At 66.4% G+C, this 55926-nt stretch carries 54 protein-coding genes and 2 pseudogenes (1 of these 56 only partly in view); 28 read left to right on the forward strand and 28 right to left on the reverse strand.

The features are described from left to right. The 5 genes and pseudogenes from CP958_RS11195 to CP958_RS26950 all read right to left on the reverse strand — a co-directional run. Positions 1 to 718, reverse strand: a 718-nt coding sequence (locus tag CP958_RS11195) for a CaiB/BaiF CoA-transferase family protein (RefSeq protein WP_141400489.1), incomplete at its 3' end; no start/stop codon positions are given. Positions 719 to 1012: 294 nt separating this feature from the next. After that, positions 1013 to 2239, reverse strand: a complete 1227-nt coding sequence (locus CP958_RS11200; RefSeq protein ID WP_096702052.1) for an MFS transporter — start codon at positions 2237 to 2239, stop codon at positions 1013 to 1015. 76 nt (positions 2240 to 2315) lie between these two features. Beyond that, positions 2316 to 3536 (reverse strand): ABC transporter substrate-binding protein, encoded by a 1221-nt coding sequence (locus CP958_RS11205; RefSeq protein ID WP_242442850.1) that lies wholly within the window; start codon positions 3534 to 3536, stop codon positions 2316 to 2318. 24 nt (positions 3537 to 3560) lie between these two features. Beyond that, positions 3561 to 5144 (reverse strand): molybdopterin-dependent oxidoreductase, encoded by a 1584-nt coding sequence (locus CP958_RS26715; RefSeq protein WP_198771976.1) that lies wholly within the window; start codon positions 5142 to 5144, stop codon positions 3561 to 3563. 247 nt (positions 5145 to 5391) lie between these two features. Next, positions 5392 to 5703: pseudogene (locus CP958_RS26950) on the reverse strand (molybdopterin-dependent oxidoreductase); the annotation flags it as partial. A 426-nt stretch (positions 5704 to 6129) separates the two neighbouring features. Here CP958_RS26950 and CP958_RS26350 point away from each other — a divergent pair. Together CP958_RS26350 and CP958_RS11215 are read left to right on the forward strand one after the other, a co-directional pair. Continuing rightward, positions 6130 to 6303 carry a hypothetical protein gene (locus CP958_RS26350; RefSeq protein ID WP_170958945.1) on the forward strand — a complete coding sequence of 58 codons (174 nt, stop codon included), beginning with the start codon at positions 6130 to 6132 and terminating at the stop codon, positions 6301 to 6303. A gap of 24 nt (positions 6304 to 6327) precedes the next feature. Next, positions 6328 to 6741: a thioesterase family protein gene (locus CP958_RS11215; protein ID WP_096702054.1), complete on the forward strand. Its 414-nt coding sequence runs from the start codon at positions 6328 to 6330 to the stop codon at positions 6739 to 6741. Between the two features lie 123 nt (positions 6742 to 6864). On the opposite strand, the gene CP958_RS11220 is transcribed toward CP958_RS11215, so the two are convergent. The 4 genes and pseudogenes from CP958_RS11220 to pdhA all read right to left on the reverse strand — a co-directional run bounded on the left by CP958_RS11220 (position 6865) and on the right by pdhA (position 11051). Further along, entirely contained in the window at positions 6865 to 7419 is a 555-nt protein-coding gene (locus tag CP958_RS11220; protein ID WP_096702055.1) for a nitroreductase family protein, read from the reverse strand. 13 nt (positions 7420 to 7432) lie between these two features. Next, positions 7433 to 8665: pseudogene (locus tag CP958_RS11225) on the reverse strand (pyruvate dehydrogenase complex dihydrolipoamide acetyltransferase). Between the two features lie 17 nt (positions 8666 to 8682). Beyond that, positions 8683 to 10035 (reverse strand): pyruvate dehydrogenase complex E1 component subunit beta, encoded by a 1353-nt coding sequence (locus CP958_RS11230; protein WP_096702056.1) that lies wholly within the window; start codon positions 10033 to 10035, stop codon positions 8683 to 8685. 17 nt (positions 10036 to 10052) lie between these two features. Then, complete coding sequence (gene pdhA, locus CP958_RS11235) at positions 10053 to 11051, reverse strand: pyruvate dehydrogenase (acetyl-transferring) E1 component subunit alpha (protein WP_096702057.1); 999 nt, start codon at positions 11049 to 11051, stop codon at positions 10053 to 10055. A gap of 385 nt (positions 11052 to 11436) precedes the next feature. Here pdhA and CP958_RS11240 point away from each other — a divergent pair, with 385 nt between their 5' ends. Then, complete coding sequence (locus tag CP958_RS11240; protein WP_170958946.1) at positions 11437 to 13119, forward strand: efflux transporter outer membrane subunit; 1683 nt, start codon at positions 11437 to 11439, stop codon at positions 13117 to 13119. Between the two features lie 3 nt (positions 13120 to 13122). Continuing rightward, positions 13123 to 13848: an MgtC/SapB family protein gene (locus CP958_RS11245; RefSeq protein ID WP_096702059.1), complete on the forward strand. Its 726-nt coding sequence runs from the start codon at positions 13123 to 13125 to the stop codon at positions 13846 to 13848. Between the two features lie 12 nt (positions 13849 to 13860). On the opposite strand, the gene CP958_RS11250 is transcribed toward CP958_RS11245, so the two are convergent. The 5 genes from CP958_RS11250 to CP958_RS11270 form a co-directional block, all read right to left on the reverse strand. Next, entirely contained in the window at positions 13861 to 15861 is a 2001-nt protein-coding gene (locus CP958_RS11250; RefSeq protein WP_242442851.1) for an ATP-binding protein, read from the reverse strand. Positions 15862 to 15945: 84 nt separating this feature from the next. Then, a complete protein-coding gene (locus tag CP958_RS11255; protein ID WP_096702061.1) occupies positions 15946 to 17118 on the reverse strand; it encodes a hypothetical protein in 1173 nt (390 codons plus the stop codon). Positions 17119 to 17224: 106 nt separating this feature from the next. After that, positions 17225 to 18007 carry an iron chelate uptake ABC transporter family permease subunit gene (locus CP958_RS11260; protein WP_096702062.1) on the reverse strand — a complete coding sequence of 261 codons (783 nt, stop codon included), beginning with the start codon at positions 18005 to 18007 and terminating at the stop codon, positions 17225 to 17227. Continuing rightward, on the reverse strand, positions 18000 to 18791 hold the full coding sequence (locus tag CP958_RS11265) for a metal ABC transporter ATP-binding protein (RefSeq protein ID WP_096702063.1): 792 nt from the start codon (positions 18789 to 18791) through the stop codon (positions 18000 to 18002). Before CP958_RS11265 ends, CP958_RS11260 begins: the two co-directional genes overlap by 8 nt. After that, entirely contained in the window at positions 18788 to 19270 is a 483-nt protein-coding gene (locus CP958_RS11270) for a Fur family transcriptional regulator (protein ID WP_096702064.1), read from the reverse strand. Before CP958_RS11270 ends, CP958_RS11265 begins: the two co-directional genes overlap by 4 nt. A 66-nt stretch (positions 19271 to 19336) precedes the next feature. Here CP958_RS11270 and CP958_RS11275 point away from each other — a divergent pair, with 66 nt between their 5' ends. The 4 genes from CP958_RS11275 (at position 19337) to CP958_RS11290 (ending at position 22274) form a co-directional block, all read left to right on the forward strand. Then, a complete protein-coding gene (locus CP958_RS11275; RefSeq protein ID WP_096702065.1) occupies positions 19337 to 20254 on the forward strand; it encodes a zinc ABC transporter substrate-binding protein in 918 nt (305 codons plus the stop codon). A 30-nt stretch (positions 20255 to 20284) separates the two neighbouring features. Then, the gene (gene hisI / locus CP958_RS11280; protein ID WP_096702066.1) at positions 20285 to 20683 is read left to right on the forward strand and encodes a phosphoribosyl-AMP cyclohydrolase; all 399 of its coding nucleotides are present in this window, start codon (positions 20285 to 20287) and stop codon (positions 20681 to 20683) included. Beyond that, positions 20680 to 21723, forward strand: coding sequence for a GTP-binding protein (locus CP958_RS11285; RefSeq protein WP_096702067.1), 1044 nt, complete (start codon positions 20680 to 20682; stop codon positions 21721 to 21723). Before hisI ends, CP958_RS11285 begins: the two co-directional genes overlap by 4 nt. A gap of 326 nt (positions 21724 to 22049) precedes the next feature. Next, on the forward strand, positions 22050 to 22274 hold the full coding sequence (locus tag CP958_RS11290; RefSeq protein ID WP_096702068.1) for a hypothetical protein: 225 nt from the start codon (positions 22050 to 22052) through the stop codon (positions 22272 to 22274). A gap of 80 nt (positions 22275 to 22354) precedes the next feature. Here the strand turns inward: CP958_RS11290 and CP958_RS11295 are convergent, their stop codons facing one another. Continuing rightward, positions 22355 to 24271: a propionyl-CoA synthetase gene (locus tag CP958_RS11295; RefSeq protein ID WP_096702069.1), complete on the reverse strand. Its 1917-nt coding sequence runs from the start codon at positions 24269 to 24271 to the stop codon at positions 22355 to 22357. A 392-nt stretch (positions 24272 to 24663) separates the two neighbouring features. Beyond that, positions 24664 to 24837, reverse strand: coding sequence for a YdcH family protein (locus CP958_RS11300; protein ID WP_096702070.1), 174 nt, complete (start codon positions 24835 to 24837; stop codon positions 24664 to 24666). 134 nt (positions 24838 to 24971) lie between these two features. Here CP958_RS11300 and CP958_RS11305 point away from each other — a divergent pair, with 134 nt between their 5' ends. Then, positions 24972 to 25547, forward strand: coding sequence for a UbiX family flavin prenyltransferase (locus tag CP958_RS11305; protein ID WP_096702071.1), 576 nt, complete (start codon positions 24972 to 24974; stop codon positions 25545 to 25547). A 28-nt stretch (positions 25548 to 25575) separates the two neighbouring features. Here CP958_RS11305 and CP958_RS11310 read toward each other — a convergent pair whose 3' ends face one another. Next, positions 25576 to 26661, reverse strand: a complete 1086-nt coding sequence (locus tag CP958_RS11310) for an ATP-dependent 6-phosphofructokinase (protein WP_096702072.1) — start codon at positions 26659 to 26661, stop codon at positions 25576 to 25578. A 92-nt stretch (positions 26662 to 26753) separates the two neighbouring features. On the opposite strand from CP958_RS11310, the gene CP958_RS11315 reads away from it, so the two are divergent. From CP958_RS11315 to CP958_RS11325, 3 genes are all read left to right on the forward strand, one after another. Beyond that, complete coding sequence (locus tag CP958_RS11315) at positions 26754 to 26960, forward strand: DUF465 domain-containing protein (RefSeq protein ID WP_096702073.1); 207 nt, start codon at positions 26754 to 26756, stop codon at positions 26958 to 26960. Positions 26961 to 26969: 9 nt separating this feature from the next. After that, positions 26970 to 27458, forward strand: a complete 489-nt coding sequence (gene folK, locus CP958_RS11320; protein WP_096702074.1) for a 2-amino-4-hydroxy-6-hydroxymethyldihydropteridine diphosphokinase — start codon at positions 26970 to 26972, stop codon at positions 27456 to 27458. Between the two features lie 71 nt (positions 27459 to 27529). After that, on the forward strand, positions 27530 to 27937 hold the full coding sequence (locus CP958_RS11325; RefSeq protein ID WP_242442852.1) for a dihydroneopterin aldolase: 408 nt from the start codon (positions 27530 to 27532) through the stop codon (positions 27935 to 27937). Between the two features lie 74 nt (positions 27938 to 28011). Here CP958_RS11325 and CP958_RS11330 read toward each other — a convergent pair whose 3' ends face one another. Continuing rightward, on the reverse strand, positions 28012 to 28275 hold the full coding sequence (locus CP958_RS11330) for a DUF2312 domain-containing protein (RefSeq protein ID WP_096702076.1): 264 nt from the start codon (positions 28273 to 28275) through the stop codon (positions 28012 to 28014). Positions 28276 to 28366: 91 nt separating this feature from the next. On the opposite strand from CP958_RS11330, the gene CP958_RS27330 reads away from it, so the two are divergent. Continuing rightward, the gene (locus CP958_RS27330) at positions 28367 to 28489 is read left to right on the forward strand and encodes a hypothetical protein (RefSeq protein WP_277948872.1); all 123 of its coding nucleotides are present in this window, start codon (positions 28367 to 28369) and stop codon (positions 28487 to 28489) included. On the opposite strand, the gene CP958_RS11335 is transcribed toward CP958_RS27330, so the two are convergent. Next, a complete protein-coding gene (locus CP958_RS11335) occupies positions 28486 to 29277 on the reverse strand; it encodes an N-formylglutamate amidohydrolase (RefSeq protein WP_242442853.1) in 792 nt (263 codons plus the stop codon). The two genes, CP958_RS27330 and CP958_RS11335, sit on opposite strands and share 4 nt — an antisense overlap. Positions 29278 to 29423: 146 nt before the next feature. On the opposite strand from CP958_RS11335, the gene ykgO reads away from it, so the two are divergent. Continuing rightward, positions 29424 to 29549, forward strand: a complete 126-nt coding sequence (gene ykgO, locus CP958_RS11340; RefSeq protein ID WP_008614494.1) for a type B 50S ribosomal protein L36 — start codon at positions 29424 to 29426, stop codon at positions 29547 to 29549. A gap of 101 nt (positions 29550 to 29650) precedes the next feature. Here the strand turns inward: ykgO and CP958_RS11345 are convergent, their stop codons facing one another. After that, positions 29651 to 33220 carry an ATP-binding protein gene (locus CP958_RS11345; RefSeq protein ID WP_096702077.1) on the reverse strand — a complete coding sequence of 1190 codons (3570 nt, stop codon included), beginning with the start codon at positions 33218 to 33220 and terminating at the stop codon, positions 29651 to 29653. A gap of 68 nt (positions 33221 to 33288) precedes the next feature. Here CP958_RS11345 and CP958_RS11350 point away from each other — a divergent pair, with 68 nt between their 5' ends. Then, a complete protein-coding gene (locus CP958_RS11350) occupies positions 33289 to 34623 on the forward strand; it encodes a radical SAM protein (protein WP_242442854.1) in 1335 nt (444 codons plus the stop codon). A 4-nt stretch (positions 34624 to 34627) separates the two neighbouring features. Here the strand turns inward: CP958_RS11350 and CP958_RS11355 are convergent, their stop codons facing one another. Continuing rightward, a complete protein-coding gene (locus CP958_RS11355; protein WP_096702078.1) occupies positions 34628 to 36757 on the reverse strand; it encodes an ATP-binding protein in 2130 nt (709 codons plus the stop codon). 45 nt (positions 36758 to 36802) lie between these two features. Between CP958_RS11355 and CP958_RS11360 the strand changes: the two genes are divergently transcribed. Beyond that, positions 36803 to 37603 (forward strand): ABC transporter substrate-binding protein, encoded by an 801-nt coding sequence (locus tag CP958_RS11360; protein WP_096702079.1) that lies wholly within the window; start codon positions 36803 to 36805, stop codon positions 37601 to 37603. Positions 37604 to 37605: 2 nt separating this feature from the next. On the opposite strand, the gene CP958_RS11365 is transcribed toward CP958_RS11360, so the two are convergent. Continuing rightward, positions 37606 to 38508: a dihydrodipicolinate synthase family protein gene (locus tag CP958_RS11365; RefSeq protein WP_096702080.1), complete on the reverse strand. Its 903-nt coding sequence runs from the start codon at positions 38506 to 38508 to the stop codon at positions 37606 to 37608. 202 nt (positions 38509 to 38710) lie between these two features. Between CP958_RS11365 and CP958_RS11370 the strand changes: the two genes are divergently transcribed. Then, complete coding sequence (locus tag CP958_RS11370) at positions 38711 to 39928, forward strand: glycerate kinase (protein ID WP_096702081.1); 1218 nt, start codon at positions 38711 to 38713, stop codon at positions 39926 to 39928. After that, positions 39925 to 40848, forward strand: a complete 924-nt coding sequence (locus CP958_RS11375) for an AEC family transporter (RefSeq protein WP_096702082.1) — start codon at positions 39925 to 39927, stop codon at positions 40846 to 40848. The genes CP958_RS11370 and CP958_RS11375 overlap by 4 nt, the downstream gene beginning before the upstream one ends. Here CP958_RS11375 and CP958_RS11380 read toward each other — a convergent pair. Continuing rightward, on the reverse strand, positions 40845 to 41633 hold the full coding sequence (locus tag CP958_RS11380) for an MBL fold metallo-hydrolase (RefSeq protein WP_096702083.1): 789 nt from the start codon (positions 41631 to 41633) through the stop codon (positions 40845 to 40847). The genes CP958_RS11375 and CP958_RS11380 overlap by 4 nt on opposite strands. 93 nt (positions 41634 to 41726) lie before the next feature. Between CP958_RS11380 and CP958_RS11385 the strand changes: the two genes are divergently transcribed. The 5 genes from CP958_RS11385 to CP958_RS11405 all read left to right on the forward strand — a co-directional run bounded on the left by CP958_RS11385 (position 41727) and on the right by CP958_RS11405 (position 46925). Further along, the gene (locus tag CP958_RS11385; protein ID WP_096702084.1) at positions 41727 to 43166 is read left to right on the forward strand and encodes a sigma-54 dependent transcriptional regulator; all 1440 of its coding nucleotides are present in this window, start codon (positions 41727 to 41729) and stop codon (positions 43164 to 43166) included. After that, a complete protein-coding gene (locus CP958_RS11390; protein WP_096702085.1) occupies positions 43166 to 44494 on the forward strand; it encodes an ATP-binding protein in 1329 nt (442 codons plus the stop codon). The genes CP958_RS11385 and CP958_RS11390 overlap by 1 nt, the downstream gene beginning before the upstream one ends. 32 nt (positions 44495 to 44526) lie before the next feature. Continuing rightward, positions 44527 to 45378 carry a ChbG/HpnK family deacetylase gene (locus CP958_RS11395; RefSeq protein ID WP_096702086.1) on the forward strand — a complete coding sequence of 284 codons (852 nt, stop codon included), beginning with the start codon at positions 44527 to 44529 and terminating at the stop codon, positions 45376 to 45378. Further along, positions 45375 to 46535: an MFS transporter gene (locus tag CP958_RS11400; protein ID WP_096702087.1), complete on the forward strand. Its 1161-nt coding sequence runs from the start codon at positions 45375 to 45377 to the stop codon at positions 46533 to 46535. Before CP958_RS11395 ends, CP958_RS11400 begins: the two co-directional genes overlap by 4 nt. A 69-nt stretch (positions 46536 to 46604) precedes the next feature. Next, on the forward strand, positions 46605 to 46925 hold the full coding sequence (locus CP958_RS11405; protein WP_242442855.1) for an acyltransferase: 321 nt from the start codon (positions 46605 to 46607) through the stop codon (positions 46923 to 46925). Here the strand turns inward: CP958_RS11405 and chrA are convergent. After that, positions 46908 to 48269 (reverse strand): chromate efflux transporter, encoded by a 1362-nt coding sequence (chrA, locus tag CP958_RS11410; protein WP_096702088.1) that lies wholly within the window; start codon positions 48267 to 48269, stop codon positions 46908 to 46910. The two genes, CP958_RS11405 and chrA, sit on opposite strands and share 18 nt — an antisense overlap. Continuing rightward, entirely contained in the window at positions 48250 to 50745 is a 2496-nt protein-coding gene (locus tag CP958_RS11415) for an EAL domain-containing protein (RefSeq protein ID WP_096702089.1), read from the reverse strand. The genes chrA and CP958_RS11415 overlap by 20 nt, the downstream gene beginning before the upstream one ends. A gap of 231 nt (positions 50746 to 50976) precedes the next feature. On the opposite strand from CP958_RS11415, the gene CP958_RS11420 reads away from it, so the two are divergent. Continuing rightward, entirely contained in the window at positions 50977 to 51606 is a 630-nt protein-coding gene (locus CP958_RS11420) for a DUF2478 domain-containing protein (protein WP_096702090.1), read from the forward strand. On the opposite strand, the gene CP958_RS11425 is transcribed toward CP958_RS11420, so the two are convergent. The 3 genes from CP958_RS11425 to CP958_RS11435 all read right to left on the reverse strand — a co-directional run bounded on the left by CP958_RS11425 (position 51564) and on the right by CP958_RS11435 (position 54156). Next, a complete protein-coding gene (locus tag CP958_RS11425) occupies positions 51564 to 52466 on the reverse strand; it encodes a helix-turn-helix transcriptional regulator (RefSeq protein WP_096702091.1) in 903 nt (300 codons plus the stop codon). The two genes, CP958_RS11420 and CP958_RS11425, sit on opposite strands and share 43 nt — an antisense overlap. Positions 52467 to 52630: 164 nt before the next feature. Continuing rightward, the gene (locus CP958_RS11430) at positions 52631 to 53098 is read right to left on the reverse strand and encodes a helix-turn-helix transcriptional regulator (protein ID WP_096702092.1); all 468 of its coding nucleotides are present in this window, start codon (positions 53096 to 53098) and stop codon (positions 52631 to 52633) included. 125 nt (positions 53099 to 53223) lie between these two features. Then, positions 53224 to 54156, reverse strand: coding sequence for a LysR family transcriptional regulator (locus CP958_RS11435; protein WP_096702362.1), 933 nt, complete (start codon positions 54154 to 54156; stop codon positions 53224 to 53226). A 106-nt stretch (positions 54157 to 54262) separates the two neighbouring features. Between CP958_RS11435 and CP958_RS11440 the strand changes: the two genes are divergently transcribed. The 4 genes from CP958_RS11440 to CP958_RS11455 form a co-directional block, all read left to right on the forward strand. Further along, complete coding sequence (locus CP958_RS11440) at positions 54263 to 54874, forward strand: GNAT family N-acetyltransferase (RefSeq protein ID WP_096702093.1); 612 nt, start codon at positions 54263 to 54265, stop codon at positions 54872 to 54874. A gap of 7 nt (positions 54875 to 54881) precedes the next feature. Next, positions 54882 to 55310 carry a ribbon-helix-helix domain-containing protein gene (locus tag CP958_RS11445; RefSeq protein WP_096702094.1) on the forward strand — a complete coding sequence of 143 codons (429 nt, stop codon included), beginning with the start codon at positions 54882 to 54884 and terminating at the stop codon, positions 55308 to 55310. A 28-nt stretch (positions 55311 to 55338) separates the two neighbouring features. Then, positions 55339 to 55527, forward strand: coding sequence for a hypothetical protein (locus CP958_RS11450; RefSeq protein ID WP_096702095.1), 189 nt, complete (start codon positions 55339 to 55341; stop codon positions 55525 to 55527). Positions 55528 to 55620: 93 nt separating this feature from the next. Then, positions 55621 to 55926: the 5' portion of a hypothetical protein gene (locus tag CP958_RS11455; protein WP_096702096.1), read on the forward strand. It continues 6 nt past the right edge of the window; only the first 306 of its 312 coding nucleotides appear in the window; the start codon lies at positions 55621 to 55623; the stop codon falls past the right edge of the window.

Raw genomic sequence — 55926 nt, forward strand, 5'->3', positions numbered from 1 at the left:
CGGCGCCGACCGCCAGCATCCGGTTGTCGGCGGTTTCGTACAGGCGGTAGCGCGGCAAGCCGCCGGTAAAGAATCCCTGCCCGGCCGACGGCCAACTCCCCGCCACCAGCCCCTGGGCCAGGTCCCAGAACATGAGCGGGTACAGGTTGTCCGTCATGGCCACGTCGATGTGGCGGCCTTCTCCGTCGCGGTCGCGCGCCGCCAGGGCCAGGAGGATATTGATCACCGCCGGGTAAGCCCCGCCGACGATATCGGCGATCAGGACCGGCGGCATGGACCGGGACTGCGACAACACGCCCGCCTCGGCCAGATAATTCAGGTCGTGCCCGGCCCGCGCGGCCTTGGGACCGGACTGACCATATCCGGTAATGGAGCAATAGATCAGTCGCGGATTGATCTCGCGGACGGCATCCCACCCCAGGCCGGAACGGGCCATCACTCCGGGGCGGAACTGTTCGATAAGAATATCGGCGCGGGCAATGACGTCGAGCAGTTCCGCCCGCCGCCGCTCGTCCTTCAGATCGATGCAAAGGCTGCGTTTGCCCCGGTTCAGCATGGCGAAAACAGCGGAGGACATGAGGCGGCTTTCGTCCCCGAAGCCGGGGCGCTCGACCTTGACAACCTCCGCCCCCGCCTCCGCCAGCATCAGGGATGCCAGCGGGCCAGGCAGCAAAGTGCTGAAATCCACCACCTTAAGACCCGTTAGCGGCTGCATCATCCCCTCGCACAAGCCATTTCCGATTATTAGTCCGTCCGTTCGGTCTTTGTCAAGCCCCACATACCCAGTATTGATCAGCCATATCACCGATAATAAAATAATTAATTGACCGTTCAGTCGGCTTTATTTATCACTGTGGTGGTGAGCGGCCCACCGCCTTGGCGGCGGCTATTCCCGTCGGGGGAGTCGAAAAGCCAGACGTCCCTCCCCCGAAAACTAAAANGGGGGTGCCAGAATTCTAGCACCCCCGGCTTTTTCCATTGGGCGGCAAGGTCGGAACGGGGTCCCTGCGGATCAGTCGGCCTCTGAATAAGACAACCTCCGTTCGCTTTGCTCGACCAGAAGCCCGGCGATCACTCCAAGCATGGCGGCTCCGACCAGGAAGCTGCGGACGCTGTCCCAATTGCCGAACAGGCTGACCAGGCCTGCCGCCGTCAGCGGGCCGATCAGCTGGCCGAGATTGGAGCCTTGTATGACCATTCCGTTGGCCGCCCCGATCTGGCGCGGCCCGGAGGCATGCACGGCCGTGCCGCCAAGCACGGCGGACGGCAAAATTCCACCCAGACCGGAAAAGAGCAGGCACAGGGCAAAGCGGGTCTGGTCGCTGAGCGTGGGAGAGAAAATCCCGATGCAGCACAATCCCATGGCCGCATTGGCACCGACGACCAGTTGGCCGCGAGGGATACGGCAATGCAGCAGCCATGCGCCGAGAACGCCGCCGGGGGCATTGGCGGCGGCGATCAGGGCGGTCAGCCCGGCGGCGCCGACCGCATCGGTCCGCCGGGTCTCCATGAGCACACTGGGCAGCCATACGAGCAGGGACGACCACTGCACGGTATAGGCGGTGAAGGCGGCGGCCAGCCACCACAGCCCCGGCTGCCGGAGCGTCATCAGCAAGTCGTCGGCGACGCCCCGGACGGTACCGGCGCCGGGGACGGCATCGTTCCCGGGCAATTCCCGCGTGATCCAGGCCAGGAGGGCGGCCATGCCGAGGGAAACCCCGGCCAGCACCATCCAGAGCCCCCGCCACCCCAAGGCGGCTTCGATGAAGGGCGCCGTGGCCAGGGCGATCGCCACGCCGGTCGGCATGTAGACCCCAAGAAGCCCGAATGTCAGCCGCCGGTCGCGGGGCGCCGTCGCGGCCAGGATCAGGCCCGGACAGGACACCACCACCGAGATGAACCCGACGCCTTCGATACAGCGTCCGATCAGCAGCAGCACCTCATCGGAGGACAGGGCCCCCACCCCTCCGCCGATCGCCAGCAGGAGAAGACCGACAAGGGCGGACCGGCGATGGCCGAGCGTGTCTCCGATCATGCCCTGGACGATGCCGCAGGCCGAGCCCAGGGTATTGAACATGGAGACCACCCAGCCGGCGGCGACCAGCCCCAGGCCGAGTTCGCCGCGCAAGGCCGGAATCACCGTCGGAACCTTGCCGATATGAGCCGCGGCCACCACGCCGGCCAGGATCGATACGCCGACCACGGACCACCGTGTCGTTGCCTGTATCCCCATGTCCATGATCTCCGACGGAATCCGCTGCGGGCAGGTTGGGTAAGGCGGGGCCGGCGCGTCGAAGCCGGCCCCGGCCGATGGCCTACTTCTTCATGGCCTTCCACGGATCGGCGACCTGGGGAATGGTCTCGACCTCGACATTGGCCAGCTTGCCGCCCACCTCCTCGACCCGGCGGATATACTGGTTCTGGACGATGTCGCGGGTGGCCGGATCGATCTTGATGGGGCCGCGCGGACTCTTGGGGTTGGACCAGTTGGCCAGGAAGGCGATGGTCTTGTCCGCCTCGATCTTGCCCTTCTGGGCGATGATGGCGTCGAAGACGGCCTTCATGCCGTCCCAGCCGGCCACGGCGAAGAAGGTGGGAACCGACGCCTCGCCGTATTCCTTCTTCCAGGCCGCCACGAATTCCTTGTTCTCGGGCCGGTCGGCCGACGGCGAATACTGCAGCAAGGTGGTGACGCCCAGCGCCGCCTTGCCCATGTTGGGCAGTTCGTCGTCGCTGGTGATATCGCCGGGGCCGAGAATCCTCACCTTGGACCGGGTCAGTCCGATGTCGTCGAAGGCCTTCATGAAGGCGGTGGCCTGGGGACCGCCCGGATTGAACAGGTAGATGGTCTCGGGATTGGCTTCCTTGACCTTTTGCAGATAGGGCAGGTAATCACTGGTCTTGAGCGGGATGCGGACCGATCCGACGATGTCGCCGCCATTCTCGGTGAAGCCCTTGATGAAGGCGGTCTCGCCGTCATGGCCGGGAGCGAAGTCGCTGACCACGGTATAGGCCTTCTTCAGCCCCTGCTTGGCCGCCCATTGCCCCAGGGGATAGCTGGTCTGCCACAGGGTCCAGCCGGTGCGGATGACGTAAGGCGATTGTTCGGTCACCGCCGAACCGCCCGCCGTCATCACCACGAAGGGGACCTTGGCTTCCTTGGACAGCGCCGCCACCGCCGTGGCGTTGGGCGTCCATTGGCCGCCGGTCAGCATCTGAACCTTCTCGCGCAGGATCAGTTCCTGGGCCAGACGCTTGGCCACATCCGGGTTGGGACCGGTATCGTCGCGCCGGACCAGTTCCACATTGAGTCCGGCCGGCAGTTCGGCGCCATGCAGCTTGATGTAGAGATTGATGGCGCGGTCGATCTGCTCGCCCAGCGCCGCATCGCGCCCCGAATAGGTCAGAATCACTCCGACCTTGACCGTTTCCGCACCGGCGGGAAACGCCGCCAGCGCCGCTACTCCGACCACGGCGGCTTGCGCCGCCAGCCCGACCATTGCGGCCCGCGCCGCCTTCCAGAATGTTCGATGCATGCCTCTAACCTCCCGTTTTGGTGATTATTCCGCCTTGCCGATCCGGCACAGCAGTGCACGGAGCTGATAGGTTCCCATGGCCGGGTCGTAGGGCGGTTCATTGTTGGTCAACAGATTGACATTGGACTTCCAGACTCCGTATTCCGGCCCCTCCTCGTCGGGGAACCACCAGGCGTGCTCGGCGTTGATCACGCGCGCATCGATGCCGGTGGTGACCTTGGCCTTCTGCTTCATGCGGCCGCGCCTGGTCTCGATCCACATCCAGTCACCGTTATTGATGCCGAAGCGGGCTGCGGTCTCGGGGTGGATTTCCGCCTGCGGATCGCGCCGCGCCTTGCGCAGCTTGGGCAACTGGCGATGTTCCGAGTTGAAGTAGAAGGGAATGCGCCCGCCGGTGGTCAGCACCAGGGGGAAGTCCTTGGCGATTTCGGGCGAGGCGATCGGGCTTTCCGGCGGCTCCTCGTAATAGGGCAGCGGGGCGTAGCCCATGTCCTCCAGCCGGGTGGAATAGAGCTCGATCTTGCCGGTCGGCGTCTTGAAGCCCTTCTCCTCGTGCTTGCCGTACTTGAACGGCACCTTGACGAAGCCCTTCTGGGTCAGTTCCTCGAAGGTGATCCCCAGTCCCTTCAACTGGGAGTTCAGCACGTCGCGCACCGGCTCGGTGCAGCCGGGCAGGTTCATGCGCCGCGCCAGTTCGGTGAAGATCTCCTCGTCGGCCTTGCACTCGTGCACCCGGACCGCCTTCTGCTGGCCCAGCACCACGTTGGCGGCGATGGTCGGCAGGCCGGCGATCTGGTCCAGTTCCGGCCACGACGCGGCGGGCAGGACGATATCGGCCAGCTCGGCGGTGGGCGTCATGAACAGGTCGGCATTGACCATGAAGTCCAGCTTCATCAGCGATTCGTAGACCAGCGAACTGTTGGCGTAGGTGGTGAGCGTGTTGTTGCCGAACACCAGGAAGGCCTTGACCGGATAGGGCTTGCCCTCCCGCATGGCCTGAAGCAGGGTCGGGATGTGGGCGGCCGGCAGATCGGCGCCCTCGCCGCCCAGCAGCTTGAACTGCTGCCCGCCCAGGCGCTTGGCGTTGGCCTCCGGGCTCAGCAGTTCGATCAGGCTGGGGAAACGGCCGATGCCCTTCATGCCGAACACCCAGCCGCCGGGAATCTCGATATTGCCGGTCAGCACCGGAAGCATCGACAGCGCCCGGATGGTCTGGATGCATTTGGGCGTGTGCTCGATGGCGCAGCCCCATTCCAGCAGGGCCGGCTTGGCCTGGGCGAACAGCCGGGCCGCCGCCCGGATCTTTTCGGCCGAAACCCAGGTGATGGGCTCGGCCCATTCCGGCGTGTACTGCCGCACATGGGCGGCCAGTTCGGCAAAGCCGTGGGTCCAGCGGCTGACGAACACCTCATCATAGAGCTTTTCGCCGATGATGACGTTGAGCATGGCCAGCCCCAGCGCATCGTCGGCGCCGGGCCGCACCTGCAGCCAGATCTCCGCCCGCTTGGCCAGTTCGGTCTCGCGCGGGTCGACGACGATGATGTGCTTGGCGGCGGCCGCCGAATCGCGGGCGTTGAAGCGGGTCTCGCCATCCGGCCCGGAATTCACCGGGTTGTGCCCCCAGTACATGACGGTCTCGGCCTGCGACGTCGCCGGTGAAGTCGCAGACCGGGTAGTCGCCCATGGTCAGGATGCAGGTGTTGACCCGGGGATGAAAGCACTGGGCGAAGCCCGGCTCGGCCCAGTTGGGCGTGCCCAGCGCATGGCCGAAGCGGGAAACCCAGCGGATGTGGTGACGCCCGGTACCGGTGCCGAGCGCGATGGATTCGGCGCCATACTTGGCCTTGATGTCGCCCAGCCGGGCAGCGATCTCGTCCAGCGCCTCGTCCCAGGTGATGCGGTCCCACTGACCCGAGCCGCGCTTGCCCACCCGGCGCATGGGATACTTCAGCCGGTCGGGATGGTAGACCAGATCACGGGTCACGGTGCCGATGGGGCAGAGGCGGCCGCGATTGAGGGGGGAATCCGGGTCGCCCTCCACCTTGATCAGCTCTCCGCCCCGGACGTGAAGCAGGGTGCCGCAGCCACCGTGACAGGACCGGCAGACGCTCTTCAGGACGGTCGTCTCGCCATCGGTCGCTTCAACGGACACTTCGGCTGGCGTCATCACGCTTCCTCCTCAAATCAAGAACCGCAAAGGCAATGTGCCGTGGCCGTACGGCACGACAGCGATGATCACATCACTGTATGCCGGGGGCGTTTCGGTCTTTGATTGAATATCGTCGGAGAGCGTTCGCAGAAATCGAACGGCAAAATCCCACGATATTGCGGAGGCGCAAGCGCCACATACAATAGAGATATTACAAAATATCCGCGCGCGACGTTCTGAAAATCCAAACGCAAAAATATCAATTGGCAACCGTGGCCGCCGTCACCTGCGGTTATCCTTGTCATGGTTCCTTTGAACCGCGCCGGTATGTCTGGATAGTGTTCTCCCCACTCCTGACCGGACACCGGGCCGCGATACCCTCTCCTGGCCGGGCGAGCAGTCGCCCGGCCCCTTTTTCCCGAACCTTCGTCCAGGGAGATTGCCGTGGATCACAGTTGGGAGGAGATCGATGAACTGGCCGAGATTCTCGAATCGGAAGCGGCGGGAAACGCCGTCAATACCGGAAAGGCCCGCGAGCTGGCCGGCCGCCTGATCGAGCTTTGCCCAGAGATCGCTTGCAGCATGCGCCTGATCCTCTCACGATTTCAGGCACCATAACCTCTAACCGGCGGAAGATATCCGATGCTGTCCAACTCCCGATCCGTCCAGGTGGAATTCGGCCATTGCGATCCGTCCGGGATCGTCTTCAACCCCAATTACTTCATCTGGTTCGACTTCTCGGTGCATGCCCTGCTGGCCCGAGCCGGAATGTCGCTCAAATCCCTGATCGAGGAATTCGGCATCGACGGCATCCCCCTGGTCGACAACAAGGCGCGGTTCAAGGCGCCAAGTCGCTGGGGCGACGATCTGGTCATCGAGACCACCATCACGGCGCTTCACCGTAGCGCCTTCGAGCTTCAGCACGTCGTCCGCAACGGCGACGTGGTTGCCGTCGAATGCTCGGAAACCCGGGTATGGACCGCCTTCGACGCCGAGCAGGGGCGGATCAGGGCGGCGACGATCCCGCCTCGGGTGATTGCCGCTTTCTCCGGATAGAGTTTGTCCGGTTTTAGCCGAAGCGGTTTCATTTCTCGTCACCCTCGGGCTTGACCCGAGGGTCCATGGATTGCCGGGTCAAGCCCGGCAATGACGGCAAAAATGATGTGTCCGCCTAAACCTCTAGCCGAACCGGACGAACTCGCCGATCTCGCGACGGACACGCGGCGCCGTCTCCTTGATCCGCAGGGGTTCGGGCAGCACCTCGGGCGGGCCGGGATAGGCAACGGCCATCAGCGCCACCACCTCGAAGCCGGCCGCCAGCCCCAGGGCCTCGCCCGCCGCCTGATGGTTGAAGCCGCCGATCATGTGAACGGTAAGACCGAGTTCGGCCGCCCGGAGCGCCAGATGGGCGTTGGCCTGGCCGACATCGTGGTGGGCATGGCGGTTGACGCCGTCGCGGCCGCGAAATCCCAATTGCGCCACCGAGGCCAGGATGACCGGGGCCTTTTCCGCCCAGGCCCGGTTGTGGGGCTCCATGCTGTCGAGCACGCGGGCCCGGGTCTCCGAGCTGGGGTCGTCCAGCACCACATAGCCCCAGGGCTGTTCGTTGTAGGCGGACGAGGCCCAGCGCGCCGCCTCGAACATCCGGTCGAGGACCTGGCGTTCGATGGGACGGTCACTGAACGATCGCAGACTGCGGCGCTGGAGAAGCAGTTGGTCGAAACTGGGCGTCATGACACGGCCCTCCTCACAGCAACATGGCGAGCGGGTCTTCGATCAGCTTTTTGAAGGCGGCCAGGAATTCGGCCCCCACCGCGCCGTCGACCACCCGGTGATCCACCGAAAGCGTACAGGTCATCACCGTGGCCACGGCCAGCGCACCGTTCTTGACCACCGGACGCTGCTCGCCGGCCCCCACCGCCAGGATGCAGCCCTGGGGCGGGTTGATGATGGCGGCGAACTCCTTGATCCCGAACATGCCGAGATTGGAGATGGTGAAGCCGCCGCCCTGGAATTCCTCAGGCTTAAGCTTGTTGTCGCGCGCCTTGGCGGCCAGGGATTTCATCTCGCCCGAGATGTCGGCCAGACCCTTGCGGTCGGCATGATGCACGATGGGGGTGATCAGGCCGTTGGGCGTCGCCACCGCCACCGAGATGTCGATATCGGTGTAGCGCTTGATGGCGTCTTCGCCCCACGAGGCGTTGGCGGCCGGCACCTTCTTCAGGGCCAGCGCCACGGCGCGCACCACGAAGTCGTTGACCGACAGCTTGTAGGCATCGGACCGCCCGTTCAGCTCGGTCCGCACCTTCAACAGGGCGTCCAGCTCGCAGTCGATGGACAGGTAGAAGTGGGGAATGGTCGACTTGGCCTCGGTCAGGCGCCGGGCGATGACCTTGCGCATGGTGGAGTTGGCGATCTCCTCGAAGGCCGGCTCGAACGGGCTGGCGGCGGCCGGAGCCGGAGCGACCTTGGGCGCAGGAGCCGCAGCCGGTGCGGCGGCCGGCTTGGCGGGACCGGCTTTGAGGGCCGCTTCCACGTCGGCCTTGACAATACGGCCGTGGGGACCGGAGCCCCGGACCGCAGCAAGGTCCACCTTGCCGTCCCTGGCGATGCGCCTGGCCAGCGGCGAGGCGAAGACGCGGTCGCCGGCAGTACTGNCTCNCNCNCNNCCGNCTTGCNNGGGGAGGGTCGGGGTGGGGGTGGGAGCCGGAGCGGCGGAAATGGCCGAAGCGTCCTCGCCCTCTTCCAGCAGCACGGCGATGGGCGTGTTGACCGCGACGCCCGCGGTGCCACCGGCCACCAGGATTTTCCCCAGCACGCCTTCGTCGACGGCCTCGAATTCCATGGTCGCCTTGTCGGTCTCGATCTCACAGATCACGTCGCCCGACTTGACGGCATCACCCTCGTTCTTCAGCCACTTGGCGACGGTGCCCTCGGTCATGGTCGGCGACAGGGCGGGCATCAGGATTTGCACAGGCATGGTTCGTCCCCCCTTCCTCAGGCGCGATAGCAGACGGAGCGGGCGGCGGCCACCACGTGCTCGATCTGCGGCAGGGCCAGCTTTTCCAGATTGGCGGCATAGGGCATGGGCACGTCGGCGCCACAGACCCGAACCACCGGCGCATCCAGCCAGTCGAAAGCGTGCTCCATCATCAGCGCGGCGATTTCCGCGCCGATACCGGCCACCGGCCAGCCTTCCTCCAGGCTGACGATGCGGTTGGTCTTCCTGACCGAGGCGACGATGGTCGCCACGTCCAGCGGACGGATGGAGCGCAGGTTGATGACCTCGGCCTCGATACCCTCGGCCTTCAAGGCCTCGGCGGCGTCGAGCGCCACCTGCACCATGCGGGAATAGGCGGTGATGGTGACGTGGGTACCGGCCCGCTCGATCTTGGCCTTGCCGATGGGCAGGACAAAATCAGGATCATCGGGAACGTCGAAGCTCTGGCCGTAAAGCAGCTCGTTTTCCAGGAATACCACCGGATTGGGATCGCGGATGGCGGCCTTCAAGAGGCCCTTGGCGTCGGCGGCGCTCCACGGCGCCAACACCTTGAGGCCGGGGCAATGGGCGTACCACGAGGCGTAATCCTGGCTGTGCTGGGCGCCGACCCGCGACGCGGCGCCGTTGGGACCGCGGAACACGATAGAGCACGGCTGCTGGCCGCCCGACATATAAAGGGTCTTAGCCGCCGAATTGATGACGTGGTCGATGGCCTGCATGGAGAAGTTCATGGTCATGAACTCGACGATGGGCTTCAAGCCCGCATAGCCGGCACCACAGGCCAGACCAGCGAATCCCATCTCGGTGATGGGCGTGTCGATGACGCGCTCGGCGCCGAATTCATCCAGCAGCCCCTGGCTGACCTTATAGGCGCCCTGGTACTGGGCCACTTCCTCGCCCATCAGGAAGACGGAGGCGTCGGCGCGCATCTCCTCGGCCATGGCGTCGCGCAGGGCCTCTCGCACCGTCTGGCGCTTGGTGGAGGCGTAGACCTTCTCCTCGGGCGCCGGGGCGCCGGCCATGGGCTGGGCGACCGGAGCGGGCGCGGCAGCCACCGGGGCCGGAGCGGCGGCGGCCGGGGCGGCGGACAGAGCAGAGGCATCCTCGCCCTCTTCCAGGATCAGGGCGATGGGCGTATTGACCGCCACCCCCTCGGTCCCGCCGGCCACCAGGATCTTGCCCAGCACGCCATCCTCGACGGCTTCCATTTCCATGGTGGCCTTGTCGGTCTCGATCTCGGCCAATACGTCGCCGGACTTCACGGCATCGCCCTCGGCCTTCAGCCATTTGGCCAGCTTGCCCTCGGTCATGGTCGGGCTCAGCGCGGGCATCAGAACTTGAATCGGCATTTTATACCCCCCTCGCCTTACGCTTCGATCAGTACGTCGGTCCACAGCTCGGACGGATCCGGCTCGGGACTGGACTGCGAGAACTCGGCGGCTTCGGTGACGATCACCTTGACCTCGCGGTCGATCTCCTTGAGGCCGGCCTCGTCGATCAGGCCGTCGGCCAGCAGCTTTTCCTTCAACTGGTCGATGGGATCGTGCTGCTCGCGCATCTTGGTCACTTCCTCCTTACTCCGGTACTTGGCCGGGTCGGACATGGAGTGGCCGCGATAGCGGTAGGTGTTCATTTCCAGGATGTAGGGCCCCTGGCCGGAACGGGCATGCTCCAGGGCGCGGGCAGCGGCGTCGCGCACCGCCATGACGCTCATGCCGTTGACCGGCTCGCCGGGAATGCCATAGGCGGCGCCGCGCATGTACAGCTCCTGGCCGGCGGCATGACGCACCGTCGAGGTGCCCATGGCGTACTTGTTGTTCTCGATGATGAACACGACCGGCAGCTTCCACAGCGCCGCCATGTTGAAGGCCTCATAGACCTGGCCCTGGTTGACCGCGCCGTCGCCGCAATAGACGTGGGCGACGCCGTTGTCCTTGGAATACTTGTGGGCGAAGCCCAGGCCGGTGCCCAGCGGCACCTGGGCGCCGACGATGCCGTGGCCGCCATAGAACCGCTTCTCGCGACTGAACATATGCATGGAGCCGCCCTTGCCGCGGGAATAGCCGCCGGCGCGCCCCGTCAGTTCGGCCATCACCCCCTTGGGGTCCATGCCGCAGACCAGCATATGGCCGTGATCGCGATAGGACGTGATGCAGGAATCCGTCGCCCCCGCCACGGCCTGCATGCCGACCACCACGGCCTCCTGGCCGATATAGAGGTGACAGAAGCCGTTGATCAGTCCCATGCCGTAAAGCTGGCCCGCCTTCTCCTCGAACCGGCGGATGAGCAGCATCTCGCGATAATAGCGGATGAGTTCCTGAGGGGTGGGCTCGGCCGCCCCCCGTTCCTTCTTCTTGGTGGCCATGGTTCCTCCCGGAGCCTGAAACGTTCAACGGGGACGATAGGTAAACCAACCTTCCCTATTTTGCAAGGGTCATATTCATGAAAAACCGTTGTTTCGTAACGCTCTATTTATCGTTAACCGAAATTTGGTTATTTGCGAACCGATTGCTGCGCCGCAACATTAGAGGGTGATGGGCACAGCCGGATGACGCGCTTCCGGCGCCCCCTTTCCCCCCTCATGTGGGGAGGCCGGCCCACGACTGAAAGGCTACCCGCCGCAACCTTGGTCGGACGGGACTTTCGGGCCGGTGGCAATCGTGGTACTTACTGAGGCCGTATCAGGACCAGGGGAACCAATGGGCACGAGGGAAAGACGGGGATTGTCCGCCCAAGCGGCGCGATGGGTGATGATGGCCGCGTTGGTGATGAGCAGCAGCGCCTGCAACGTGACCCCGAACTACGAGCGGCCGAAGCAGGACATCCCCACCAGCTACCGCAATCCCCTGCCCGAGCCCTCGCCGGAAATGCCCAAGCCGCTGTCCCAGTGGTGGAAGATTTTCGGCTCCGAGGAGCTGGATACCCTGATTGCCGAGGCGCTGGCCAACAACCACGACCTCAAGGCCGCCGCCGCCCGTATCGTCCAGGCGGAAGCCCAGGCCGGTTCGGCCGGCTCGGCCCTCCTGCCGACCATCACCGCGTCGGGCAAGCGCAGCATCGATTCGCCGCAGGGCGGCCAGGGCACCGACCCCGCCCCCCCCACCAACCGCAGCCACCGCCTCAGTTCGGCCTATGTCTCGGCCAGTTGGGAGGTGGATCTGTGGGGCAAGATTCGCGCGTCGGAAGCCTCGTCCCTGGCGACCACCTTCGCCAACATCCATGATCGCGAGGCGGTCGGCCTCACCCTGATCTCCGACGTGGTGCTCACCTATATCCAATATCTGGAGGGCCTGGACCGCGAGACGGTGGCGCGCAGCAACATCGCCAACATGAAGGCCATGTACGTCGCGGTGACCGAGCGCGTCCGCCTGGGCGAAAGCTCGAACCTGGAGCTGGCGCAGCAGCGCAACGTGCTGGCCCAGGCCGAGGCGACCATTCCACCGATCATTCTGCAGCGCGAGCGCGCCTTCAACAAACTGGCCGTGCTGCTGGGCCGCCCGCCGCAGACCCTGGCGCTCAACGGCAAGACCCTGCGCGACCTGCTGGTGCCCGAGATGTCGGCCGGACTGCCGTCGGACCTGCTGCTGCGCCGCCCGGATATCCGCAAGGCCGAGGCCAACCTGGTGGCCGCCAACGCCAATATCGGCGTGGCGCGGGCCAAGCTGTTGCCGACGTTCTCCATCAGCGGCGATCGCGGCTGGGCCGCCCAGTATTTCGACAACATCACCAAGCCGACCAGCATCTTCTTCACCCTGGCCGGCACCCTGGCCGCCACCATCTTCGACAACGGCAAGACGCGGTCCGACATCGAATACAGCGAGGCCAAGTACACCGAACTGGTCGAGACCTATCAGCAGACCATCCTGACCAGCCTGCGCGACGTCGAGGATGCGCTGATGAGCGTCCGTCTGCAGGGCGATCTGGAAGTGGCCCAGCAGGAAGTGCTGCAGGCCTCGCTCGACGCCTATGGCCTCAGTTCCGAGGCCTTCCGCCTGGGCATGGTCGATTACCTCAACGTGCTGGAAACCCAGCGGACCCGCTTCCAGGCCGAGGACGCCAAGGTCCAGGCCCGCTTCGGCCGGCTGGAGGCCGCCATCGGCCTGTACAAGGCCCTGGGCGGCGGCATGGAACTGGACGAGGCCGAGGGCGAAACCCAGACGGCACCCGCACCGGCACAGCCCCCGGCGCCCGCTCCCACCGGAAAAACCGAGGCTCCAGCCCCCACGGCGGCCCCGCGGCCGCCGGTGGCTGTGGAGCAGGCTCCGGCCCGGAACGCCTCTCCGCCTCCCGCTCCCACCGCCCGGACGACCCAGCCGGCCGAGGCGACGGTCGCCGTGCGGACCGCCCCGGCCGCCCTGGAGAGCGAAGCGCCGCCGTCGCTGGCGCCCGCCGAGATTTATGAGACCGCCGCCTTCAACGACAACGCCAGCTAGTCCATGGAAACGCTGCAAGCCTACTGGTCCAGCAAGGAACTGATCACCAACGGACTGGTGCTGCTGCACATGCTGGGTGCCATGGCCACCGGCCTGATGATCGGCTACGAGCGCTCGTATCACGGCCGGGCGGCGGGATTGCGCACCTACTCCCTGGTATGCATGGCCTCGACCGCGCTGACCGTGGTCAACGGCTATCCCCATATGTGGTACGCCGGGCTCTCCGACACGCCGGGCATCGCCGACCCCACCCGCACCATCCAGGGCATCATGACCGGCATCGGCTTCCTGGGAGCCGGCGTGATCATGAAGGAGGGGTTCAGCATCCGCGGCCTGTCCACCGCCGCGTCCATCTGGGTGACGGCGGCCATCGGCGTGCTGATCGGCGTCGGCTTCTATGTGGCGGCGGTTTTCGGCGCGCTGTGCACCGTGGCGGTCATGACCGCCGCGCGGCGTATCGAGCACGCCCTGCCCCACCAGACGGCCCTGCATCTCACGCTGACCTATCTGCACAACCAGACTCCGCCGGCCGAGGAGATTCACGCCATGCTGGCCCGCCACGGCTTCGTGGCCCGCGACTGGAGCTTCCAGTTGGAAGATGGCGGCGGGATGTTCGAGTACCAGATGTCGCTGCTGGCCGAGCGCGAGCCGGCCCCCTTGGAACTGCTCGACACCCTGTCCAAGACCGCCTCCCTGGCCGGCTTCCGCCTCGCCCCGGCACGGTCCTGAACGGCTCCTTTCCTAATCCGCCGCCGGCAGGCTGAAATGGAAGCTGGAGCCCCGCCCCGGCTCCGACTCGGCCCAGATACGGCCGCCGTTGTGCTGCACCAGCTTACGGCAGATGGCCAGACCGATGCCGGTACCGTCATAGGTCTCGCGCGAGTGCAGGCGCTGGAACAGCGTGAAGATGCGGTCCAGATAGGCGGACTCCATGCCGATACCGTTGTCGGTGACGGTAAAAACCCAGTTCAGTCCGTCACGGCGGGCGAAGACGCGGATACGTGAAATGGTGTCGGCGCGGCGGTATTTGATGGCGTTGCCGACCAGATTGAGGAAAATCCGGGCCAATTCCACCCGCCGGACCGACACCACCGGCATGGTGCCGATCACCTCGACCACCGCCCCCGATTCGTCCATGGCGGCGCCCAGATCGGCCAGGGCCTCGTCGAGGGCGACCCGGCTGTCGATACGTTCGGGCTCACCATCGGCCTGATTCAGGCGCGAGTAATCCAGAAGATTGGTGATCATCTCCTGCATGCGCTTGGTGCCGCCGACCGCGAAGGCGATGAAGTCGTCGGCATCCTTATCCAGGCGGCCGCGATAACGCCGCCCCAGCAACTGCACATAACCGGCCACGTTGCGCAGCGGTTCCTGCAGGTCGTGGCTGGCGATATAGGCGAATTGCTGCAGGTCCTCGTTGGACCGCTGCAGACTTTCCAGCAGGCGCTCGCGCTCGGCCTCGGCCCGGTAACGCCGGGTAACGTCGTGCACCACCGACAGCACCGCCGGCTGCCCCTCCAAGCCGACCCGGGTGGACACCACCTCGCTTTCGATCACATCTCCCACGCCGGTGATATAGCGGGCGGCACCGCTGGAGATCGCATCCGGGGAGGCCAGTACGAAGTCCACCCGTTCCGCCAGGGCGTCGCGGCTGTCCGGATGGACGAAGTCAAGCAGCGCCCGGCCGGCCAGGGGCTGTCCTTCGGGCACCTTCAGCATGCGGGACGCCTGGGTATTGGCGAACAGGATGACACCGTCGCGATGGACGACCACCGCCATGGGCGCGGTTTCCACCAGGGCGCGGTAGCGCTCCTCGCTCTCCGCCACGTGACGCAGGGCCCGCCGCTGACCCCGGGCATGGAAGGCCCAGCCGAAGGACGCCAGGGCGGTCAGAAAAAACAGGACCACCCCCATGCCGCCGGTCACCCGCAGCTGTCCGTCATCGGTTCCCCAGCCCCCCTTGGGAATGGCCGCCATGGCCCAGGTCCCGTCGGGCAGCGTTACCTCCATCTCCACCGGCGAGCGGCCGAAGACGGCTTCATCCCCCCAGATCATGGCGCCGGCCTTGCCCTCTCCGTCGCGGCCGCGCAGGGCGACTTCCATGGGCAGCGTCCCGGTATCGAGCCCCGCCGCGGCGAAGACCGTGGGGATGTCGATCACCACGCTGATCAGGCCGAACAGTTTGGTCTGGCCCCGGCCGGAATCGGGCAGAAAGACCGGCACCCGCCCGATCAGCGCCGTTCCGCCCTGGATCAGGTTCACCGGCCCGGCCACCACCGGCTTGCGGCTGTTGATGGCCCGCTCCACCGTCGGCCACTGGTCGGGGCGGTCGCGGTAATCCACCCCGACCGCCGCCCGGTTGGGGGCAAAGGGATAGACGGCGGAAATCACCGTGCCGCGCGACATGGTCAGATTGCGGACCGACTCATAGCCTTGGATCACCAGGGACGCCGCCCGAGCGAAGTCGGCATCGCTCATGCCGCCCTGAAAGATGATCTGGGCGACCAGCCCCCGGGTGATCAGCAGGGGCGCGGTCAGGTTGTATTCCAGGCGGGCGCGCAACACACTGAGCCGGGAAACCAGTTCCACCCTCGCGGCCTCGTGGCGGCGCTCGGATTGCAGGGCATAAAGCTTGAGCAGCACCAGACCGGAACAGGCGGTGATCAGGGCGGCCACCACGAAGGGGAGCCACGTGGATGGCTTCCTGGCTCCGCCGCCCCCAACCCTCAACGCCCCGGACATGCCGGCCTCTCCCATATGGACATCATGCTTAGGTTATAGCACAAACCGCATGGTTGGCCTAAAACTCCGCCGGTACGGCAAGCGTCACAGGGGAAGGTTGTTGTAGAAGTGAACCAGCCCCGGAGCGACCCGGCGCCGCTCGGTTTCGGTACCGCCCACCGTCTGCATCAGCTTGCGCAGGAACATGCGGTCGCATTTGGGCATCTCGAAGAACGCCTTCATGGCGATCAGGTCGCCGCCATACTTGGGCAATTCCCGGATAGAGCGGACGATGGCGTCGCGAAAGGCTCCCTCGCGGGCCTGATCGTGACGGTCCTTGGGATGGAACTCCTGCTGATAGAGCAGCGCCACCTCGCGCCAGGCCTCGAGCAGGGCTTCCGGCTCCCAGCGGATCACGGAATGCAGCAGCGGGATATCGGCCTCGCCCGGCGCGGGAAACCCGCCGGCCTTGGCCCATTCGCGGAACACCGCCCAGGGGTCGTTGGCCTTGGCGTGCTTGGCGCCGACCCCTTCCGACTTGTAGGCGGACCAGCGGGAATCCCAGGTGTCGAGAATGGGATTGCCCTGGCCGCCCTGCTGGAGAATGGCGATCAGCCGGTTGGGGCCGGCGGAATCCCAGATCCGGCTTTCCGACAACTCCTTGATGCGCTTGGTGGCGCGGATGTCGGGCAGCACGAACTTGCGCAACAGGGTCTCGTAACAGGTGGCGAAGCCGGGCGAGATGATGAAAGGCAGCGGAATATGCGGCCGCAGGTTGGCAGCGCTGGTGGGATTGACCACCAGGGCCTGGAGGGCGCGGCGGGCGTAACGGGCCAGGGTCTCGTCGAACATCTGCCGGAAGTTGTCGAAGGCGATGGGCGCCTCCTCCTCCTCCTCGATCACGGCGGGGGGCGGCTCGGGCGCCACGGGAACCTGGGCGGCCGCCTTGGCGCGATTGACCAGATACTTCTTGGTGACGTCGAACAGCAGCCAGCGATCCTTGTCGCGGGCCTCCTCGGGGCCGGGCGGCAGCAGGCCGTCGAAGTGCTGATCGGCGGCGGCGCCCAGTACCTCCACGTCCATGGCGGCCACGGCACGGTCCAGGATGGTGTCGAACACCACGCCGAGTTCGCGGTCGTTGGCCCAGGATTGGGTGTCCGGATCGGACGAGGTCATCCGGCGCAGCATCAAAATCTGCGGAACCTTCAATCCCGCAGTGACGGCAAGCAGTTCAGCGACCTTGGACTCGAATTTGGCTCGACGCTTGGAATCGTTCATCGCTCACGGCCTTCTGCCCCGTTCCGGAGCGTGGCCTCCCCCAAATACTGGAATAAGGCCAGATGATGGCACCGCCTTGGGTAATCGGCAAGGCCGTCCGCTCGGTTTATCGCCGGGAAAGAGTGCGGGACAGCAGGAAAAGCACCGTGGCCACGGTCACGATGCTGGGGCCGGACGGCGTATCCCAGACCCAACTCCCCCCCAAACCAAGGACCACTGCCGTCAGTCCAGCCGCCGCCGCCAGCACCGCCATCTGTTCCGGCGTGCGGGACAGCCGCCGCGCCGCCGCCGCCGGGATGATCAGCATGGCGGTGACCAGCATGACGCCCACCACCTTCATGGCGGCGGCGACGCCCAGCGCCACCAGCAGCATCAGCAGCACCCGGGCACGGCCCACCGGATGACCTTCGACCAGGGCCAGGTCCTCGTCCACGGCGGCCGCCACCAGGCTCCGCCATTGGGAGAACAGCACCGCCAGGATGAGGAACGCCCCGCCCCACAGCCAGATCATGTCGTCGGCGCCCACCGCCAGGATGTCGCCGAACAGCCACCCCATCAGGTCGACCCTCACCCGGTCCATCAGGGACAGCAGCACCAGCCCCAGGGCCAGGGAGCCGTGGGCCAGGATGCCCAGCAGACTGTCGGCCCCCGAGGTCCGGTCGGCCTCGGCACGGGCCAGGATCAGGGCGGCGATGACGCACAGCGCCACCACCCCGGCCAGGGGTGCCACCCCCAGCAGCAATCCCGCCACGATGCCCAGCAGGGCGGAATGGGCCAGGGCGTCGCCGAAATAGGCCATGCGGCGCCAGACGATGAAGCAGCCCAGCGGCCCGGCCACCAGGGCCACCGCCGCCCCCGCCATCAGGGCGCGCAACAGGAAATCATCCATGGCGGCATCCCGGTCCGTGAACGTGTCCGTGCTCGTGTTCCGCCCCCTCCAACGGCAGCACCGAGCCGTCGGCGCCGTGCCCGTGGTCGTGGGCGTGGGTATAGATGGCCAGACTGGCGGCCACCCTCGGGCCGAACAGCGCCAGGTATTCGGGATGGCGGCTCACCGCCTCGGGATGGCCGGCGCAGCACACATGGCGGTTGAGGCAGACCACGTGGTCGGTGGCGGCCATCACCACATGCAGGTCGTGCGAGACCATCAGCACTCCCACCCCGTTGTCGCGAGCCTGACGGGTGATCAGGTCATAGAGTTCCGCCTGCCCGGCCACGTCGACGCCGCCCACCGGCTCGTCGAGCACCAGCAGGTCCGGCCGCCGCAACAGGGCACGGGCCAGCAGTACCCGCTGCAGTTCACCGCCCGACAGATCGGCCACCTGCCGCGTCAGCACGTGACCGGCCCCGACCGTATCCAGCATGCCCGCCAGCCGCCCGTTATCCAGGCGCTCGGGCACCGCCATGGCCAGGAAGCGCCGCACCGACAGCGGCAACAGCCGTCCGATATCCAAGCGCTGCGGCACATAGCCGATCACCGAAGCCGAGCGTTCCACCGTGCCGGCATCGGGACGCAGCAGGCCCAGCGCCACCTTCAGCAGCGACGACTTGCCGGCGCCGTTGGGACCAACCACGGTGATGATCCGCCCCGCCTTCACCGCCAGATCGACCCGGTCGAGCACCAGATGGCCGCCATGGCTCAGCCGCACGCCGGACAGAGCGAGCAAGCTCATGATTGCCCGCTCCCCTGGCGGCACTGGGCGCACAATCCCTCGATCTCGATGGTCTGGCGCGCCACGGAAAAACCCAGGCGCCCGGCGGCACGGCCGATGGCGGCATCCACCTCCTTGTCCTCCAGTTCTACGGCGATGCCGCATTGGGCGCACAGCAGGAACTGGCCGGCATGGACATGGCCGGGATGGGCGCAGCCGACGAAGGCGTTGAGCAGGGCGATGCGATGGACCAAACCATGGGCCTGCAGGAAATCGAGGGCACGGTAGACGGTGGGGGGCGCCGCCGACCACCCCTCCTTGCCCAACGCCTCCAGCAGGGCGTAGGCCCCCACCGGCCGGTGGCTGCTCCACACCAGTTCCAGCACCCGGCGGCGGATGTCGGTCAGCCGGGCGCCACGCCGGCGGCACTCGTCCTCCGCCGCCGCCATGGCCGAGCGGATACAGGCGCCGTGATCGTGATGGGGAACCGGAAAGCTCATCCTTGCCGCCACACAGATGTTATATTATAACATTTCATCCTTTCCATCATGACACGGAGCGCCCCCATGCGGAAGACCCTGGCAGCCGCCCTCCTCCTGCTCGGTTTCGCGGCCCCGGCGGCGGCCGAGGCTCCGGCGGTGCTGGTCAGCATCAAGCCGCTGCACTCCCTGGTGGCGGCGGTGATGGAGGGCGTGGGCGAGCCCGGCCTGATCGTTTCGGGCAGCGCCTCGCCCCACGGCTATGCCATGAAGCCCTCCGACGCCCGCGCCGCCGAGAAGGCGCGGCTGGTGGTGTGGGTCGGCCCCGCCCTGGAATCCTGGCTGGAGCGCCCCCTGGCGCAGCGCAAGGACAGCCTCGCCATGCTGTCGCTGCCCGGTCTGATCCGCCTGGACACCCGCGAGGGCGGCGCCTGGGAGGCGGACGCGCACGGGCACGGCGGCCACCACGAGCACGGCAAGCAGGACGAGACCGATCCCCATGTCTGGCTCGACCCGCGCAATGCCGCCCTGCTGGCCGGCGCGGTGGCCGAGCGGTTGAGCGGGCTGGACCCGGCCAACGCCGCCCGTTACGCCGCCAATGCCGAGGCCCTGAAGCGCCGCCTGACCCATATGGACGCGGACATCGCCGCCAGACTGGCCCCGATCGCCAAACGCCCCTATGTGGTGTTCCACGACGCCCACCAGTATTTCGAGGCCCGCTACGGCCTCTCTCCCGCCGGAGCCATCACCGTCGATCCCGAGCGTCCGCCGGGCGCCCGGCGCATGGCCCAGTTGCGCGACCGCCTGAAGAACGCCGGCGCCGCCTGCGTGTTCGGCGAGCCGGGGGCGCCCTCGGCCACCGCCGCCACCCTGGCCGACGCCGCCGGGGCGCGGCTGGGGCAATTGGACCCGGAAGGTCTGCTTGTGCCCGCCGGCAAGGACTCCTATGTGCAGCAGATGACGGGACTCGCCGCCGCCCTTGCCGAGTGCCTGTCGGCCCGTTAAACCCTTAGCCTCCCTTCGAGAGGTTCCATTATGCCCGCTATCGACGCCACCGCCGTTCTGCCCAAGCTCAAGTTCAACGCCGACGGACTGGTGCCGGCCATCGCCCAGCAATTCGATACCGGGGAAGTGCTGATGATGGCCTGGATGAACGCCGAATCCGTGGCCGAGACCCTGGAGACCGGCCGGGTCTGCTATTTCTCGCGCTCGCGCGGCGGGCTGTGGCGCAAGGGCGAGACCTCGGGCCAGCAGCAGCGGCTCAAGGACTTCCTGATCGATTGCGACGGCGACACCATCTTGTTGAAGGTCGACCAGGACGGCGTCGCCTGTCACACCGGCCGGCGCACCTGCTTTTACACCGCCGCCCGGCCCGAAGGGCTGACCGAGGTGGCGAGAGTGCAGGTGTCGCCCGAGGAGCTTTACAAGAAATGAGCCTCATCCCCGTCACCGTGCTGACCGGCTTCCTGGGCAGCGGCAAGACGACCCTCTTGAACCACCTGCTGGCCCAGCCGGGTCTGGCCGATACCGCCGTACTGATCAACGAGTTCGGGGCCGTCGGGCTGGACCACCTGCTGGTGCGTCAGGTGGCCGAGGACGTGGTGCTGCTGCAATCGGGCTGCCTGTGCTGCACGGTGCGCGGCGATCTGGTCGAGGGCATGCGCGACCTGTTCATCAAGCGGGTACGGGGCGAGATTCCCGAGTTCAACCGCATGATCATCGAAACCACCGGTCTGGCCGACCCCGCCCCCATCATTCACACCCTGATGAGCGACCCGCTGATTTCCAGCCGCTACAAGCTGGACGGCGTCGTCGTCACGGTGGACGCCGCCTGCGGCGACCGCACCCTCGACGCCCAGGCCGAGGCGGTGAAGCAGGTGGCGGTGGCCGACCGGCTGGTGCTGACCAAGGCCGACATCGCCGATCCGGTGGCCGTCGAGGTGCTGCGCGCCCGCCTGCGCCGCCTCAACCCGGCCGCCCCCATCATCGTCGCGGCCCAGGGCAAACTGGACCCCAGGCTTATCCTCGATGCCGGCCTGTTCAATCCGGGCAGCAAGATTCCCGACGTGGCCGGTTGGCTAAACGAGGAGGCGTACCGCGCCCATCAGCACGCCCACCACGACCATCACCACCACCACGACGCCAACCGCCACGACGCCCATATCCAGGCCTTCGTGTTCACCGCCAGCGAGCCGGTATCGTGGACGGCCCTGGGCTTCGCCCTGGAACTGATGATCTCGTCCAAGGGCGAGAACCTGCTGCGCATCAAGGGAATCGTCAACGCTAGGGAATCCGCCGATCCCCTGGCCATTCACGGAGTGCAGCACGTCTTCCACCCCCCGGCCCCCCTGCCCGGCTGGCCCGATGACGACCACCGGACCCGCATCGTCTTCATCACCCGCGACCTGTCGCGTCAGGCGGTGGAAGACCTGCTCAGGGGCGTGCTGGCGCTCGAGGACGCCACCGCCCCCTGATTCGGGCTGTCGCCGGAACTCCTCCGGAGCGCAAGCCCCGCCTTCCCCACCAATTCACTCGGAATTGCCGCGTCGCACATTAAAATCGTTTGACTGAGGAATTGCTGCTTGTTAGTCTTATTCCAGATGTTGGCCTCCCCGAGGTCAGCCTCCCTCTCTAAGCAACTTCCACCGCCCCGGCCCCATGGTTCGGGGCGGATTTTTTTGTCTCATCCTATTGGATGCAGCCAATTTGGCGAACCTATCCTTTTTTGCAGCACGCGAAGCGAGACTTTTCCAAAAGGACAGGTTAGGATAGGCACTAATCCTGATGGAGAGGATGACAGATGGCCAGATCCCTCGATTGCACCTGCCTGCAAGGCCTCGAACTGGCTCTCAAATGGGCCAGCCGCCGTTGCGATCCCGATCTGGTCCGCTGCACCGCCTCGGTTGCCCAGGATTGCCTGCACCGCCACGACTGCCTCCAGCGCACCGAATGCGATGCCCGCCTGCACCAGATCGCCGACTGGCTGGCCGAAAACGACCATGGAGGTCTTGCACGGGTGGGGTAATCCCCCCGCCCCGCCCCCAAACGACAACGGCCCCCGGATCGCTCCGGGGGCCGTTCGCATTTTCCGTCTGACGGAAAGGCTTACTCCACGGCTTCCTTGCGGGCCTTGGCATAGCCGACGCTTTCCAGCGATTCCTCGATCTCGTCCAGGATGGCGGGATCGTCGATGGTCGCCGGCATCTTGAAGTCCTGGTTGTCGGCGATCTTCTGCATGGTGCCGCGCAGGATCTTGCCCGAACGGGTCTTGGGCAGGCGGTTGACCACGGTGCAGGTCTTGAAGGCGGCCACGGGGCCGATCTTCTCGCGCACCAGCTTGACCACCTCGGCGATGACCTGATCATGGGGCTTGGTGACGCCGGCCTTCAGGCAGATGAAGCCCAGCGGCAACTGACCCTTCAACTGGTCGGCCACGCCGATGACGGCGCATTCGGCCACGTCGGGATGGCTGGCCAGCACCTCTTCCATGCCGCCGGTGGACAGACGGTGACCGGCGACGTTGATGATGTCGTCGGTGCGCGACATGATATAGGCGTAGCCGTCCTCATCGATCATGCCGGCATCGGCGGTCTTGTAGCAGCCGGGGAATTCCGAATAGTAGCTGTCGATACAGCGCTGATCGGCGTTCCACAGGGTCAGCAAGGCACCGGGGGGCAGCGGCAGACGCACCACCAGCGAGCCGACCTTGCCGGCCTCGCAGGGCTGATGCCCCTCGTCGAGGACTTCCAGGCCCCAGCCGGGAACCGGCTTGGTGGGCGAGCCGGGCTTGATGGGGAATTCATGCAGGCCCAGGCAGTTGGCGGCGATGGCCCAACCGGTCTCGGTCTGCCACCAGTGATCCACCACCGGCACGTTCAGCTTTTCCCGCGCCCAGTTGATGGTGTCGGGGTCCGATCGCTCGCCGGCCAGGAACAGGGCGCGGAAGCCGGTCATATCGTACTTCTTGAGCAGCTCGCCGTTGGGGTCCTCGCGCTTGATGGCGCGGAAGGCGGTGGGCGCGGTGAACAGCGAGGCCATCTTGTACTCGCTGATCATGCGCCAGAAGGCGCCGGCATCGGGGGTGCCGACCGGCTTGCCCTCGTAGACCACGGTGGTCGAGCCGTTGAGCAGCGGGGCGTAGCAGATGTAGGAATGGCCGACCACCCAACCCACGTCGGAAGCCGCCCAGAACACCTCGCCCGGCTTGATGTCGTAGACGTACTTCATGGACCACATCAGGGCGACCATGTGGCCGCCATTGTCGCGGACCACGCCCTTGGGCTGGCCGGTGGTGCCCGAGGTGTAAAGGATGTACAGCGGATCGGTGGCCTTCACCGCCACGCAATCGGCGGGCTGGGCCTTGGCGCAGGCCTCGACCCAGTCCAGGTCGCCGGGACGATCCATGGCGGCGACCGCCTGGGGACGCTGCAGCATGATGGTGTGGCCGGGCTTGTGCTCAGAGAGATCGATGGCCTCGTCCAGCATGGGCTTGTAGGCGATGACGCGCGAGCCCTCGATGCCGCAGGACGCCGACAGGATCACCTTCGGCTTGGCGTCGTTGATGCGGGTGGCCAGCTCGGTGGGGGCGAAGCCGCCGAACACCACCGAGTGGATGGCGCCCAGGCGGGCCACGGCCAGCATGCCGACCACGGCCTCGGGGACCATGGGCATGTACAGCAGCACGCGGTCGCCCTTGGCGACGCCGAGCGCGGCCAGGGCGCCGGCCAGGCGCGACACCTGATCCTTCAGCTCGTCGTAGCTGATCTTGCGCTTGGTGTTGGTGACCGGGCTGTCATAGATGATGGCGTCCTGCGCGCCGCGGCCCTGCTCCACATGGCGGTCGATGGCGTTGTAGCAGGTGTTGGTCTCGGCACCGACGAACCAGCGATAGAACGGCTTGTTGGAATCGTCCAGGACCTTGTCCCAGGTCTTGTACCAATGAATGTCCCTGGCCGCCTCTCCCCAGAACCCCTCGGGGTCCTTCAGCGACTTTTCGTAGGCTTGCTGGTATGCGTTGGTCATGTCGGACAGGTCCTCTGCTTTGCAACTCTCCCAGGTACCCCGACCAGGGGCACCGATTCATTTTTTGTGGGCCGATTCACCCCGTGTCGAAGACAAGTCCTCCACACGGATCGGACCACGGGGGGCTTTTCGCCCCTCCGTCTGAGTGGGGAGAATGCCGTATGCCGGCTAATTTTGCAAAGGTGCATTGCAGGGACGCGGGGCCATTTTCACCGAGCATGGCGAATGGCTGTTTTCACGTTGTTTCACAACAGCTTATCGAACGATCCTCACGCCTTTGCAAGGTTCGCCGATTTGCGCCGTTGGGGGATAAAAGCTGCATTTTGTGAATTCGGCAATGGCCTGCCGAATAAAATAAGGGGCCGGATGAACCGGCCCCCGGATCGCCTTCCTCAGTGAGGTCCGGAGCCGATACGGCTCAGCTCGTCCTTGATCAGCAGTTTCTTGCGTTTGAGGTCGTGGATCTGGGTGTTATCCGGCAGCGGGCGTCTGGTTTCTGTCTCGATGGCATTTTCCAGAGCGGCATGCTTGGCTTTCAAGGACTCGACACGGTCATGAAGGCTCATTACGGTCCTCCCTATAGGGTGGGTAACCTGGGAATCTTATTCCTCCTGTCACGGGATTGTCAGCAGGGAAATTGCCCTGTCACCCCCACCTGGACTAAGGTTCTTACCCTTCCCCAAAGCTCCAGCGAGGACTAATCGCCTTGAATCCTCCTCCGCCCCGCCTGATCGTAGGAATTAGTGGAGCCTCGGGCGTGGTCTACGGCATCCGGGTCCTGGAGATGCTGGCGCGGCTGGGCGTTGAATCCCATCTGGTCATGAGCCGCGCCGCCGAGGTGACGCTGTCCCACGAAAGCGACCTGAAGGTCGCCCAGGTCCGCGCCCTGGCCAGCCACTGGTACAAGGCCGAGGATATCGGCGGAGCACCGGCCTCGGGTTCGTTCCGCTCGCTGGGGATGATCGTGGCGCCGTGCTCCATCCGCACCATGAGCGAGATCGCCACCGGGGTGACCACCTCGCTGCTGACGCGGGCCGCCGACGTGGCGCTGAAGGAGCGCCGCCGGCTGGTCCTCATGGTGCGCGAGACGCCGCTGCACACCGGCCATCTGCGCTCCATGCTGCAATTGTCGGAAATGGGCGCGGTGATCGCGCCGCCCGTCCCCGGCTTCTACGCCAAGCCGCAAAGCCTGGACGACATGGTGGAGCACAGCGCGGGGCGCATGCTCGACCTGTTCGGCCTGGATTGCGGCACCATAAGGCGCTGGGGGGAATAGGCCCCGGGCCTTTTCCCCGCCTTCCCGGCTACATCTCGCCGATATAGATGCCCAGGCCGCGGGCCGTCTGGGCCAGGGTGCCGTAGGGGTCGATGGCCCGGGTGATGCCGGCCACGTCGGTGATCGGCACGTCCACCACCTGACCGTGCTGCCATGCCACCATACGGCCCAGCTTGCCCTGGGCGATCAGGTCGACGGCATAGACGCCGAAGGCCGAGGCGATGATGCGGTCGCGCATGGCCGGCATGCCGCCGCGCTGCACGTGGCCCAGGACGGTGACGCGGGTCTCCGCCTCCACCGTTTCCGCCAGCCGCGCCGCCAGATACTGGCCGATACCGCCGTAGCGGGCCTGACCGCCGCTCTGGATCTGTGTCACCGACTGGCCGGTCTCGGTCTTGCAGCCCTCGGCCACCACCATCAGGGCATGGTTGCGCCCCTCGGCCTTCACCTCGGCGATCTTCCTGGCGATACCTTCCAGGGTGTAGGGAATCTCGGGGATCAGCACCACGTCGGCCCCGCCGGCGATGCCGGCGTTGATGGCGATATGGCCGACATCGCGGCCCATGACCTCGAGGATCATGACACGGTGATGGCTGGCCGCCGTGGGGGCCAGCCGGTCCATGGCCTCGCCCGCCACGTTGAGCGCCGTGGCGAAGCCGATGGCGTAGTCGGTATGGGCTACGTCGTTGTCGATGGTCTTGGGGATGCCGACCATGGGGATGCCGCCCTTGCGGCATAATTCGTTGAGGATGCGCATGGAGCCGTCGCCGCCGATCACCACCAGCGCTTCGATTCCCAGTTCCCGGTAGCCGTCCACGAAGTCCTGCGAGCGGTCCTTCTTGGTCCCGTCGGGCATGGGATAGGCAAAGGGATCGCCCTTGTTGATGGTCCCGAGGATGGTGCCGCCCAGGCGCAGCATGTCGTCGCCCACCGACTTAAGGTCGAATTCCACATAATTGAGCGGCCGCTCCATCAGTCCCAGACTACCGTCGCGGATACCAAACACCTGCCAGCCGTAATTGCGGATGGCCCGGTGAACCACCGCGCGCAAGGCCGCGTTCAATCCGGCGCAATCGCCGCCACTGGTCAGAATTCCGATACGCTTGGCCGCCATTCCCCAAACCTCCTCTTTATCCTACCTTACCCATACCGTTTCTGACTAAGTTCTGCTACCGTCTAGCCACCTAATCCTAGCCTCGTCCAGCCATGATCGATGACAACCTTGAAGATGTCCGCCGTCAACTGGCGGAATTGAAGACCGAGCACCGCGATCTGGACGACGTGATTTCCCGCGTTTCCGACGAGGCGCCGTTCGATCAGCTGCGCCTGCAGCGGCTGAAGAAGCGCAAACTCGCCCTGAAGGACGAGATTTCCCGGCTGGAAAACCAGTTGATCCCCGACATCATCGCCTGACATCTCATCATGACACTGGTTCACCTCGGCCTCGGCACCAACCTGGGCGACCGGCCCGCCAATCTGCGCGCCGCCCTGGCCGCCCTGGCCGCCATCGGCACCGTCACCGCCCGCTCCGATGTCTGGGAGACGGCACCGCTCTACGTCACCGACCAGCCGGCCTTCCTCAACATGGCCGTCGCGCTGGAGACCGGCCTCGCCCCGCTGGAATTGCTGGCCAGCCTCAAGGCCATGGAGGATGAGCTGGGCCGCGTCGCCTCGGTGCGCTACGGGCCGCGCCTGATCGATCTCGATATCCTTCTTTATGGGGATGTGGTGATGGAGGGGGAAATTCTCACCCTGCCCCACGCCCGCCTGCACGAACGCCACTTCGCCCTCGCCCCCCTGGCCGAGGTCGCCGGAGCGGTGCGCCATCCGGTCCTGGCCGTCACCATCGCCGGCTTGCTGGAGCGCCTGCCCGAGGCCGACGATGTCCGGCGCCTCGGCCCGCTCGCCTAATTGCTTGCGCCCCGCTTGCCGGAAGCGCTATGACCCTGCTTTCCCAAGCTTGAGGAAAGATCGAAGTGTTCGTGAGCCGCAGTCAAGCCGAGACCCAACCGGACGAAGAAGTGCCGGTCCGCCGCCTCTACCGCATCCTGGTGCGCGATCTGGTGCTGAAATGCTTGATCGGCATCCACGCCCACGAATTGCTGGCGCCCCAGCGGGTGCGCATCAACGTGGACATGAGCGTGCTGGAGCAGGCCGGGCCGCTGTGCGACGACATCGCCAACGTGGTGTCCTACGAGGACGTGATCGACGGCATCAAGGCCATGCTGGCCGAGGGCCACATCAATCTGGTGGAAACCCTGGCCGAAAAGATCGCCGAGCTGTGCCTGGTCGATGAACGGGTGGAAACCGCCCGCATCCGGGTGGAAAAGCTCGACGTCTATGCCGAGGCCGCCTCGGTGGGCATCGAGATCGAGCGCGGGCGGAAATAGGGCCGTCGACTTCTCCCATTCATAGGGTCGAATGGGGTCCGGGGCATTCGCCCCGGATCATGGCCCACCTGTCCTCAGGCCTCGCCGATGGCGGCGAGATAGAGGTCGAGGATCTGCTGTTCCTCTTCCCGCTCCTGACGGTCGCGCTTACGGAGCGCCACGATCTTGCGAATGATCTTGGTGTCGAAGCCCTGGGACTTGCACTGGGAGTAGACGTCCTTGATATCGGCCGCCAGCGCCTTCTTTTCCTCTTCCAGCCGCTCGATGCGGTCGATGAACTGGCGCAGCGCCTCGGCCGCGATGCCGCCGATCTGGCTGGTGTTCTGTTCGTCGCTCATTGACACGCTCCCTGGTCGAAATGGGTCCAGACCATAGCCAAGCACAGGAGCAGGTTCAAGCGGGGCGTTGCGCCATGCTATGATGGCTCCCATGCGACGCTTGGCTCCCCTGGTGCTTTTCTGCCTGCTCCTCGCCGCCTGCGGCAATTGCGAGGTGAAGGGCAACAACGACCGCACCAAGGGGGCCTGCTCGGTCTTCTCGACCGGTTTCTAATAGATCTCGGCGCGGTACAGCCCGTCATCGGCCAGGACATCACCCAGCACCTCGGCCAGGATGCCGGCCCAGCGCAGGCACCCGGCCTCGTCGGCCACCAGATCCTGACGAATCTCGAACGAGACGTTCGGCAGGCCGGCGGCACCCGCGTGGGTGTCCAGCGTGTAATTGATCTCGCGCCCCGAATAGGGCTGGTTGTCGCCCACCACCAGATCGCCGCGCGCCCGCAATCCTGTCAGCACCGGTGCCGCCATGCGCGGATCGCGGTTCCACAGCACCCCCACGTGCCAGGGGCGCGGCATCTGTCCGGTGATACAGGGGGTGAAGCTGTGCACCGCCACCACCGCCGGGGCGGCACCCTGCCGCCACAGATGGCCGATGCGGTCGCCGATCTCGGTATGGTAGGGCCAGAACCACGAGCGGGCGCGGCTGTCGGCCTCGGCCTCGTCCACCGCCTCGTTGCCCGGCACCCTGATGCCGCAGCTCAGCGCGGGAATGGAGGACGGATCGCCGGGCTGGCGGTTGCAGTCGATGACCAGACGGCTGACGCCGGCCAGCACCGCCGGGCAGCCCAGCGCCCCGGCCAGCAGCACGGCCACCCGGGCGGCACCGATATCCCAGGCCACATGGCTGGTCCGCGCCGCCTCGTCCACCCCCAGCCCCCCCAGGTTTGCCGGAATGGCCGCCGAGGCGTGGTCGCAGACCACCAGCACCCGCGACTCCGCCCGGCCTTCGACGACCTGGAAGGCGACGGGAGTTCCATGGGGATCGGGAATGAACTTCAGCATGGAAAGGAGTATAACTTCCAAAATTCGAAAAAAAACGTTTCACGAGCTGTTGACAGCCCGTCTTGGTTTCCGTATTTTCCCGGCCTCGCGCTTGCGAACCCAAGTGACGTCGTTTCGGCGACAATTACGCTTTAGGAAGTCGGACCATGAAGATTCGTAACTCGCTGAAGTCGGCCAAGCTGCGCGACAAGAATTGCCGCATCGTTCGCCGCAAGGGCCGGGTCTACGTCATCAACAAGACGAACCCCCGCTTCAAGGCTCGCCAGGGCTAAGGCCCGGTAGCCGATCAACGCCCTTTCAGGCTCAGATCGAAGCAAAACCGCGCTCCTCATCAGGAGCGCGGTTTTCTTTTTTGCCCGCCTCCATGCATCCCTTATACCGCCGCCACCGCCTCGGCGGTCAGGTCGAAGGCGATCTCCAGGGCGGGATAGAGCGCGGCGGCCCGCGCCAGATCGGCGGCCGCGCAGGCTGCTTCCGCCTCGGCGCACAGCTTGGCGAAACGGAAGGCGCCGGCACTGTTGCCCGCCCCCTTGGCCGAATGGGCTGCCTCGCGCGCCGCCACGGAATCGCCGGCCTCGAGGGCATTGCCCAGATCGGCCACCAGCGGCCGGGTGGTGTCGACGAACAGGGCCAGCAACTCGCGCACCTCGTCGCCGATATCGCCGAAAATCTGCCGCATGGGGGTGAGGTCGAGAACCGCCGGCAAGGCCGGGTCGTCGGGCGGAACCACCGGCACCGGCGGCCCGCCGGCGGCAATCGCCGGCCGGGCCTCCGAACGGCGGCGGCGCAGGCCGATGGCCGCCGGCAGCAAACGGCGGATGGTGGCGTCCAATTGGGCCAGATCGATGGGCTTGGCCAGGAAGGCGTTCATGCCGCAATCCAGACAGCGCCGCGCCGTACCGGCCAGGGCGTCGGCGGTCAGCGCCACGATGGGCAGCAGGTGGCCGGTCTCCACCTCCCATTCGCGGATACGCTGGGTCAGTTCGTAGCCGTCCATCTCCGGCATATGGCAATCGGTCAGCAGCAGACCGTAATCACGAATCTGCATGCGCTCCCACGCCTCGGCGCCGTTGCCCACCACTTCGATGGCATAGCCCAGGCGTTCCATCAGATGGCGGATCACCACCTTGTTGGTGGGGTTGTCCTCGGCAACCAGAATCAGGGCGCCGGCGGCGGCGGCCTCCTCCATGGTGGGGGGCAGCCAGCCCTCCTCGATCCCCTCGCCGTCCACCAGATCGGCCTCGGCCGAGGCGCGCCCCACCGCCGCCGCCACGGTGCGCCACAACTGGCGGCGGCGCACCGGCTTGGGCAGCGCGGCGTACAGCCCGGCGGCCTTGACCTCGGCGGAAACGACGGCAAAGGCGTCCTGGGCGACCATCATGACCACCTTCAATTCAAGGTCGGTCCCGGCAGTGGTCATCAGGGCGCCGGCCACGCCCATGCGCATACGGAAATCCTGGCCGCCGTCCAGCAACGCCACGTCGTAGGTCCAGCCGGCCAGGGCGGCGGCCCGCACGGCGGCCACCGCGCCCTCGGTCCCCACCACCACCGCCACCTGGGCGCCGAGATGGCCGAGATACTGGCGCAGGCATTCCGCCGCCACCGGCCCCTCGGCCAGGACCAGCACGGCGATGCCCGACAGGTCCGGTCCGGGCTCGGCCTCGGTTCCGGCGGGCTGCAGCGGCACCTGGAACCAGAAGGTGGAGCCGTGGCCGATATTGCTGCGCACCCCGATATCGCCGCCCATCATGGCGACGAGGCGGCGGCAGATGGACAGGCCGAGGCCGGTGCCGCCGTAGCGCCTGGAAATGGTGATGTCGGCCTGCATGAAGGGCTCGAACAGACGGGCCTGCTGCTCGGCATCCAGGCCGATGCCGGTATCGGTGATGGAGAATTCCAGGCGCAGCGGCCTCTCGCCCGGATCGATGGCCCGCACGGAAATGCGCACATAGCCCTTATCGGTGAACTTGATGGCGTTGCCGGCCAGATTGGTGATGATCTGCCGCAGGCGGATCGGGTCGCCCACCATGCGGTCGGCCAAGGCGGGCTCGACGAAGGTGATGAGGCTGATACCCTTTTCCTGGGCGCGGATGGTCAGCAGATCGGCCACCCCTTCGACCAGTTCCGACACCGACAGTTCCACCAGTTCGAGCTGCAGCTTGCCGGCCTCGATCTTGGAGAAATCCAGGATGTCGTTGATGATGGTGAGCAGCGAATTGGCGGAATCGCGGATGACGCGGGCCATTTCCCGCTGCTCGGCCGGCAGCGGCATGTCTTCCAGCAGATGGGCCATGGTCAGCACCCCGTTCATGGGGGTACGGATTTCGTGGCTCATGGTGGCGAGGAACAGCGATTTGGCCTGGCTGGCCTCTTCCGCCACCATCTTGGCCTCGGCCAGGGCGGCTTCCTCCTCCTTGTGGCGGGTGATGTCGGTGGTGGAGACGATCACCGCCGGCTCGCCGTCCATCTCGATCTCGGCGGCGGACAGCATGGCCCAGAATTCGTGGCCGTCGCTGGCCCGCATGCGGCACTCGAAGGCGCCGACGAAGCCGCGCTTGCGCACCAGTTCCACCAGCCGCGTCCGGTTGTCCGGCTCGGCGTAGCAGGACGCCACGGTCATACCCATGGCACGGGTCTTGGGCACCCGGTACAGTTCGGACCAGCGGGGATTGACCAGCAGGATGGCGTGGTCCGACACCCGCGAAATTGCAAGGGCCAGGGGCGAGGTATCGAGGATGCGGCGCAGGCGCCGCTCGCTCTCGATCAGCGCCTCGCTGGATTCCTGCAGCTTGGCCATGGCGTCGCGGAATACCGCCAGCTCGGCGGCCATGTCGGTGATCTCGTCGTTGCCCTGGCCGGGAATGGGCGCCTGGAAGTCACCCTCGGCGATGGCGTGCATGGAGGACGCCAGACCGGCCAGACGGGCCACCACGCTGCGCCCCAGATACAGCCAGATGAACAGCAGCGGCCCGAAGAAGGTCAGCATGGCCACCACCAGCATGGTGGTACGGCCACTGGACACCGCCGCTTCCGTGCGGCGCTCGTTCTCCGCCGCCTCGGCCTCCGCCGCCGACACCAGCCGGCCCACCGAGGACGAAGTGCGCGCCACCAGGTCGCGGCCCTCGTCGTTGGCGGCGGCCAGCCGGGCGATGGTCAGCATCTGGAGCGTGCGCAGCTCGAAGACGTTCTCCGGCCCGGTCCCCAGGGCCAGGACACGCCGGGTCAGCTCGCGGGTCCGTTGGGTGCGCGCCCCGGTGGCGTCCACCAGCTCGGCCAGGGAGCGCACCTGTTCCTCATAGGCGCCGCGCAGGTCGCCGACCTTCTCCAGATTGCCGGCCACCACCGTCTCGCGCAGGTAGTTGGACGCCAGGACCACCGTGGCCAGGGCGGGGTCGCCGGCCAGCCCGCCCATGGCGCGGTGAACCTCCACGTCCAGCTTGCTGATGATCTCGGCCTGGGCCCGGCTGCGCTCGGCCAGTTGCAGCCGCTTGTCCACCAGGATATTGCGGTCCACCACGTTGTCGGCGAAGGCGGCGATCATGGAACGCAGTTCCTCGACCCGGCCGGTATCGGCGATGGACCCCGCCAGATGGTCCACCAGGGCGAGGAGACGTTCGGTCTGCTGTTGCAGGGCGACGAAATTGCTCTGGCGCTGGAACTGGGATTGCGAGCCGTCCAGCGCCGGAGCGGCCGCGGCCAGCCGGGCGGTGGCCTCGGACAGCTTCAGGGCGTTGGACAGGCTGGGAAGGTTGGTCCGCGTCACGGCGGCCAACAGGCGCTCGATCTCGGAATAGCTGAACCAGGTGAGCAGGCTGGCCACCATGATCATGCCGGCCACGGTCCCCACCGCCACCACCAGCTTGGCCCGGATGCCGAATCGCCAGCGGCCGCCGGCCCGTCCGTCCTGCGCCATGATTCCGTCGTCGGCTGACACGCCCGACACTTGCCGTTCTCCCCTGCTGCCCCCGACCGCATAATGCCCCAGACAACACCGTCATGGAAAGGCGGCAGGTGGCAGTGGTAGTCTGCGCCGCCATGAAGCCGCCGAAGAAGAAGACCAAGCCCGCAGATCCCACCCGCGCCCTGGCCGAAGCCCTGCGCCTGGCCGAGGGACAATTGCTGGAAGAGGCCATCGTCGCCCTGGCCAAGGCCGACGGCCATCTCGAATGCGACTATCGCCGGGCGGGATTGCTGCTGGCCTGCCAGCGCCCGGCCGAGGCGGAGATTCTGTTCCGCCGGGTACTGGCGGCCATTCCCGGCCATCTCGATACCCTGGTGGGGCTGGCCGGCGCCCTGGTGGAGCAGGGCCGCGCCGCCGAGGCGCTGACGCTGCTGGAGCCCGCCGCCCAGGTCCAGCCGCAATCGGGCCGCATCCACTATCTGCTGGGCATCGCGTTGGAGGAGGCCGGACAAAGCGACGCCGCCGCCGCCCATCTGGCCAAGGCTCGCGCCCTGGTCATCGCCCCGGCCGAGCGGCGCCAGCTGGTGCCCTACGAGCTTTACGTCCAGCTCAGCCGCCGCTGCAACCTGCGCTGCACCATGTGCGGCTGGGAGATCTGGAAGGACAATTCCGGCTTCATGGAGGACGATGTCTTCGAGCGGGTGATCGCCGAGGGCAAGGCATGCGGCATCAAGACCATGCACATCCTGGCCGGCCAGGGCGAGCCGTTCCTTCACCCCCGCGTCTTCGAGATGCTGGAGCGCGCCGTGGCCGAGGGCTTCCAGGTGGGCATCGTCACCAACGGCACCCCCTTCACCCCCGACAAGATCGCCCGGCTGGCCAAGGTGGGGCTGGCCTACCTGCAATTCTCCTTCGCCGGCTGGGACGCGGAAAGCTACGAGAGTGTCTATGTGGGCGCGAAGTTCGAGCGTGTCCTGGTCAACCTCAAGGCCATCCACAAGGCGTTGAAGGGGACCTCCACCCGCTTCGCCGTCAAGGCGGTGGCGTTGGGGGAATGGCAGGACAACCTGCGCAAGACCAAGGCCTTCCTGGCCTCCCAGGGCATCACCGACGTGTGGACGGTACCCGCCAACAATTTCGGCGGCTCGGTCCAGTGCGGCACCCGGAGCGAGCGCCACGGCATCTGGTCACTGAAGGCCATCGACCATCACCGGCTGATGCCGTGCCGTCTGTTCCTCAAGGCGGTGGGAGTGTTCTGCGACGGTACGGTGACCGCCTGCGGCTGCTACGATTCCAATGCCCAACTGAAGATCGGCAACATCATGGAGCAGGGTCTGGGCGATATCCGCCGGGGCGCCGCCTATGGCGGCATCCTCGAGGCCTTCCGCCAGGGCGACGTCGGCCACGTGCCCATGTGCGGCAAGTGCGACGACCCGTTCGGCTAAAGCCTCAGACCACGCCGCCCGGCGTCATGGGCAGGGTGAAGAGGAAGGCGCTGCCGCTGGTCCCGTCGGATTCCACCCAGATGCGCCCGCCGGCCGCCTCGACGATCTTGCGGGCGATGGCGAGGCCGATACCGGTACCGCCGTAAGCGGTCCCCGAGTGAAGGCGTTCCAGCGCCACGAAGACCCGGTCGTGATAACCGGAATCGATGCCGATGCCGTTGTCCTCGACCCGGAACAGCCAGCCATCGGTATGAGGCTCGGCCCCCACCCACAGCCGGAGCGGCCGCTGGGGGCTGCGGAAGCGCACCGCATTCTCGATCAGGATTTCGAACAGGTCATCCAGGCGCTTCTGGGGAATGCCGGCCCGAGGCAGCAATCCCCTCACCACCTCCACCGGCCCCGTCACCTCGGGGTTGACGAAACGGTTGACGGCGGCGGACAGCGCCGATTCCGACGAGGCGATGCCACCGGTCACCGGCTGGCGCTCGACGGCCAGATAGGCCTGGACGTCGCGCAGCATCTCCACCAGCCGCTTGGCGGCATGGATGATCAGCTGGGCCGGCTGCTGGGCGCCGGATTCGGGATGGTCCTCCATGCGCTGGAGCAGCACCTGGGCCTGCAGCCGCATCTGGCGGGCCGGCTCCTGCAGATGATGGGCCAGCACGAAGGAGAACCGCTCCAGGTCCTCGCTGTAATGGGCCACGTCGTCATAGGCCTTGGCCAAGGCGGCGCGGGCCTCCTCCTGCTGGGTGATGTCGCTTTGCACCCCGACCCAGTGGGTCACGGTACCGTGGGGGCCACGCACCGGCGACAGCGACAGGTGATTCCAGAACAGGGTCCCGTCGGCCCGCTGATTGCGCAGTTCGACGGAAACCGGCTTTCCCTCGGCCAGGGCGGCGCGGATATGGTCCAGTCCCTCCTGCGCCGGGTCGAATTCATGCAGGAAGCGGGCATTGCGCCCCAATGCGCTCTGGGCGGAATAGCCGGTGATGCGTTCGAAGGCGGGATTGACGTAGATAAGAGGCAGGTCCTGCCGCCCCGCCTCGGCGATGGTCACGCCGTTGGATACGTTGGACAGCACCATGTCGGACAACCGCAGCCGGGCCTCGTCGCGCCCGCGATTGCGCAGCATGGCGGCCATGGCGGCGGTCAGCCCCAGCACGATCAGCGTCACCACCGCCACCGGCCAGGCGATCAGCTCGACACTGTGCCGCCAGCTTTCCAGCGCCGTATCCAGGGAGATGCCGACACTGACCACCAGCGGCCAGGACAGGGTGGTGCGATAACTGGTGATCCACGTCACGCCGTCGCCGCCCGGCCCCAGGAAGGTCCCCATCTCGGATTCCTTCAGGTAGCGGGAGAACAGCGGATCGTCCCACCCCCGGCCCTGATGGGGGTCGTTGAGGCCGCCGGCTCCCGCCAGCATCAGCCCGTCGAAGCGCCAGAGATGAACATGGGCTCCGGATTCGACCTCGATCCCCTGAAAGCTGGAGACGAAGTACTCGGGATTGACCGCGCCGATCACCAGCCCGACAACCTCGCCGTCGGCGGCCCGGATAGCCCGACTGACCGGAATGGTCTTGTGGCCCGGTCCCCGCCCGCTGCCACCGATGAAACGTCCGTCCACCGGGACGCCGATAACCAGCGGACGCGGCAGGCGCGCATGCTCGGCCAGCAGGGCGGCGAGGTCGATGGAACGCCCTTCGGCCTGATTGGCAGAATCGAACAGCACCGCCCCGTCCGCCCGGACCACCAGGATCTGCCGCAGATAGGGAATGAAGGTCAGGCGCTGGGCCACCGCCGCCCGCAGATCGGGACGCGGCGCGGCCATCCCCTGTTCCGCCGCCAGATCGGCGACCGAGGCCAGGGTGACATCCATGGAGCTGATGGAACGCTCCACGGATTCGGTCAGGCTGCGCGCCAGATTGCGGGTCACCGCCTCGGCACCGCTGATCGCCTCCTGCCGCCCCGCCCACAGGCCGACCGTGGTGGCGATGGCCACCAGCAGGGCCATCGCCACCCCGAACACCACCACCGCACCGATCAGCCGCCGGGAAAACAGCGGCTGAACCTTGACGCTGCCCAGCACTACCGGGGCATTGGCCGGAATGGACTCTGTCGGGTTAACTTGCATAGTCTAGGTGGAATAGCATAATACGTCCGTATCTGGAGGACAAAAATGCATAGATTTGCCCGCTTTTTCACCGCCGTTTCCCTGCTCCTCCTGGGAAATCAGGCCGTAGCCGCCCCGGTCGGCGGAAAGCTGGCGAAAGTCCGTCAGAATGGCGAGGTCAGGGTATGCATCTGGCCCGATTACTACTCCATTTCGTACCGCAACACCCGTACCGGCAAGCTCGAGGGCATCGATATCGACATGGCCCATGAATTGGCCAAGGACCTCGGGGTAGAGGTGCACTTCGTGGATTCCTCGTTCAAGACGATGATTGACGACCTATTGTCGGACAAGTGCGACGTTTCCATGCATGCCGTGGCCATCACACCGCCGCGCCAGGAAAAGCTGGCCTTTACCCGTCCCCACCTGCGCAGCGGCATCTTCGCCATCACCACCAAGACCCATCCGGTGGTCAAGGAGTGGAAGGATATCGACCATGACGGCGTGGTGGTGGCCGCCGCCGCCGGCACCTTCATGGTCGACGTGATGAAGGCGGAACTGAAGCAGGCCCGCCTGCTGGAGGTTGCCACCCCCGAGGCCCGCGAGCAGGAAGTGATGAGCGGCCGCGCCGACCTGTTCGTTACCGATTACCCCTTCAGCCGCAAGATGCTGGCCCGCCACGACTGGGCCAAGCTGCTGACCCCGCCCGCCCCACTGGCCCCCAGCCCCTATGCCTACGCCATGGCGCCAGGCGACGGGGAGTGGCTGGAAACGGTGGATTCCTTCGTGGCGCGGGCCAAGACCGACGGCCGTCTGCTGGCCGCCGCCAAGGCCAACGGCCTGGAAGCCATCGTCGACCTCAAATAGGCTTAAATGGCGATTCCGGCTTTTCCCAGACGCCCGACCAGTTCGATCTCCGCCTCGGGGGGCAGAGGCACCAAGGGCGGGCGGACGCGGCGCCAGCCGTAATCACCGGTGCGCCGCGCGGTCAGGGCCTTCAGGGCGGCGATCAGCGGCATGCCCTCCATGATGGCGCGGAAGCCTTCCAAATCCTTCTGCAACGCCTCGGCCTCCGGTTCTTGCCAGCGCCGCCACAACTCCAGCATGGCCGGGCCGTGAATGTTGGCGTTGGCGCTGATGCACCCCGCCCCCCCGGCCCGCATCACCGGCAGAATCAGCCGCTCGGTGCCGGAGAACACCCTGAAGCCGGGGAAGCTCCGGCACATGCTTTCCATATTGGCGAAATCGCCGGAGGAATCCTTGATCCCCGCCACGGTGGCGGGATAGGCGGCCAGCAACCGCTCGATCAGCCCATGGGTGATGGGCACCTGACTCTGCTGGGGGAAATGGTAGAGGAAGACCTTGAGGCGCGAATCCCCCACCCGCTCGATAACCTCGGCAAAGGCGGCGAACAGCCCGTCCTCGCTGGGATTCTTGTAATAGAACGGCGGCAGCATCAGCACGCCCCCGCAACCCAGGTTGACGGCGTGCCGGGTCAATGCCACCGAATCCGGCAAGGCACAACAGCCGGTGCCCGGCATGGTGCGGCCCATGTCCAGGCCGATCTCGGCCAGGGCATCGAGCAGTTCCACCTTCTCGTCCACCGCCAGGGAATTGCCTTCGCTGGTGGTGCCGAACGGCGCCAGCCCCAGGCCTTGACCCATCAGGTGACGGGCGAGGGCCACGAACAACGGCACATGCGGCGTCAGGGCGTTGGTGAAGGGCGTGAGAACGGGGGCGAGGACGCCGTCGAGCGTGCCGGGATTGCTCATGGTTCATTTCCGCTGTCTACTGTCAGGCCACATTGATACCACATCCCGGTCGGGATGTGGTTAGGCCCGAGGGGCCGCGCGGCTTATGCCGCGGGAGGCAAGGGTCACGGAGGTGGTCCGCCCGCCGCTTGAGGGCGCCGGTGATCGTTCGCGATCGCCGGAAAAGAAAGGAGCGAGTCCAGTGACGACCATCCTGCGACGCATGTTCGAAGCGGCGGTGGATGCGGCCCGGCCATCGGTCTGCCTGCCGCCCGCCCTGCCCGCTCCGCCGCCCGGCCGCACCCTGGTGATCGGTGCCGGCAAGGCCGCCGCCGCCATGGCCCGCGCCGTCGAGGACCATTGGTCCGGACCGCTGTCCGGGCTGGTGGTCACCCGCTACGGCCATACCGTGCCGACCCGGCACATCGAGGTGGTCGAGGCTGCCCACCCGGTGCCCGACGCGGCCGGCGAGACGGCTGCGGGCCGCATGATCGACCTGCTGGCCGGCTTGAGCTCCGACGATCTGGTGCTGTGCCTGATCTCGGGCGGCGGCTCGGCTCTGCTGGCCCGCCCCGCCGCCGGCATCACCCTGGCCGAGAAGCAGGCCCTGACCGGAGCCCTGCTGCGCTCGGGCGCCGCCATCGGTGAGATCAATTGCGTCCGCAAGCACCTCTCGGCGGTGAAGGGCGGACGCCTTGCCGCCCTGGCCGCCCCCGCCCGGCTGGTGACCCTGGCCATCTCCGACGTTCCCGGCGACGATCCCTCGGTCATCGCCTCCGGCCCCACGGTGGCCGATCCGACCACCCTGGCCGAGGCCCGCGCCGTGCTGGCCAAGTACGGCATCGAGCCCACGCCCGCCATCATGGCCCACCTGAACGATCCGGCCGCCGAGACGCCCAAGGCACTGCCCCAGGGCGAATACCGCCTGATCGCCACGCCCCAGCACTCGCTGGAGGCCGCCGCCCTGGTGGCGGCGCGGGCCGGCTACATGCCGCTGCTGCTGGGCGACGCCCTGGAGGGCGAGGCCCGCGAGATGGCCAAGGTGATGGCCGGCATGGTCAGGTCCATCCGCGCCCACCAGCAACCGGTTCCCGCCCCGGCGGTGATCCTGTCGGGCGGCGAGGCCACCGTCACCATAAGGGGCCGGGGCAAGGGCGGCCCCAATGCCGAATTCGCCCTGGCTCTGGCCCTGGCGCTGAAGGATTGCGGCGGGGTGGAAGCCATCGCCTGCGACACCGACGGCATCGACGGCTCCGAGGACAATGCCGGCGCCGTCATCGCCCCTGACACGCTGGAGCGGGCGCGAGCCCTAGGACTTCATCCTGAATCTTATCTTTCGGAAAATGATTCATACGCATTTTTCAATGCGTTGGGCGACCTTGTTAAGAGCGGACCAACGCTGACCAACGTCAACGACTTCCGGGCGATCCTGGTCCGATGACCCTGCCCTTCGATACCTCCCTGGCGATGAAGCTGGTGCCGCTCTACCTGCTGGTCGGCATCGGCTTCCTGCTGGGCCGCTTCGGCGAGGTGCGTGGCCAGGACTTGGGCCGCCTCGCCCTGTTCGTGCTGTCACCCGCCGTGGTGTTCAAGGGTTTCGTCACCGCCGATCTGAAGGGCGCACTGCTGCTGCTGCCCTTCGCGGTGTTCGGCCTGTGCTCGGGCGTTGCGCTGGTCACCGCTCCGGCGGCGGGACGCTTCTGGCGCGACGGGCGCGAGCGCATCGCCGCCTTCACCGGCGGCACCGGCAATACCGGCTTCTTCGGCATTCCCGCCTGCCTCGCCCTGGTCGGCCCCGAAGCCCTGCCCTATGTGGTGATGGTGTCGTTCGGCGCCACCGCCTACGAGAATTCGGTGGGCTTCTACACCGTGGCGCGCGCCGAGGCCTCGGTGGGCGGGGCGATCCTGCGTGTACTGAAATATCCCGGCCTGCACGCCTGCTGGCTGGGCGCCGTCCTGAACCTGAGCGGCACCAAGGTGCCCGTCCCGGTGATGCAGGCCGTCGACCTGCTGTCGGGCGGCTTCGTACCGGTGGGCATGATGATCGTCGGACTGGGGCTGGCCCAGGTGAGGAGCCTGCGTATCGATCTGGGCTTCACCGCCTTTACCTTCCTGGTCAAGTTCGGCCTGTGGCCCGCCCTGGCCCTGGGCTTCATCACCCTGGACCGCGCCTGGCTGCACGTCTTCGGGCGGATCGGGCATCAGGTGCTGCTGATCGAGTCCCTGGTGCCCCTGGCCGCCGTCACCGTGGTGCACGCCAGCTTGCGCAACATTCACCCCGACCGCGCCGCCATCGCCGTAGCGGCCAGCACCCTGTTCGCCCTGGTCTGGCTGCCGGTGGTGTTCAGCCGGGTGTTTTAAAGCTCGATCACCATCCGCCGGCCATGGACCGGCAGGCGGTAGACGCCCCGCACCTCCTTGACCTTCAACGAGGCTTCGAACATGTGGGGTGAACAGGAATTGTCGGCGAACATGTCCCAGTGGCAGGGAATGGCCTGGGCCGGCGCCACGCGGCGCACCAGTTCGGCCGCCTCCCAGTGGGACAGATTGGCGTAACCGCCGTTGATGGGCAGGCAGATGGCATCCGGCTTATGCTTGGCACCGGACTCGGCCAGCAGGTCGCACCAGGCCGTATCGCCGGTGATCCATAGGGACGGACCGCTGTCAACCTGGATGACAAAGCCCATATGAGTCAGATCGCCGGCATCGGTGGGCAGGGCGAAAGTACCGGTAACCCTCAGATCTCCCATGAAAATCTCGTGATTGGGCCAGGTGAGCATCCGCTCGCCCTCGGCCACCCCGGCTTGCGCGAACACCGCCTGGGTATCCCCCGGCCCGGCGAAGGCCTTGATCCGGCCGCTGCGAGCGCACGGACACAGGGTCTCGGGATCGGCATGATCCCGGTGCGAGTGGGTGCAGAGCAGCAGGTCGGCCTGCAGGTCCTCGGGCATGACCGGGACCGGCACCCGACGGTCGAGATCGAGGCCGCGCCGCGACGGATGGCAGGAATTGGAGAGGTAGGGATCGACGGCCAGCACCTTTCCGGCCGGCGACTTGACCATCCAGCCGTTCTGCCCCAGGAACCACAGGGCGAGGGTGCCCTTGTCCACCCGGGTCTCCGCGATTTCCACCATCAAACCGGTCATGATTCATCCACGCTGGTAATTGGTTGACCACTCGGGGCCGTGGGGCCGAGAATAACGCCCTCCACCGCCAAAGACCACAGGAGCCCGCCCGGAATGACCAGCCTGCCGATCATTCTGGTGGTGGACGACGAGAAGCAGTCGCAGGAAGCCTTACGCCGGGTGCTGTCCGACGAGTTCCGGGTACTGACCGCCTCGACGGCGGAAGAGGCCGAAGGCCTGCTGGAGCAGGAAATGGTCCACGCCATCCTGTGCGACCAGCGCATGCCGGGCGTCCAGGGGGTGGACTTCCTCAAGACGGTGCGGGATCGCTGGCCCGATCCGGTGCGCATGATCATCTCGGGCTATTCCGAGGCCGAGGACATCATCGCCGGGGTCAACGAGGCCGGCATCTACCAGTACATCACCAAGCCGTGGGAACCGGACGAACTGGTGCAGACCCTGCACGGCGCGCTCAGGCTTTACGACCTGCAGCGGGAAAGCGCCCAGGCCAGCCTGGACCTCAAGGTCCCCCAGGCGGCGCTGCAGAAATCCATCGCCCGCAAGACCGGCACGCTCAGGCGCCAGCACCATTTCGACGGCATCATCCACGCCCCCGATTCGCCGCTCGCCCAGGTGATCGAGATGGGGCGCAAGGTGTCGTCCTTCGACATCTCCGTGCTGATCACCGGCGAATCGGGTACCGGCAAGGAATTGCTGGCCCGCGCCATCCACTACAACAGCCCGCGCGGCAACAAGCCCTTCGTGGTGGAGAATTGCGGCGCCCTGCCCGACCAGTTGCTGGAATCCGAACTGTTCGGCTGCAAGAAGGGCGCCTTCACCGGCGCCTACGAGGACCGCATCGGCCTGTTCGAGCAGGCCTCGGGCGGCACCATCTTCCTGGACGAGATCGGCGAGACCTCGCCTGCCTTCCAGGTCAAGCTGCTGCGCGTGCTGCAGGAAGGCGAAATCCGCCCGCTGGGGGCGCGTCTGACCCGCAAGGTGGACGTGCGCGTCATCGCCGCCACCAACCGCAATCTGGAGGAGGAGGTGCGGGAAAAGCACTTCCGCCGCGACCTGTTCTACCGTCTGGCCGCCTTCCCCATCCACCTGCCGCCGCTGCGCGAACGGCCCATGGACGTGCCGCTGCTGGCCGAACGGCTGCTGAACGACACCGCCAGGGGCTTCGGGCGGCCCAATCTGCGCTTCGGTCCCGATGCCATGGCGCAGATGCGCGGCTATGACTGGCCGGGCAATGTGCGCGAACTGCAAAACGAAATCCAGCGCATGGTCGCCCTGGCCGAGGACGGAGTGCTGGGCCCCGATCTGCTCAGTCCCCGCCTCAGGGCCCGGGTCTGCCCGGCCGGACGCGCCCTGGCCGACCACGGCGAGCCCTCCTCGCTCAAGGAGCAGGTGGAGGCGCTGGAGGCCCGGCTGCTGGGCGAATCCCTGGCGCGGCACCGCTGGAACATCACCCGGGTGGCAGAGGAGACCGGCCTGTCCCGCGTCGGCCTGCGCGCCAAGCTGCGCCGCTACGGCCTGGAACGGGAGGAGTGATGACCGGCTACAGCGATCCCCGCCCCTCCTCGGCCTACGACTTCGCCGGCGGCTACGACCCCGACATGGCGAGCGCCCAGGAAACCGCCTGGATCGAGGTCATCCGCAAGATGGAGGAGGTCTATTCCGACCTGATCTCCTACGAGGTGGAGCTGGAGGAGAAGAACACCGCCCTGGAAGAGGCCCAGCGCTTCATCAATTCCGTACTGTCGGCGGTGTCGGACATCCTGATCGTCTGCGACCAGAACGGCCGTATCCAGCAGGTCAACCTGGCCTTCATCCAATTGACCGGCTTCGCCGAGGCGGACCTGTTCGAACGCCCCCTGGATGAATTGCTGGCCGCGGGCACCGGCAATCTGCGTCTGTTCAGCTGGATCGATTCCGTCGAAAGCCGCGACCGCGAGGTGCGGTTCCGTTCCCATGACGGCGGGCTGACCGATCCCGTGGCGCTGTCTTGCGCCACCCGCCTCGATCATCGCGGATTGCCGGCCGGCATCGTGCTGACGGGCCGTCCGGTGGGCGAGCTGCGCCGCGCTTACGAAGCCCTGAAGACCGCCCAGGCCCAATTGATCCAGCAGGAAAAGATGGCCTCGCTCGGCCGCCTGATCGCCGGGGTGGCGCACGAGCTGAACAACCCCATCAGCTTCGTCTACGGCAACGTCCATGCCCTGTCCAAGTACTCGGCACGCATCGCCGCCTATCTGGACGCCATCCATGCCGGCTGCGACGAGGCCGAGCGGGAAAACCTGCGGGCCGAGCTGCGCATCGACGCCACCCTGGCCGACCTGCCCGGCCTGATGGAGGGGACCGCCGAGGGTGCCCAGCGGGTGGCCGACATCGTGCGCAGCCTGAAACGCCTGTCCTTTTCGGCCGGGGCCAAGCCCGAGGTGTTCGACCTGGGCGAGGTGGTGGCCAAGGCGGTGCAGTGGTCGGGCTCGGGCAAGAAGGGGGTGGCCGCCATTGATCTGGACCTGCCCGACAGCCTGGGGGTGCGCGGCACTCCCGGCCAGTTGCATCAGGTGATCGTCAACCTGATCGAGAATGCCCTGGATGCGGTGGCCGGACGCCTCGGCGGCCGCGTGGCCATAACCGGCAAGGTGGAAGGCGGCAAGGCCATGCTGACCATCGAGGACAACGGTCCCGGCATCCCTCCCGACGTCGTCACCAAGGTCTTCGACCCCTTCTTCACCACCAAACCGGTGGGTAAGGGAACCGGGCTGGGCCTGTGGATCTCCTACGGCATCATCCGCGATCATGGCGGCGGCCTGGACGTCGGCACCTCGGCCCTGGGCGGCGCCCGCTTCACCATCGACCTGCCATCGGCTTGAACCGGCGACGCCCGCGCTCTATCCTGCCGCCCATGACCCACGAAAAAGCCGCCGTCACCCTTTGCGCCGACGATTATGGTCTGGCCCCGGGATTAGGCATCGCCATCCGCGCCCTGATCGAGCAGGGCCGCCTGCAGGCCACCGGCTGCATGACCGGCTCGGCCTATTGGCCGGACGAAGCCGAGAAGCTGAAGCCGCTGGAGGGTCGGGCAGGATTCGGCGTGCACCTGACGCTCACCGATCACCGGCCGCTGGGTGCCATGCCTTCGCTGGCCCCCGAGGGACGGCTGCCCTCCATCGGCGCCATGGTCAAGCGCTCGGTGCTGCGCCGCCTGGACAAGGCCGAGATCGCCGCCGAGCTGGAACGCCAGGTGGATGCCTTCGAGGCCCATATGGGCCGCCCCCCCGACTTCCTTGACGGCCATCACCATGTCCACCAGTTGCCCATCGTCCGCGACGTGGTGGTGGACCTGTGGCGCCGCCGCCTGAAGCCGCGCGGCGGCTGGGTGCGCTCGTGCTGGGAGAACCCGCTCGCCATCGTCCGGCGCGGCGTCGATCCCATCCGCGCCACCATCATCGCCCTGCTGGGAATCGGATTGCGCCAGAGGATGCGGGCCGAGGGCATTCCCCACAACCGGTCGTTCCGGGGGGTCTACGACTTCTCGGGCAAGGTCCCCTATGGCGAGTTGTTCCGCGTCTTCACCCATGCGCCGGGGCCTGGAACCCTGGTGATGTGCCATCCGGGACAGGTGGACGACGCCTTGCGCGCCTGCGAATGGCTGACCGACCAGCGCGAGGTGGAGTGGCGGTTCCTCGCCTCCGACGCCTGTGCCCTGTCCCTGGCTGATCGCGGCATCACCCTGGCGGCCCGGCTGTCGGCATGAGTCCCCAATCCGCCGCCTTGCGGCTGGGAACCTATTACGCCGCCCTGTTCGTGGCGGTGGGCATCCACATTCCCTTCTGGCCGCTGTGGCTGCAAAGCCGGGGGCTGTCGGCCTCCGAGATCGGCTGGGTGGCCGCCGCCGGCTATTTCACCCGCATCCTGGCCAGCCCGGTGATCGGCCATCTGGCCGACCACGGCGGCGAACGCCGGCGGCTGATGATCCGCCTTGCCCTGGCCGCCGGGCTGATCTGGCTGCTGTTCCCGCTGATGGACGGATTCCTGCCCATCCTGGTTCTGAGCGTCATCGCCATCTTCCCCTTCACCGGGCTGGTGCCGCTGGGCGACACCCTGGCCATGATGGTCGTCGGCCGGCACGGACTGGATTACGGCCGGGCCAGGCTGTGGGGATCGCTGGCCTTCATCGTCGCCGCCACCCTGCTGGGCAAGGCGCTGGAATCCTGGCCGATAGCGGTGCTGCCCTGGCTGATGGCGGCGGCGCTGCTGCTGACCGCCGCCTCGTGCCTTGGCCTGCCCGATCTCAAGGTCGCCCGGCACGAGGACAAGCCGCCCTCGCTGCGGCCGGTGCTGCTCCATCCGCTGTTCCTGCTGTTCCTGGGAACCACGGCGCTCAACCAGATGGCCCATACCGTCTACTACACCTTCGCCACCATCCACTGGAAGGCGGCCGGCCTGTCCGACATGGTCATCGGCCTGTTGTGGTCGGAAGGCGTGGTGGCCGAGATCATCCTGTTCGCCATGAGCAACCGGGTGGTGGCCCGTTTCGGCCCCGCCGCCCTGCTGCTGGCCGCCGCCATGGCCGGGACCGTGCGCTGGCTGGTGCTGGGCTCCACCGCCTATCTGCCCCTGGTGGCCCTGGCCCAGCTGCTGCACGCCGCCACCTTCGGCTGCGCCCATCTGGGCGCCATCCACTTCATCGCCCGCGTCGTTCCCCAAGGCCTGTCGGCCCGCACCCAGGGAATCTTCGCCGCCATCGCGGTGGGACTGGCCCCCGGCCTGATCACCCCGTTCAGCGGCCGGCTGTATGAAAGCCTGGGGGGCGGCTCATTCCTGGTCATGGCAGCCCTGTCGGCCCTGTCGGCGCTGCTGGCCTGGGCGCTGATGCGCCGCTGGACCGTGGGAAGCCGGATCACTGAGTGAAACGCTTTCCTCTCGCCGATACGGTAGAGTAGGATCGCTAGGGGAAAATACAGTGGCGAGTCGTCGGGGATGAGCGGAAAAGACAAGACGGTGGCGCAGATGTCGCGCTCCGAATTGATGGAATTGCTGAAGCGTTTCGCCGGCGTGGCGCCGCCCCAGGGCTACGACCAGGACGACTGGGACGACTGGCTGGTGGCGTCCGTGCTGCAGCGCTGCCGCCGCGACGCCGGCGACGAGAGCATCGATGGCGCCGGAACCGCCAATGCCATCAAGCTGCTGGCCCCGCTCAAGTTCTTTCCCCAGCTCCTGCCCCATCTGGAACACCAGTTGGGACGCGGCCTGACCGCCCAGGAGCTGGAACCCGCCGTCGCCCTACGGAAAAAGAAATAGCTTCCAGACGATGCCGGACAGCCCGGCCGCCGCCAGGGTGGGCAGCATGCCGACCCTAAGACGCAGCATGGCGACGGCCGCCATGACGGCCAGGGCCAGGGCCGCCGGGTCGAGCGTCGCCATCTCGGGGACGAAGAGGCGCAGCGGCCCGGTCCGCATCTCGTCTACCCGGCCGAACAGCACGTGCAGGGCGAACCACAGGCCGAGATTGAAGATCACCCCCACCACGGCGGCGGTGATGGCCGCCAGGGCGCCGGACAGCGCCTTATAGCCGCGCAGAACCTCCACATAGGGCGCCCCGGCCAGAATCCACAGGAAGCAGGGCAGGAAGGTCACCCAGACGGTCAGCGTCGCCCCCAGCACTCCCCCCATCCAGGGGCCGAGAGTGCCGGGATGGCGAAACCCGGCCAGGAAGCCGACGAACTGGTTGACCAGGATCAGCGGCCCCGGCGTGGTCTCGGCCAGTCCCAGGCCGTCCAGCATCTCGGCCGGCCCCAGCCAGCCGTAAACCTCCACCGCCTGCTGCGCCACATAGGCCAGCACCGCGTAGGCGCCGCCGAAGGTCACCACCGCCATCTTGGAAAAGAACAGGCCGATGGACCCGAACGCCCCCTGGCCCCAGGCCATGGAGGCCGCCACCGGAACCAGCCACAGCACCAGACAGACGGCCGCCGTCCGGATGGTCCGCCGCCGGTCCGGAAGGGTGTGTTCCGCCCCTTGCCCGATGGCACGGTCGGCGGCGCCCCCGGCCTCGGCCTGGGCGCCGTCGCCGGCCGGCAGAAAGGCCGCCCGCCCGGCCCGAGCCGCCATGTAGCCCCAGAGTCCGGCCGCCAGAACGATCAGCGGAAACGGCAGGTCCAGCAGGAAGATGCCGAGAAAGGCCAGAACGGCGATGCCCAGCTTCTCGGCCGAGCGTAACGCCCGGCGGCCGATGCGCAGCACCGCCTCGATCACCACGGCGAGCACCGCCGGCTTGATGCCGTAGAACAGCCCGTCCACCAGGGGAACCTGATGAAAGCCGGCATACAGCGCCGCCAGCCCCATCATCACCACGAACCCCGGCAGGATGAACAAGGTGCCGGCGACGATACCGCCGAGCGTGCGATGCAGCAGCCAGCCGATATAGGTGGCCAATTGCTGGGCTTCCGGCCCCGGCAGCAGCATGCAGAAATTCAGCGCATGAAGAAAGCGGGTCTCGCTGACCCATTTCCTCTCCTCCACCAGGATACGGTGCATGGTGGCGATCTGCCCGGCCGGCCCGCCGAAGCTGAGCAGGCCGACCCGGACCCAGACCCTGAACGCCTCGCGGAACTCGGGATGGGCGTCAGCGGGGGACGGCGGCATCACTGGCCTGTACTCCGGTCATGAAGATGTCGGCCAGCTCGGCCGGCATGGGACGGGCGATCAGGTACCCCTGAATCTCATCGCATTCCTGGGTTTCCAGGATGGTGATCTGCTCCAGGTCCTCGATTCCCTCCGCCACCACCTTGAGCCCCAGGGAGTGGGCGATGCCGATGATGCTCGAAACCAGCATCATGTCGCGCGAATCCCGCGCGATGTCGCGGACGAACGAGCGGTCGATCTTCAAGGTGTTGACCGGCAGGCGCTTGAGATAGCTGAGCGAGGAATAGCCGGTGCCGAAATCGTCGATGGCGAGATTGACCCCCAGGGCGCGCAGCCGCTGCAGCACCTCGCGCTGATCCACTTCAAGGTCGATGACGAAGCTTTCGGTGATCTCCAGTTCCAGGTGACCGGCGGGAAAGCCGGTTTCCTCCAGCACCCGCCTGACCTGATCCGGCAGGTCATCCCCGGAGAAATTAACCCCGGAAAGGTTAACGGCCATGGAGATATCGTGGCCCTGGTCCCGCCAGATCCGCCCCTGGCGGCAAGCCTGACGCATGACGAACAGATCGATGCGTCCGATCAGATGCATCTCTTCGGCCAGGGGGATGAAATCCAGCGGTGGAATCATGCCGAGACGGGGGTGCTGCCAGCGGACCAGGGCCTCGAATCCCGTCACCCGGTTGGCGGCGAGGTTCTTCTGGGGCTGGTAGTGAACCTGGAATTGCCCCTCCTCCACCGCCTGACGCAGTGCCATTTCCAGCTCCAGGCGATGTTCCTCGCGCTTGGTCATCTCGGCGGAATAGAAGTTGAAGCGCCCCTTGCCCGCCGCCTTGGCCTGGTACATGGCGGTATCGGCATGCTTCAGCAATTCCTCACCGCTCCGCCCGTCGGTGGGGAACAGGCTGATGCCGATACTGGTTCCGATGAACACCTCGCGGCCGTCGATAGCGACCGGAGCCTGCAAGGCCGCCAGTATCTTCTCTCCGACCAGGGCGGCGTCGCCGGCCGAGGAAATCTCGTCCAGGATCACCGTGAACTCGTCGCCGCCCAGCCGGGCGATGGTGTCGGTCATGCGCACGCAGCCGCGCAGGCGGACGGCCACTTCCTTCAGCAGGTCGTCGCCGGCCCGATGCCCCATGGTGTCGTTGACCTTCTTGAAGCCGTCCAGGTCGAGGAACAGCAGGGCCGCCTGCCGGTCGTGGCGCAGGGCGTGAACCACGGCACGCTCCAGCCGGTCCTGGAACAGCGCGCGGTTGGGCAGATCGGTCAGCACGTCGTAATGGGCCAGGCGCAGGATATGGCGCTGGGCTTCGACCTTTTCGGTGATGTCGCTGAAGCTGCCGATGAAATAGCGGATGGCGCCGGCCTCGTCATAGACCGCCACGATGGTTTCCCAGGCGACGAAGACCTGACCGTCCTTGCGGCGGTTCCATATTTCGCCTTGCCAGCGGCCGTCGCGATAAATGGCCTGCCACATCTCCTTGTAGAAATCGGCATCGTGGTGGTTGGAGCGGATGATACGGGGATTACCGCCGATCACTTCGGCCTCGCCATACCCCGTCAACTCGGTGAACATGGGATTGACCCGCAGAATCCGCCCACGGGGATCGGTGATCAGGGTGGCTTCCAGGGCGTTGCGGAATACATGGGTGGCGAGACGGGTTTCCTCGCCGGCCAGCGCCTTCTCCATCAGCCGCCGGGTCGTACGGCGGCCGATCAGACCGATACCGGCCACCCCCACCAGCCAGAACCCGCCGTGGGTGACGGCCAGGGCGCGAATGGCATGACGCTCCACCTCCAGATAGGGCTCCAGGGGAACGGACACGCCGACGGCGCCGCGCACCGAGCCGTTGGGAAAGCCCAGGTGGCCGTGGCACTTCTGGCAACTCTCCTCCATCATGAACGGCTTGATCAGCCGCAGGTGCGGCTTGCCGCCGATGGCGGAGACCTCCAGCTTCTCCGATATCCGCCCGGTGTCGAACTGGCGGATGGCCTCGGCCTCCCAGGGATCGGCCTCATTGTTGGGATTGAGGGTGACGATACCGACGATGCGGCCCTTGATGCCGTAATCCTCGCCGTAATCGGCCATCATCTCGCGCAGCATGTAGGCCGGGTTCATCAGGGTCAGCAGCCGCCCGTCATTGGCGACAAGATCGCGGTCGGGCAGATGGGACATCCATGGACTGGGCGGAGTCTTCTCGGTGGGCTCCACATAGACGCCGCCATGGTCCGACGCCCAGCGGCGATAGGCCAAATCCTTGTTGAAGGCCGAACGGGCGGTATTCAGGGCAAGGTCGAGGGTCGTCGCCTGCTGCCGGCTGACATTCCACCACAGCGAAATGCCCAGCAGCACCGTCCACAGCACGACCGCCGCCGCCCCGTAGCGGATCACCAGATCAAAAATCCGCCGCCGCTCGGTGACCGCAAGGGTCACGATGCCGTCATTGGAAGCCTTGCCTGGCGGGCCGGACTGCATTCAGCCGCGTCCCACCCCGCCACCCGACCTCGTCGGTTTCGACCACATGGACACGCCGTTCTCCTTCCCTGCCCCGGACCATTGTTCAATGGCGCCCCGGCCACCACAAGGGAGAAAGCCTGACGACAACCAAACTTTTCGCGTTTTTGACCTATTCCGCAAGCCAGATGTCATAATCCATCCGACCGTGTTACACCCGATGAGGGAACCATTGGGAGCATCTAGAGACCCATGGCCGAAGACGACATCGTGTCATCGCTGAAAATCGGCGTCATCGTAAGACCGCCGGATGCCAGCGTGCCGGATTCCATGGAAGGCTTCGCCCGTATCCTGCAAGGCCAGGGGTTCCTGGTACGCGGGCTGGTCCAGCGCAATTCCGCGTCTTCCGGCGATTGCGCCTGCACCATGACCCTGGTGGATCTGGAGAACGGCCAGGAATTCCGCATCAGCCAGAACCTGGGCAGCGGTTCCACCTGCTGCCGGGTCGACACCCAGGCGGTGGCCGAGGCCAGTTCCGTCCTGCGCCGGGCCATGGAAAACGAGATCGACCTGCTGGTCGTCAACAAGTTCGGTAAGCTGGAATCCCAGGGACACGGCATGGTGGACGAGATCGCGGCCGCCGTCAGCCGGGGCATTCCGCTGCTGACCTCGGTGGAAGTGCCGTTGCTGGACCGGTGGCGCGAGTTCACCGGCGGCGTCGCCGAGGAACTGACCCCCGGCTGCGGCGCCCTGATGCGCTGGTGGGACAACGTCCGGCCGCGCGGCGTGCCGCGCTCGTCACGGCTGTTGCGCGCCGTGCAGGAGGCTGCGGCGGACGCTCAGCCGTTCCAGCGAATGGAACCGATTCCGGAAACATCATAGCCGCCCAGGGTTTCCACCCGGCGGGCGAACTCGTTGGTACGCACGAAAGCCAGCAGCGCCTGAATGGGCGGCTCGAAATAGGCACGGCGGTCGATGGCCAGATCGAAGCGCTCGCGGTGCAGCGGCACGAAACCCAGTTTCAGGCTCTTGGCGACCGAGGCCACCGCCAGCCCGGCATCGGCAGCGCCTTCCAGGATGGCCAGCCCCACATCGGTCTCGCTGCGCACCGGCACCTGCGCCGTGGTCAGGGATTCGGCCGCGATGCCCGCTTCGGCCAGCAGACGGTCGAGCAGCAGGCGGCTTCCCGCCCCTTCCTGGCGCAGCACGACGCGGGCCTTGGCCGCCACCAGATCGGCCAGCGAGCCGAGGCCCAGCGGATTGCCCGAAGCCACCACCAGCCCCTGCTGACGCCAGGCCCATTCGATCAGCACCACGTTGCGCTCGGCCAGCATTTCCTGGACTTGGGGCAGATTGTAGGTGCCGCTCTCGGTATCCAGCAGATGGATTCCGGCCGCCGCGGCTTCACCCATGGCCAGTTGCCGCAGCCCGTCCATGGAAGAACCGGGCAGCACGGCCAGACCGCCGCCCACCTCGCGCAGGCACCATTCCAGCAGGGGATCGTGGCTGCCGGCCACCACCATGGGGACCGGACCCTGCCGGGGAGCGTCGGAGGGCGAGGCGCTGTTGCGCTTCAGCCAAGCGTCGATCTCCCCCTTGGGAAACAGCCACTTTCCGGTCACCCGGGTACAGGGGATGCGCCGCTCCTTCAGCAGCTCGTAGACCTTACGCTCCTTGACGCGCAGGTAACGGGCCACCTGATGGGTGTCCATCATCTCGGGAAAATCTTGGGAATCATCCATGAGGCGGCGGCTTGCATCTCGGGTGGCGGAGGATATCTCGTGGCGAGAATGGCGCGGGGCGCGACGATTGACAAGAACCCACTCCACCCATGTGGGAAATGAAGCCCAAACGAACACGGCCGGGGCAGAGCCCCGGCCGTAATTCTCACTCGCGACAGCCGATATTATTCGGCGCCGGCGACGGCGGCCAGGGCCTTGGCCAGTTCGTACACCCGCTTGCGAACCTGAGGGTCGGTGATGTTGTAGTAGGCGCGGACCAGTTCCAGCGTCTCGCGCTTGGTCATGGGATCGGCTTCGAACGTCGCCGGCTCCTCGGACAGCCCGACCGAACCCTTGATGATGTTCACCGGGCTCTGGGCCTGGACCTGATCGGCCATGTCATCGAAGAAATAGGACACCGGCACGTCCAGGACGCGCGACAGGTCGAACAGGCGCGACGCGCCGATGCGGTTGGCGCCGCGCTCGTACTTCTGCACCTGCTGGAAGGTCAGCCCGATGGCCTCGCCCAGCTTTTCCTGGCTCATGCCCAACAGCGTCCGCCGCAGACGCATGCGGCCACCCACATGAACATCCACCGGGTTGGGGGCACCGCTCTCCAGCCGCCCCCTGGTCGATACATTTCGCTTCGCCAAAACAATACCCCTAATTGAGTGAGAAACCTGTTCGCATTCTAGCCAACGCGCGCCTAAACGCAACCTTTTTTAGTATGCAGCTGAATACCAGAGTATTCAGACACCCTATCCGCGCCGCACCCTGCTCATTTCTCGCGGTACCACGCCGATGCGGTGAACATCCCGGCCAGCAGATCGTATAATTCGCGTACCGACGGCTCGCGCAGGGTGTCTTCATGGGACACCAGCCACAGGGAGACCGCCATGGACGGCACCTCCACGTCGACGGCCGCCAGACGATGCTCGTAGAGAGTTGAATAATCCGGGAGAATCGAAATCCCCTCTCCGCCCAGCAAGGGACGCTGAAGCTTGGGCGTGTTGGAGGCCACGGTCACGTCCCCGTCCTGCTTGCCCGCCACCAGGCCGTTCCAGGCATCCAGCCCCCGGATGGCGCGATAGATGCCGATATCGAGCAGCGGCAATTCGGCCAGATCGTCGAAGCTGGAAACGCCCCGCATCTCGTGCAGAAAATCCCGACTGGCCACCGGAACGAAATTCATGGTCCCGACCCGGCGGACATGCACGGCGCCCGAAACCCTGGGCAGATCGCCCGGCGAGGTCGCCATGACCGAAATGTCGGCCTTTCCCGAAGCGGTGGTGAAAGCCAGTTTGGGCATGTGTGTCGTCACCAGACGCCGGTCCAGCGGCAATTCATGCTTGTCCTGGCCCATCAGGGCGGGGATCAGGGTATAGGTCAGCAATCCCTCGCTGGCCGCCACCGTGACCTTGGGCGTCTGAAAACTGGTCAGGCCCTGCATGGCGCCTTCGAAGTCGTCGGCCAAGGCCGCCATGGCCCGCGCCCGCTCCAACAGCGCTTCACCCGCCGGGGTCGGCGTCGCCCCCGACCTGCGCCGGGTGAACAGCGGCCGCCCGATGGCGGCCTCCATATTGGCGATCCGCCGGCTGACCGTGGTCTGGTCGATCCCCATAGCGGTAGCCGCCGCAGCGAAGCTGCGGTGCTCGGCACAGGCGATGATCAACCGGACATCATTCCAGTCATGCAGGCGAAACTGACCCATGGCCTCCTTCACGCCACTGCTCGGTATTCACATTACACGGCATACCGTAACACCGTGCATCCCTGCAAGATAGCCCCCATCGAATTTCTTGCATGGAGGCGCACCGATGACGACAGAGATCCGCAACGGTAGCAAGGTACCCAGTGCGTCGGTTACCGTGAAGATCGCCCGGACCCCGGACGAGTTCGCGATGGCCATGGCCATTCGCGCTGCGGTCTTCCTCGCCGAAGAAGACAACATCACCTATTTCGACGAATTCAATGGCAACGATTATGTCGCCACTCACCTGATCGCCTTCGTGGACGGCGATCCGGCCGGCGTCATCCGGGTGCGTTGGTTCGCCGATTTCGCCCTCCTCGAGCGGGTCGGCATCCGCAAGCGCTACCGTTCCTACCAGGTGCTGGCCTCGCTGGCCCGCGCCGCCCTGGAACTAGCCCGCCAGAAAGGCTTCCGCATCGCCGCCGGCCGCGCCCGGCTGGAGACGGTCAACTTCTGGAAGCGCTTCGGCGGCCGCCAGTCGGGCGAGGCCGTCAGCATGTATCGCGGCACGCTGGTTCCCATCGTCCACGACATTCCGCGCCGCCCCGATCTGGGTGCCATCCCGGCAGGTCCGTTCGGCGACCCGGATTTCGAATCCCTGATCGTCCAGCAGGAGGGCAACTGGGACTTCAGCAAGCTGAACAACAGGGCTCCCCTCCATCTCTCGGCGGCGGAGTAGCCCGGAGATGAACTGGCAAGACCGTCAAGGCATGATCGCCGACCTCAACCTTCGCATCGAATTGAAGCGCCTGGCTGACAAGGCGTTCGACCGCGACGACGGTCCGCTGATGGCAATCCTCGAGGTCGCCATCAGCACCCTGGACGAACGCCTCGCCGATCCCGAGGCCTATGCGCGGGAGGAACCCCCGCGCAAACGGCCGGTGACGCTGATCTGCCGCAACGTCCGCATCAAGGGCAAGCGGACCAGCGTCAAGCTGGAGAACGAGTTCTGGCACGCCCTGGAACTGATGGCCGGCGAGGCCCATTGCACCATCGATGATCTGTGCGACGCCGCCCGGCGCCGCTACGAGGCCAGCAGCCTGACCTCGGCGATCCGCGTCTTCGTACTGAACAGCAATATGGCCGCCCAGCCCGACTACCCGCTTCCGGCCTGAAGCCGGCTACTCAAGGAAGGATCACGCCATGATCACCACCGGCAAAGGCCCCTCGGGCCTGCCCAACCCCGCCGCCGCGGCCCAGATCGCCCGCCTGCTCGAAGACCTGGCCCAGGAAGCCCGGCAGTTGGGCTTTGGCGGACTGGCCGAGTCCATCGCCTCCGTGGGTATCGAAGCCAGCGAGGAAGCCCGCCACGCCAGCCGTCTGGCCATGTAGACCAGTTTGCCCATGTAGACCAGTTTGCATCGAAACAGACGGAAAGCTATCCTCTGCCTCCCGGCCCCGGTCGGGAGTCAGGGGATCAAAAGCATGAGAATCGCCGTTTTCGCCTTGCTGCTGCTTTCCCTCGGCGCCTGCGCCGAGGTCACCACGTTCCGCCGTTCCGACGGCTCCGTGTACCATCACGTCAATTGCGGTGATTCCATGAAGCTGGAATCGTGCCGCAACGCCGCCGAACGGACCTGCCCCAACGGCTTTGACCGCATGAATATCCGCGCCGTCGGCGACACTTCCCGCGCACAGCGCTGCGCCGGCGACAACGAGGAGCGCCGACGCAACGGCGAACAGGAACTCGCCTGCCCGGCGGAGAAGCGCGCCGACAACTTCTTTGTCTGC

Origin of the sequence: Magnetospirillum sp. 15-1, from assembly GCF_900184795.1 — a bacterium.
Classification (GTDB): Bacteria; Pseudomonadota; Alphaproteobacteria; order Rhodospirillales; family Magnetospirillaceae; genus Phaeospirillum.

Coding starts and splice junctions, on each gene's coding strand:
- CP958_RS11200 (WP_096702052.1), bottom strand. CDS start 2,239: ATGGACATGGGGATACAGGCAACGACACGGTGGTCCGTGGTCGGCGTA.
- CP958_RS11205 (WP_242442850.1), bottom strand. CDS start 3,536: ATGCATCGAACATTCTGGAAGGCGGCGCGGGCCGCAATGGTCGGGCTG.
- CP958_RS11215 (WP_096702054.1), top strand. CDS start 6,328: ATGCTGTCCAACTCCCGATCCGTCCAGGTGGAATTCGGCCATTGCGAT.
- CP958_RS11220 (WP_096702055.1), bottom strand. CDS start 7,419: ATGACGCCCAGTTTCGACCAACTGCTTCTCCAGCGCCGCAGTCTGCGA.
- CP958_RS11230 (WP_096702056.1), bottom strand. CDS start 10,035: ATGCCGATTCAAGTTCTGATGCCCGCGCTGAGCCCGACCATGACCGAG.
- pdhA (WP_096702057.1), bottom strand. CDS start 11,051: ATGGCCACCAAGAAGAAGGAACGGGGGGCGGCCGAGCCCACCCCTCAG.
- CP958_RS11240 (WP_170958946.1), top strand. CDS start 11,437: ATGATGGCCGCGTTGGTGATGAGCAGCAGCGCCTGCAACGTGACCCCG.
- CP958_RS11245 (WP_096702059.1), top strand. CDS start 13,123: ATGGAAACGCTGCAAGCCTACTGGTCCAGCAAGGAACTGATCACCAAC.
- CP958_RS11250 (WP_242442851.1), bottom strand. CDS start 15,861: ATGTCCGGGGCGTTGAGGGTTGGGGGCGGCGGAGCCAGGAAGCCATCC.
- CP958_RS11255 (WP_096702061.1), bottom strand. CDS start 17,118: ATGAACGATTCCAAGCGTCGAGCCAAATTCGAGTCCAAGGTCGCTGAA.
- CP958_RS11260 (WP_096702062.1), bottom strand. CDS start 18,007: ATGGATGATTTCCTGTTGCGCGCCCTGATGGCGGGGGCGGCGGTGGCC.
- CP958_RS11265 (WP_096702063.1), bottom strand. CDS start 18,791: ATGAGCTTGCTCGCTCTGTCCGGCGTGCGGCTGAGCCATGGCGGCCAT.
- CP958_RS11270 (WP_096702064.1), bottom strand. CDS start 19,270: ATGAGCTTTCCGGTTCCCCATCACGATCACGGCGCCTGTATCCGCTCG.
- CP958_RS11275 (WP_096702065.1), top strand. CDS start 19,337: ATGCGGAAGACCCTGGCAGCCGCCCTCCTCCTGCTCGGTTTCGCGGCC.
- hisI (WP_096702066.1), top strand. CDS start 20,285: ATGCCCGCTATCGACGCCACCGCCGTTCTGCCCAAGCTCAAGTTCAAC.
- CP958_RS11285 (WP_096702067.1), top strand. CDS start 20,680: ATGAGCCTCATCCCCGTCACCGTGCTGACCGGCTTCCTGGGCAGCGGC.
- CP958_RS11290 (WP_096702068.1), top strand. CDS start 22,050: ATGGCCAGATCCCTCGATTGCACCTGCCTGCAAGGCCTCGAACTGGCT.
- CP958_RS11295 (WP_096702069.1), bottom strand. CDS start 24,271: ATGACCAACGCATACCAGCAAGCCTACGAAAAGTCGCTGAAGGACCCC.
- CP958_RS11300 (WP_096702070.1), bottom strand. CDS start 24,837: ATGAGCCTTCATGACCGTGTCGAGTCCTTGAAAGCCAAGCATGCCGCT.
- CP958_RS11310 (WP_096702072.1), bottom strand. CDS start 26,661: ATGGCGGCCAAGCGTATCGGAATTCTGACCAGTGGCGGCGATTGCGCC.
- CP958_RS11315 (WP_096702073.1), top strand. CDS start 26,754: ATGATCGATGACAACCTTGAAGATGTCCGCCGTCAACTGGCGGAATTG.
- folK (WP_096702074.1), top strand. CDS start 26,970: ATGACACTGGTTCACCTCGGCCTCGGCACCAACCTGGGCGACCGGCCC.
- CP958_RS11330 (WP_096702076.1), bottom strand. CDS start 28,275: ATGAGCGACGAACAGAACACCAGCCAGATCGGCGGCATCGCGGCCGAG.
- CP958_RS27330 (WP_277948872.1), top strand. CDS start 28,367: ATGCGACGCTTGGCTCCCCTGGTGCTTTTCTGCCTGCTCCTCGCCGCC.
- CP958_RS11335 (WP_242442853.1), bottom strand. CDS start 29,277: ATGCTGAAGTTCATTCCCGATCCCCATGGAACTCCCGTCGCCTTCCAG.
- ykgO (WP_008614494.1), top strand. CDS start 29,424: ATGAAGATTCGTAACTCGCTGAAGTCGGCCAAGCTGCGCGACAAGAAT.
- CP958_RS11355 (WP_096702078.1), bottom strand. CDS start 36,757: ATGCAAGTTAACCCGACAGAGTCCATTCCGGCCAATGCCCCGGTAGTG.
- CP958_RS11360 (WP_096702079.1), top strand. CDS start 36,803: ATGCATAGATTTGCCCGCTTTTTCACCGCCGTTTCCCTGCTCCTCCTG.
- CP958_RS11365 (WP_096702080.1), bottom strand. CDS start 38,508: ATGAGCAATCCCGGCACGCTCGACGGCGTCCTCGCCCCCGTTCTCACG.
- CP958_RS11370 (WP_096702081.1), top strand. CDS start 38,711: ATGTTCGAAGCGGCGGTGGATGCGGCCCGGCCATCGGTCTGCCTGCCG.
- CP958_RS11375 (WP_096702082.1), top strand. CDS start 39,925: ATGACCCTGCCCTTCGATACCTCCCTGGCGATGAAGCTGGTGCCGCTC.
- CP958_RS11380 (WP_096702083.1), bottom strand. CDS start 41,633: ATGACCGGTTTGATGGTGGAAATCGCGGAGACCCGGGTGGACAAGGGC.
- CP958_RS11385 (WP_096702084.1), top strand. CDS start 41,727: ATGACCAGCCTGCCGATCATTCTGGTGGTGGACGACGAGAAGCAGTCG.
- CP958_RS11390 (WP_096702085.1), top strand. CDS start 43,166: ATGACCGGCTACAGCGATCCCCGCCCCTCCTCGGCCTACGACTTCGCC.
- CP958_RS11395 (WP_096702086.1), top strand. CDS start 44,527: ATGACCCACGAAAAAGCCGCCGTCACCCTTTGCGCCGACGATTATGGT.
- CP958_RS11400 (WP_096702087.1), top strand. CDS start 45,375: ATGAGTCCCCAATCCGCCGCCTTGCGGCTGGGAACCTATTACGCCGCC.
- CP958_RS11405 (WP_242442855.1), top strand. CDS start 46,605: ATGAGCGGAAAAGACAAGACGGTGGCGCAGATGTCGCGCTCCGAATTG.
- chrA (WP_096702088.1), bottom strand. CDS start 48,269: ATGCCGCCGTCCCCCGCTGACGCCCATCCCGAGTTCCGCGAGGCGTTC.
- CP958_RS11415 (WP_096702089.1), bottom strand. CDS start 50,745: ATGCAGTCCGGCCCGCCAGGCAAGGCTTCCAATGACGGCATCGTGACC.
- CP958_RS11420 (WP_096702090.1), top strand. CDS start 50,977: ATGGCCGAAGACGACATCGTGTCATCGCTGAAAATCGGCGTCATCGTA.
- CP958_RS11425 (WP_096702091.1), bottom strand. CDS start 52,466: ATGGATGATTCCCAAGATTTTCCCGAGATGATGGACACCCATCAGGTG.
- CP958_RS11435 (WP_096702362.1), bottom strand. CDS start 54,156: ATGGGTCAGTTTCGCCTGCATGACTGGAATGATGTCCGGTTGATCATC.
- CP958_RS11440 (WP_096702093.1), top strand. CDS start 54,263: ATGACGACAGAGATCCGCAACGGTAGCAAGGTACCCAGTGCGTCGGTT.
- CP958_RS11445 (WP_096702094.1), top strand. CDS start 54,882: ATGAACTGGCAAGACCGTCAAGGCATGATCGCCGACCTCAACCTTCGC.
- CP958_RS11450 (WP_096702095.1), top strand. CDS start 55,339: ATGATCACCACCGGCAAAGGCCCCTCGGGCCTGCCCAACCCCGCCGCC.